General features: G+C 72.1%; 39 protein-coding genes (1 of these 39 cut by a window edge). 16 read left to right on the top strand and 23 right to left on the bottom strand.

Annotated features, from left to right (window positions below; all coding sequences use genetic code 11):
• Positions 1-557: 557 nt before the first annotated feature.
• A complete protein-coding gene (locus tag ACWEFL_RS11315) occupies positions 558-1,007 on the top strand; it encodes a PTS sugar transporter subunit IIA (RefSeq protein ID WP_451710424.1) in 450 nt (149 codons plus the stop codon).
• Positions 1,008-1,084: 77 nt separating this feature from the next.
• Positions 1,085-2,755 (top strand): phosphoenolpyruvate--protein phosphotransferase, encoded by a 1,671-nt coding sequence (ptsP, locus tag ACWEFL_RS11310; RefSeq protein WP_451710422.1) that lies wholly within the window; start codon positions 1,085-1,087, stop codon positions 2,753-2,755.
• Between the two features lie 63 nt (positions 2,756-2,818).
• On the opposite strand, the gene ACWEFL_RS11305 is transcribed toward ptsP, so the two are convergent.
• Together ACWEFL_RS11305 and ACWEFL_RS11300 are read right to left on the bottom strand one after the other, a co-directional pair.
• A complete protein-coding gene (locus ACWEFL_RS11305) occupies positions 2,819-3,790 on the bottom strand; it encodes a hypothetical protein (protein ID WP_451710420.1) in 972 nt (323 codons plus the stop codon).
• 75 nt (positions 3,791-3,865) lie between these two features.
• The gene (locus tag ACWEFL_RS11300; RefSeq protein WP_451710419.1) at positions 3,866-5,866 is read right to left on the bottom strand and encodes an acetoacetate--CoA ligase; all 2,001 of its coding nucleotides are present in this window, start codon (positions 5,864-5,866) and stop codon (positions 3,866-3,868) included.
• A 284-nt stretch (positions 5,867-6,150) separates the two neighbouring features.
• Between ACWEFL_RS11300 and ACWEFL_RS11295 the strand changes: the two genes are divergently transcribed.
• The gene (locus ACWEFL_RS11295; protein WP_451710417.1) at positions 6,151-8,511 is read left to right on the top strand and encodes a glycoside hydrolase family 31 protein; all 2,361 of its coding nucleotides are present in this window, start codon (positions 6,151-6,153) and stop codon (positions 8,509-8,511) included.
• A 36-nt stretch (positions 8,512-8,547) separates the two neighbouring features.
• Here the strand turns inward: ACWEFL_RS11295 and ACWEFL_RS11290 are convergent, their stop codons facing one another.
• The 5 genes from ACWEFL_RS11290 to ACWEFL_RS11270 form a co-directional block, all read right to left on the bottom strand.
• Entirely contained in the window at positions 8,548-9,051 is a 504-nt protein-coding gene (locus ACWEFL_RS11290) for an NUDIX domain-containing protein (RefSeq protein WP_451710415.1), read from the bottom strand.
• Positions 9,052-9,686: 635 nt separating this feature from the next.
• Complete coding sequence (locus ACWEFL_RS11285; RefSeq protein WP_451710414.1) at positions 9,687-10,289, bottom strand: GTP-binding protein; 603 nt, start codon at positions 10,287-10,289, stop codon at positions 9,687-9,689.
• Positions 10,270-10,674 carry a DUF742 domain-containing protein gene (locus ACWEFL_RS11280; protein ID WP_451710412.1) on the bottom strand — a complete coding sequence of 135 codons (405 nt, stop codon included), beginning with the start codon at positions 10,672-10,674 and terminating at the stop codon, positions 10,270-10,272. Before ACWEFL_RS11280 ends, ACWEFL_RS11285 begins: the two co-directional genes overlap by 20 nt.
• Positions 10,675-10,682: 8 nt before the next feature.
• Positions 10,683-11,135, bottom strand: a complete 453-nt coding sequence (locus ACWEFL_RS11275; protein WP_451710410.1) for a roadblock/LC7 domain-containing protein — start codon at positions 11,133-11,135, stop codon at positions 10,683-10,685.
• Entirely contained in the window at positions 11,132-13,879 is a 2,748-nt protein-coding gene (locus tag ACWEFL_RS11270) for a sensor histidine kinase (RefSeq protein ID WP_451710408.1), read from the bottom strand. The genes ACWEFL_RS11275 and ACWEFL_RS11270 overlap by 4 nt, the downstream gene beginning before the upstream one ends.
• A 496-nt stretch (positions 13,880-14,375) precedes the next feature.
• Here ACWEFL_RS11270 and ACWEFL_RS11265 point away from each other — a divergent pair, with 496 nt between their 5' ends.
• Positions 14,376-14,825, top strand: a complete 450-nt coding sequence (locus ACWEFL_RS11265) for a hypothetical protein (protein WP_451710406.1) — start codon at positions 14,376-14,378, stop codon at positions 14,823-14,825.
• Positions 14,826-15,186: 361 nt separating this feature from the next.
• On the opposite strand, the gene ACWEFL_RS11260 is transcribed toward ACWEFL_RS11265, so the two are convergent.
• From ACWEFL_RS11260 to ACWEFL_RS11250, 3 genes are all read right to left on the bottom strand, one after another.
• Positions 15,187-20,184, bottom strand: a complete 4,998-nt coding sequence (locus tag ACWEFL_RS11260; RefSeq protein WP_451710405.1) for a hypothetical protein — start codon at positions 20,182-20,184, stop codon at positions 15,187-15,189.
• Positions 20,185-20,264: 80 nt separating this feature from the next.
• Positions 20,265-21,167 (bottom strand): hypothetical protein, encoded by a 903-nt coding sequence (locus ACWEFL_RS11255; protein ID WP_451710403.1) that lies wholly within the window; start codon positions 21,165-21,167, stop codon positions 20,265-20,267.
• Between the two features lie 205 nt (positions 21,168-21,372).
• The gene (locus ACWEFL_RS11250) at positions 21,373-22,899 is read right to left on the bottom strand and encodes a hypothetical protein (protein WP_451710401.1); all 1,527 of its coding nucleotides are present in this window, start codon (positions 22,897-22,899) and stop codon (positions 21,373-21,375) included.
• Between the two features lie 659 nt (positions 22,900-23,558).
• Here ACWEFL_RS11250 and ACWEFL_RS11245 point away from each other — a divergent pair.
• The 3 genes from ACWEFL_RS11245 to ACWEFL_RS11235 are packed head-to-tail and all read left to right on the top strand — an operon-like array spanning position 23,559 to position 25,800.
• Positions 23,559-24,323: a LamB/YcsF family protein gene (locus tag ACWEFL_RS11245; protein WP_451710399.1), complete on the top strand. Its 765-nt coding sequence runs from the start codon at positions 23,559-23,561 to the stop codon at positions 24,321-24,323.
• On the top strand, positions 24,320-24,937 hold the full coding sequence (gene pxpB / locus ACWEFL_RS11240) for a 5-oxoprolinase subunit PxpB (protein WP_451710397.1): 618 nt from the start codon (positions 24,320-24,322) through the stop codon (positions 24,935-24,937). The genes ACWEFL_RS11245 and pxpB overlap by 4 nt, the downstream gene beginning before the upstream one ends.
• Positions 24,934-25,800: a 5-oxoprolinase subunit C family protein gene (locus ACWEFL_RS11235; protein WP_451710395.1), complete on the top strand. Its 867-nt coding sequence runs from the start codon at positions 24,934-24,936 to the stop codon at positions 25,798-25,800. The genes pxpB and ACWEFL_RS11235 overlap by 4 nt, the downstream gene beginning before the upstream one ends.
• A gap of 201 nt (positions 25,801-26,001) precedes the next feature.
• Here ACWEFL_RS11235 and ACWEFL_RS11230 read toward each other — a convergent pair whose 3' ends face one another.
• The 3 genes from ACWEFL_RS11230 to ACWEFL_RS11220 all read right to left on the bottom strand — a co-directional run bounded on the left by ACWEFL_RS11230 (position 26,002) and on the right by ACWEFL_RS11220 (position 32,564).
• Entirely contained in the window at positions 26,002-29,718 is a 3,717-nt protein-coding gene (locus ACWEFL_RS11230; RefSeq protein WP_451710393.1) for a hydantoinase B/oxoprolinase family protein, read from the bottom strand.
• Between the two features lie 745 nt (positions 29,719-30,463).
• The gene (locus ACWEFL_RS11225; RefSeq protein WP_451710391.1) at positions 30,464-31,882 is read right to left on the bottom strand and encodes a HEAT repeat domain-containing protein; all 1,419 of its coding nucleotides are present in this window, start codon (positions 31,880-31,882) and stop codon (positions 30,464-30,466) included.
• Between the two features lie 289 nt (positions 31,883-32,171).
• On the bottom strand, positions 32,172-32,564 hold the full coding sequence (locus tag ACWEFL_RS11220; protein WP_451710389.1) for an ankyrin repeat domain-containing protein: 393 nt from the start codon (positions 32,562-32,564) through the stop codon (positions 32,172-32,174).
• Between the two features lie 442 nt (positions 32,565-33,006).
• Here ACWEFL_RS11220 and ACWEFL_RS11215 point away from each other — a divergent pair, with 442 nt between their 5' ends.
• Complete coding sequence (locus ACWEFL_RS11215) at positions 33,007-33,201, top strand: hypothetical protein (protein WP_451710387.1); 195 nt, start codon at positions 33,007-33,009, stop codon at positions 33,199-33,201.
• Positions 33,202-33,262: 61 nt separating this feature from the next.
• Positions 33,263-34,852, top strand: a complete 1,590-nt coding sequence (locus ACWEFL_RS11210) for a hypothetical protein (protein WP_451710385.1) — start codon at positions 33,263-33,265, stop codon at positions 34,850-34,852.
• Between the two features lie 158 nt (positions 34,853-35,010).
• Here the strand turns inward: ACWEFL_RS11210 and ACWEFL_RS11205 are convergent, their stop codons facing one another.
• Complete coding sequence (locus ACWEFL_RS11205) at positions 35,011-36,510, bottom strand: SCO1417 family MocR-like transcription factor (protein WP_451710383.1); 1,500 nt, start codon at positions 36,508-36,510, stop codon at positions 35,011-35,013.
• 282 nt (positions 36,511-36,792) lie between these two features.
• Between ACWEFL_RS11205 and yczE the strand changes: the two genes are divergently transcribed.
• From yczE to ACWEFL_RS11185, 4 genes are all read left to right on the top strand, one after another.
• A complete protein-coding gene (gene yczE / locus ACWEFL_RS11200) occupies positions 36,793-37,452 on the top strand; it encodes a membrane protein YczE (protein ID WP_451710381.1) in 660 nt (219 codons plus the stop codon).
• The gene (locus ACWEFL_RS11195) at positions 37,449-38,222 is read left to right on the top strand and encodes a glycerophosphodiester phosphodiesterase family protein (RefSeq protein WP_451710379.1); all 774 of its coding nucleotides are present in this window, start codon (positions 37,449-37,451) and stop codon (positions 38,220-38,222) included. Before yczE ends, ACWEFL_RS11195 begins: the two co-directional genes overlap by 4 nt.
• A 39-nt stretch (positions 38,223-38,261) precedes the next feature.
• Positions 38,262-39,608 (top strand): MFS transporter, encoded by a 1,347-nt coding sequence (locus ACWEFL_RS11190; RefSeq protein ID WP_451710446.1) that lies wholly within the window; start codon positions 38,262-38,264, stop codon positions 39,606-39,608.
• Positions 39,609-39,873: 265 nt separating this feature from the next.
• Positions 39,874-40,248, top strand: a complete 375-nt coding sequence (locus ACWEFL_RS11185) for an RNA polymerase-binding protein RbpA (RefSeq protein ID WP_003959706.1) — start codon at positions 39,874-39,876, stop codon at positions 40,246-40,248.
• A gap of 401 nt (positions 40,249-40,649) precedes the next feature.
• On the opposite strand, the gene fxsA is transcribed toward ACWEFL_RS11185, so the two are convergent.
• From fxsA to ACWEFL_RS11165, 4 genes are all read right to left on the bottom strand, one after another.
• Complete coding sequence (gene fxsA, locus ACWEFL_RS11180) at positions 40,650-41,249, bottom strand: FxsA family membrane protein (protein ID WP_451710377.1); 600 nt, start codon at positions 41,247-41,249, stop codon at positions 40,650-40,652.
• A 132-nt stretch (positions 41,250-41,381) separates the two neighbouring features.
• Positions 41,382-42,164: a polyprenol monophosphomannose synthase gene (locus ACWEFL_RS11175; RefSeq protein ID WP_451710375.1), complete on the bottom strand. Its 783-nt coding sequence runs from the start codon at positions 42,162-42,164 to the stop codon at positions 41,382-41,384.
• 562 nt (positions 42,165-42,726) lie between these two features.
• The gene (locus ACWEFL_RS11170; RefSeq protein WP_451710373.1) at positions 42,727-44,385 is read right to left on the bottom strand and encodes an amidohydrolase; all 1,659 of its coding nucleotides are present in this window, start codon (positions 44,383-44,385) and stop codon (positions 42,727-42,729) included.
• Positions 44,386-44,572: 187 nt separating this feature from the next.
• The gene (locus ACWEFL_RS11165) at positions 44,573-45,013 is read right to left on the bottom strand and encodes an Lrp/AsnC family transcriptional regulator (protein WP_451710371.1); all 441 of its coding nucleotides are present in this window, start codon (positions 45,011-45,013) and stop codon (positions 44,573-44,575) included.
• A 204-nt stretch (positions 45,014-45,217) separates the two neighbouring features.
• Here ACWEFL_RS11165 and ACWEFL_RS11160 point away from each other — a divergent pair, with 204 nt between their 5' ends.
• Positions 45,218-45,640 carry a hypothetical protein gene (locus ACWEFL_RS11160; RefSeq protein WP_451710370.1) on the top strand — a complete coding sequence of 141 codons (423 nt, stop codon included), beginning with the start codon at positions 45,218-45,220 and terminating at the stop codon, positions 45,638-45,640.
• Between the two features lie 637 nt (positions 45,641-46,277).
• Here ACWEFL_RS11160 and ACWEFL_RS11155 read toward each other — a convergent pair.
• The 4 genes from ACWEFL_RS11155 to ACWEFL_RS11140 form a co-directional block, all read right to left on the bottom strand.
• The gene (locus ACWEFL_RS11155; protein WP_451710368.1) at positions 46,278-47,450 is read right to left on the bottom strand and encodes an acyl-CoA dehydrogenase family protein; all 1,173 of its coding nucleotides are present in this window, start codon (positions 47,448-47,450) and stop codon (positions 46,278-46,280) included.
• Between the two features lie 158 nt (positions 47,451-47,608).
• Entirely contained in the window at positions 47,609-48,397 is a 789-nt protein-coding gene (locus ACWEFL_RS11150; protein WP_451710366.1) for a TetR/AcrR family transcriptional regulator, read from the bottom strand.
• Between the two features lie 167 nt (positions 48,398-48,564).
• A complete protein-coding gene (locus ACWEFL_RS11145) occupies positions 48,565-48,738 on the bottom strand; it encodes an SCO1431 family membrane protein (protein WP_451710365.1) in 174 nt (57 codons plus the stop codon).
• 129 nt (positions 48,739-48,867) lie between these two features.
• The gene (locus ACWEFL_RS11140; protein WP_451710363.1) at positions 48,868-50,250 is read right to left on the bottom strand and encodes a peptidase C39 family protein; all 1,383 of its coding nucleotides are present in this window, start codon (positions 50,248-50,250) and stop codon (positions 48,868-48,870) included.
• A gap of 230 nt (positions 50,251-50,480) precedes the next feature.
• Between ACWEFL_RS11140 and ACWEFL_RS11135 the strand changes: the two genes are divergently transcribed.
• Both ACWEFL_RS11135 and ACWEFL_RS11130 read left to right on the top strand, forming a co-directional pair.
• The gene (locus ACWEFL_RS11135; RefSeq protein ID WP_451710362.1) at positions 50,481-51,095 is read left to right on the top strand and encodes a uridine kinase family protein; all 615 of its coding nucleotides are present in this window, start codon (positions 50,481-50,483) and stop codon (positions 51,093-51,095) included.
• 403 nt (positions 51,096-51,498) lie between these two features.
• Complete coding sequence (locus ACWEFL_RS11130; RefSeq protein ID WP_451710444.1) at positions 51,499-53,391, top strand: AAA family ATPase; 1,893 nt, start codon at positions 51,499-51,501, stop codon at positions 53,389-53,391.
• Positions 53,392-53,428: 37 nt separating this feature from the next.
• Here ACWEFL_RS11130 and ACWEFL_RS11125 read toward each other — a convergent pair whose 3' ends face one another.
• Positions 53,429-54,314, bottom strand: the 3' portion of a protein-coding gene (locus ACWEFL_RS11125) for a hemolysin family protein (protein ID WP_451710360.1). It continues 257 nt past the right edge of the window; only the last 886 of its 1,143 coding nucleotides appear in the window; the start codon falls outside the window, past its right edge; it ends in the stop codon at positions 53,429-53,431.

The raw sequence follows: 54,314 nt of genomic DNA, 5'->3' as shown, positions 1-54,314 counted from the left end.
TAATCCAAGGATTGTCCACAGCATCCTCGCTGTGTTACATCGCCCACCAGCACCCACACACCACACTGGGTATGCAAGAAGACTGGTAGGACTTTTTCAAAGGAACCACATCCCAATAAGGGACGGGGTATCAACATATCTGGCGTTGACTTTTGGCACGCTGTTGAGTTCTCAAGGAACGGACGCTTCCATCAGACCCTTCCAGGCCCTCCGGGCTTTTCCCTTCGACATTTCAAACCATATCAGGCTTTTTCGGTCCCCCTGACCACCACCCTGCGACAGACGTTGCGACAGACAGAGGTGTAGACCAGTTAGGATCGGGGCTTGATAGGTCGCTGCCGACCCCCGACTCAATGCCGCGTTGGGATCAGGCAGGGGTACGACAGTACCGGTCGCCGTAAGGCGAGGCAAATCGTTTCCGGTACGTCCCTAGATCCGTCAACCGGTAGCTTTCGGGCGGAACTAGGACTTCCTATGACATACGCTTCTGAACGGTGTGCCGTCCGGGACAGGCAGTGACGGCGCAGTGACGAATCTCCACCCCTGGGAGGCTCTCCATGACCACAGTGACGTCCCCTCTCGCCGGACGTGCCATCGGACTCTCGGCGGTGCCCGATCCGGTGTTCTCCGGTGCGATGGTCGGTCCCGGCACCGCGATCGATCCCGTACGTGAACCTTCCGACGCCGTCGCTCCCGTGGACGGAGTCGTCGTCTCCCTGCACCCGCATGCCTTCGTGGTGGTCGACGGCGAGGGCCACGGTGTGCTGGTGCACCTGGGCATCGACACGGTGCAGCTCAACGGCGAGGGGTTCGAACTGCTCGTCGACAAGGGCGACACGGTGACTCGTGGCCAGGCCGTGGTGCGCTGGAACCCTTCGGCCGTCGAGGAGGCCGGGAAGTCGCCGATCTGTCCGATCGTGGCGCTGGAGGCCACGGCCGACTCCCTCTCCGACGTCCGTGAGAACGGCGATGTGAAGCCCGGGGACGCTCTCTTCTCCTGGCAGTGATGCCAAAGCCGTGGTGAACGGCCTGTTGGACATCCACCGCGGCGGCACGGGCCGTCGCTCGATCGGAGACGGGTGAAATGGAGACAACGCTGCGAGGCGTCGGTGTGAGCCATGGTGTGGCGATCGGCGAGGTCCGGCACATGGGCACGGCGGTGCTGGAGCCGCCGGCCAAGCAGAATCCGGCGCAGGACACGGAGCGGGAACAGGGGCGTGCCCGTCAGGCGGTGGACGCCGTGGCCGCCGACCTCAACGCCAGGGGCCAGCTGGCCGGCGGCGAGGCGCAGGCCGTGCTGGAGGCGCAGGCCCTGATGGCGCAGGACCCCGAGTTGATGGCCGATGTCGATCGGCGCGTCGCCGTCGGCAGCACGGCCGAGCGTGCGGTGTACGACGCGTTCGCTTCGTATCGGGCGCTGCTGGCGGGTGCGGGTGAGTATCTGGCGGGGCGGGTCGCGGATCTGGACGATGTACGGAACCGGATCGTGGCGCGGCTTCTCGGGGTGCCGATGCCGGGTGTGCCGGACAGCGACGAGCCGTATGTGCTGATCGCGCGGGATCTGGCGCCGGCGGACACCGCGCTCCTCGATCCGACGCTGGTGCTCGGCTTCGTGACCGAGGAGGGTGGTCCGACCAGTCACAGCGCGATTCTCGCGCGAGCGCTCGGGGTGCCCGCGGTGGTGGCGCTGCCGGGGGCCGGGGAACTGGCCGAGGGCACGATGATCGCGGTCGACGGCAGCACCGGTGAGATCTTCGTCGAACCGAGTGCCGGGAAGCGGGCCGCTCTGGAGGCCGCGGCGGCGGAGCGCAAGGCCGCTCTGACCTCGTCGACTGGTCCTGGTGCGACCTCGGACGGGCACAAGGTGCCGCTGCTGGCCAATGTCGGCGGTCCCGATGATGTGCCGGCGGCGGTGAAGGCCGGTGCCGAAGGTGTCGGTCTGTTCCGTACGGAGTTCCTGTTCCTGGATGACAGCGGGCAGGCGCCGTCGGAGGAGAAGCAGGTCGAGGCGTATCGGAAGGTGCTGGAGGCGTTCCCGGAGGGCCGGGTGGTCGTGCGGGTGCTGGACGCGGGCGCGGACAAACCGCTCGACTTCCTGACGCCCGCCGATGAGCCGAATCCGGCGTTGGGGGTGCGTGGTCTGCGGAGTCTGCTGGACCATCCGGAGGTGCTGCGGACTCAGCTGACGGCTCTGGCGAAGGCGGCCGAGGGGCTGCCGGTGTATCTGGAGGTCATGGCGCCGATGGTCGCGGACCGTACGGACGCCAAGGCGTTCGCGGACGCGTGCCGTGCGGCCGGGCTGCGGGCGAAGTTCGGTGCGATGGTGGAGATTCCGTCCGCCGCGTTGCGGGCGCGTTCGATTCTGCGTGAGGTCGAGTTCCTTTCGCTCGGCACCAATGATCTGGCGCAGTACACGTTCGCCGCCGACCGACAGGTGGGTGCGGTGTCGCGGCTGCAGGATCCGTGGCAGCCGGCGCTGCTGGATCTGGTGGCGATGTCGGCCGAGGCAGCGCGCGCCGAGGGCAAGAGCTGTGGTGTCTGCGGTGAGGCCGCCGCCGATCCGCTGCTCGCATGTGTGCTGACGGGTCTCGGTGTCACCTCGCTGTCCATGGGCGCGGCATCGATCCCGTATGTCCGGGCGACGTTGGCGAAGTACACGCTGGCCCAGTGCGAGCGGGCCGCCGCCGCGGCGCGGGCCGCGGACACCGCCGAGGAGGCGCGGGTGGCCGCCCGCGCGGTGCTCTCCGGCGAGTAGGTCCGGCGCTGCGCTGTTCTGTTGTGGGAGGGCCCCGCCGGTGCGGGGCCCTCGCGCTGTTCGTCAGTGGTGGGTTTCGGGGTCGTCGGTGGTGACGGTGAAACCGGCGCGGTACTCGACGCCGGGCTCGGGCGAGATGGGTTCGCCGGTGGTGGCGTCGGTGCAGTAGGCGCTGAACACCTCCGCCTCGGTGAGCGGGACGAGGATGCTCTGTTGCAGTCGCCAGCCGTGGAGGCGGTCGGGTGCGTCGGGGGTGCTGGTGCGCAGGACGACTCCGCCGGGGTTGTCGAGCGCGATGGCGGTGGCGAGGACGGTCACGAACTCGGTGCCCTCGACGGCGTCGAGATGGGCGGTGGGTTTCATGGAGTCGCCCTCGGCGTGCAGGACGGCGAGGAGTCGGTCCTCGGGTGCGTGGACGCTGCAGACGAGGTGGTGTCTGCCCGGTCCGGCCTCTTCCAGGAGCCTGGTCAGGAGGTGGGAGGCCCGGTCGAGGGCGGCGCGGCCGATGTCCTGGCCGCAGTCCGCGCACGCGCCGGTGTCGGCGAGGAGCATGGCCGCGTACTCCCAGGTGGCCTGGCGGACGGTTCGGTCGATCAGTTGGGGCAGAAGCCGGTCGAGGGGCTGTCCTGTGTAGGTGAGGGTGTGTCCGCGGGCCGCGGTGGCCGCGGTGTAGCGGGCGCGGCTGAGGGACCGGTCCGGGTCGAGTTCCTCGTCGGAGCAGTACTGGGCGAAGTCCTCGGGGTCGAAGAGGACGAGGGTGGTGTGCAGTCGGTCCGCGGCGCGGGACGTGAGCAGGTCGTCGATCTGCCGGAGGTAGCTCGCGTGGTCGTCGAAGGCGAAGGTGCGGTATGCGCGCATCGCTTCGAAGTCGTGGGCGTCGGTCAGGACGCCCACGGTGGCGGGGACTTCCCGGCGCAGGGTGCGCCGCAGTGACCTCCTGGTCCGGGGCCGGTCCGCGGTCCGGTCGTCGCCCTTCCGCCGCCTCCCCCGCTGCGGCCGGTTGCCCTGCGTCGCGGATGTCTTGTCGTATGCCATGATTCCCCCTGCGTTCTGCGATCAGTGACTACTCACCGTAGTGGGCGGTACTGACAACGCGGGCGGGGAGGGCCGTCATCTCTTTCGGGTGCGGGCGAGTTCCTCGTAGAAGCCGAGCAGACCGATGTCGTCCACCGAGCCCGGATTGACCGCCTTGGTGAGGGGCGTGCCCTGGAGCAGGCGCTTGACGGGGACTTCGAGGCGCTTGCCGGTGAGGGTGTGCGGGACGGCCGGGATCTCGATGACGTCGTCGGGGACATGGCGTGGGGAGAGCTGTTCGCGGATGGTGCGCCGGATCCGGTCGCGGAGGCCGTCGTCGAGTCGGGCGCCGGGGGTGAGCTGGACGAACAGGGGCATCCAGTAGCCGCCGTCCGGTTCTTCCAGCCCGATGACCAGCGTCTCCCGGATCTCGGGGAGGCGTTCGACGGCTTCGTAGATGTCGGCCGAGCCCATCCGTACGCCCTGGCGGTTCAGAGTGGAGTCGGAGCGGCCGTGGATGACGACGGAGCCGTGTTCGGTGATGGTGATCCAGTCCCCGTGCCGCCAGACGCCGGGGAACATCTCGAAGTAGCTCTCGCGGTAGCGGCTGCCGTCGGGGTCGTTCCAGAACCGGACGGGCATCGACGGCATGGGGTCGGTGACGACGAGTTCGCCGACCTCGCCGATGAGGGCCTTGCCGTCCGGGCTCCAGGACTGGAGGTTGGTGCCGAGGCCGGCGGCCTGGAGTTCGCCGATGTGGACGGGGAGGGTGGGCACCGCGCCGGCGAAGCAGCTGCAGATGTCGGTGCCGCCGCTGACGGAGGCGATCCACAGGTCCCGCGCCACTTCGTCGTGGAGCCAGCGGAATCCGTCGGGCGGGAGGGGGGATCCGGTGGTGGCGACGCAGGCGAGGCGGGAGAGGTCGTGGTCGCGGGCGGGGCGGACCCCGGCCTTGCGGCAGGCCATGACGTAGGCGGCGGATGTGCCGAAGAAGGTGGCCTCGGTGCGTTCGGCGATGCGCCATTGCGCGCCCGTTTCGGGGTAGCCGGGGCTGCCGTCGTACAGGACGACCGTGGTGCCGGTGAGCAGGCCGGAGACGAGGAAGTTCCACATCATCCAGCCGGTCGAGGTGTACCAGAAGAAGCGGTCGCCGGGGCCGAGGTCGCAGTGGAGGCCGAGCTGCTTGAGATGTTCCAGCAGGATGCCGCCCTGGGACTGGACGATGGCCTTGGGCAGACCGGTGGTGCCGGAGGAGTACAGGACCCACATCGGGTGGTCGAAGGGAACCTGTTCGAAGACGGGTTCGGCGGTGCCCGAGGTGACGGCGGACCAGTCGAGCGCGCCCTCGGGGGCTTCGGTGCCGAGCAGCGGGATGTGCACGACCGCTCGGAGGGAGGGGAGTTCGCGGCGGAGTTCGGCGACGGTGTCGGTGCGGTCGTGTTCCTTGCCTCCGTAGCGGTAGCCGTCGACGGTGAAGAGGACGACGGGCTCGACCTGCTGGAAGCGGTCGAGGACGCTGCGGGCCCCGAAGTCGGGGGCGCAGGAGGTCCAGACGGCGCCGACGGCCACGGTGGCGAGCAGTGCGGTGACGGCGTGCGGGACGTTGGGGAGGTAGCCGCTGACGCGGTCGCCGGGGCGTACGCCGAGGGCGCGCAGTTCGGCGGCGAGCGCGCCGACCTGGCGGCGGAGTTCGGCCCAGCTGACGGGGGTGGGTTCGTGGGTTTCGTCCACGTGGAGGAGCGCGGGCTCGTCGGGGCGGTCGGCGGCGGCGCGGAGGGCGTGCTCCGCGTAGTTGAGCGTGGCGCCGGGGAACCATCGGGCGCCGGGCATGGCGCGGTCGGCGAGCACTCGTTCGTACGGGCTGGTGAAGCGGACGTCGAAGTACTCGGCGACCGCGCGCCAGAAGGTTTCGAGGGAGTCGACGGACCATCGGTGCAGTGCCGGGTAGCCGCCGTCGGCCGGGGCTCCGTGGTGTTCGGCGGCCCAGCGCTGGAAGTGGGTGATCCTCGCGGAGGCGACCCGGTCGGCGTCCGGCTGCCACAGGGGGGCCGGGTTCGCCGTCGAGTCGGCCGGGTTCGCGGTGTTCGCTGAGGTCACAGTGTGGCTCCCGTGGTGATTCTCCGGGCCCCGCGGCCCTGACCAGACCCTGACATCCGGTCCTGCGGGGCTCTGCTCGGTGTCTGTGGTCTTCGCGGGGCACCGCGCGGAGCGGGTGCGCGGAGGACGCGACTGACACGGACGATGCCATGTGATCGTCTTTCGCACCAGAGCACTCCGCAGCACTCCTCGTACGGTCGGACTCGGCCATATGTCGGGCACGGCGGGTGAACGGCAGTTGAACGCCTCCCTGGCGCCCCCGGCCGGGTGGGAGGCTGAGCCGTATGGAAGGTCGTGAGCTGGTGCGTTCGGTACGGAGCCTGGGAACGCGGCGGGGGCTGCGTGCGGCGCGTTCCGCGTGGCGGCGGCGCCGGACGGACGCCCGGGGACTGGCGGCGCGGGGGGAGGAACGGGCCAGGGTGCCGGGGCCTGTCGCCGGTGCGGAGCCGCTGCCCGGGGGCGGTGTCGTCCGGTTCGCCCGTTCCGAGCTGCGTATCCGTGTGGCGACCGGCGGCGCGGTGTTCCTGAGCTGGGACGGTGCGGGGCCGGAGCCGTCGTACGCCTTGTACGGCTCCGCTCCCGAGCCCGATCCGCGGACCGAGCTGGAACCGGACAAGGACGGCGGCTGGCGGGTGGTGTCGGAACGGGTGACGGTGGAGGTCTCCCGCAACGGCGCGGTCGAGATCCGCACCCCGGGCGGGGTGGTGCTCCGCCGGGAGCTGCCGCCTCGCTGGTGGGAGCCGGTGGGGGGCGGGCCCGCGCGGTGGACGCAGCGGACGGAGGTCGCCGCGGACGCGCGGTTCTTCGGTCTGGGCGGCCGGGCGTCGGGTCCGCGGCTGCGGGACGGTACGTACCGGCTGTGGAACACGGACCCCAAGAGGCCGTTCGGGCCCGGTGACGATCCGCTGTACATCACCATGCCGGTGCAGTTGGTCGTCGCCGACGCGGGGACGCATCTCGCCTTCCACGACAACTCGTGGGAGGGGCGGGTGACCCTGCGGGAGGGTGAGGAGGGCGCGGGGTCCGGGCATGACCGGCCGGGTACCAGTGAGCTGCGGATGGACGGCGGGCCGCTGCGCTCCTGGGTGATCGTGGGGACGCCCGCGCGTGTGCTGAACCGCTGGTCACGGCTGACGGGGCCGGCGGCGGTGCCGCCGTCGTGGGCGCTGGGCCCGCAGCACGCCCGGTGGGGTTTCGGCGGGGAGCGGGAGGTGCGGCGGATCGTCGCGGGCTACCGGGAGCGGGAGCTGCCGCTGTCGGCGGTCCATCTCGACATCGACCACTACGACGCGCACCGGGTCTTCACCGTCGACCGGGAGCGGTTCCCCCGGCTGCCGGCGCTGGCGGAGGAGTTGCGTGCGGAGGGGGTGCGGCTGGTCTCCATCGTCGATCCCGCGGTGCAGGCGGAGCCCGGCGACGCGGTGTACGCGAGCGGGCGGAGGGCCGGGGCTTTCGTGCGGGATACGCGGGGGCGCGAGGTGCGGGGGGAGGTGTGGCCCGGTGAGTGCGCCTATCCGGACTTCACCGATCCGGGGGTGCGGCGCTGGTGGGGGGATCTGTACGAGGAACGGCTGGCTCAGGGCTTCTCGGGCGTGTGGCACGACATGAACGAGCCGGTCTCCTTCGCCCCCTTCGGCGATATGACGCTGCCCCGGTCGGCGCGGCACGCGCTGGAGGGGCGGGGCGGCGATCATCGTGAGGCCCACAACGTGTACGCCCTCACGATGGCGCGCGCCGGGTACGAGGGGTTGCGGCGGCTGCGGCCCGACGAGCGGCCTTTCCTCTTCTCCCGGTCGGGGTGGGCGGGGATGCAGCGCTACGGAGGCACCTGGTCCGGCGATGTGTCCACCGGCTGGCCCGGGCTGCGGGCGTCGCTGTCGCTGGTCCTGGGGCTCGGGTTGTGCGGGGTGCCGTACTCGGGTCCCGATGTCGGCGGTTTCGACGGGAGTCCGTCGCCTGAGCTCTATCTGCGCTGGTTCCAGCTGGGGGCGTATCTTCCGCTGTTCCGTACGCATGCGGCGATCGACGCGGGGCGCAGGGAGCCGTGGGAGTTCGGGCCGGCGGTTCTGGAGTACGCGCGGGCGGCGCTCGCGGAGCGGGAGCGGCTGCGTCCGTACTTCGTCACCCTCGCGCATCTGGCCCGGCATACGGGGGCGCCGTACGTCCGGCCGGTGTGGTGGGGGTCGCCCGGGGACAGGGTGCTGCGGGAGTGCGAGGACGCGTTTCTGCTCGGGGACGCGCTGCTGGTCGCGCCGGTGCTGGAGCGGGGCGCGGACCGGCGTGCGGTGCGGCTGCCGCGGGGGCGGTGGTACGACACGGCCACGGAGCGGGCGTACGACGGGCCGGGGCAGGTGCTGGTGGACGCGCCGCTGTCGCGGGTGCCGGTGCTGGCTCGCGGCGGTTCGGTGATTCCGGTGCGGGGGGCGGATGGCCGGATGGAGCTGGAGGTGTGGGCTCCGGCCGCGGGTCGTAAGGGCGGCGGGCTGGTGGTCGCGGACCCGGGCGACGGCTGGGCTCGGGCCGAGGTGGAGCGGTACGCGAGCCGGCTGGTGGACGGGCGTGTGGTGGTCAGGCAGGTCAAGGGGGGCGGGGCGGGGCCGCCGAGGTGGCGGGTGCGGGTGAGGGGACAGGACGCGAGGCCGTAGCGGGGTTCGGGGCGAGGCGGCGGGCTCGGGGCCCGGTCAGGTGTAGCGGCCCTCGAACCAGTTGCGCACTGCCGTGGTGTGCAGGGGGAAGGCCAGCTCCGATGGGGTGTGCAGCAGGTGCCAGCCCGTCGTCTCGTTGGTCGGTCGCGGTGGCGGGAGCTGGGCGGCGGGGCGTTCGGGGAGGAGGCCGAAGAGGAGCAGATGGCCGCCTGGGGCGCTGAGCGCGTCGGCGAGGCGGATGTCCCCGTGGGATGCCTCGATGCCGGTCTCCTCGTGGAGTTCACGGACGACCGCGTGCTGCCAGTCCTCGCCGAAGTCGATGAAACCACCGGGTAGTGCGACCTTCCCCGCGCGGGGTTCGATGGTGCGGGTGATGACGACGAGTCCGGCGCCGTTGTCGTCGTACGCGGGCTGGAGCGCGACTGCGACGGGCAGCGGATTGCGGTAGGCGGTCTCTCCGCAGGCCGGGCAGGTGCGAGGCCAGTCGGAGACGGAGCCGTACGGTGCTCCGCAGTTTCCGCAGTGGGAGTTCTTGGGCACGCGCGGACTGTATCCGACCCGGCGTTCAGGCGTGGCGGAATCGGGTGGGCGAAGCCACGCGGGAGCGGGGGGTCGCGGAGAGGTGGGCGGTCCCGCCGCCCGCGGGCGTACGGTGTGGTCCCCGCGGGGTGACGCGCGCGGATGATCCGGATGTCGCCGCCTCCGCCGTGGTCGCCGATTCGCCGTGGTCGCGGATCCGCTGCGGCCGCGGAGGTCGTGTCCCCTGTCGTGGTGTAGCCGATCACGGTCTGTCGCCTCCGCTTCGGAGCCGTCCGGTACGTGCCGCTGTGGGCCGTCGTGCGATCACCGCTGGTCACGGCGCGGTGATCGCCAACAGGGCGTCCGGCGAAGGTGATTCGAGCTGCGACCTGGGGATTCCACCAGCTTGATCGGCTACACCACGAGAAGGGACGCCATCGCTGCGGATCCGCTGCGGCCGCGAGGCGTCTGCGCCACCTCGGACGGTGCCGCGGCTCCGGTGCTGTCCGGGCATGGGGCGTCCTGCGCCGACCCGGCCGTCCGCCCCCGGGCAGGTGGTGTGTGCCGGGCCCGGTCTCGCGCCGGGGCAGGGCCATGGCCGGGACATGTCACGGGGTTTCCCGGAAGACCGCCCAGCGCGGTGGCCGGGCGACGGTTCAGGTGGTCGCGTGCTGGCGCTGGGCGTCGACGCGGGCGAGGGCGTGTTCCACGACCGCCACCAGCACCAGCTTCACCGTCTCCCGGTCGCGCGCGTCGCACAGCATCAACGGCACTTCGGGGTCGAGGTCGAGCGCGGCCCGCACGGATTCGACGGGGAAGCGGTCGGCCCCCTCGAAGCAGTTGACGGCGACCGTGAAGGGGATGCCCCGGCGCTCGAAGTAGTCGACGGCCGCGAAGGAGTCCTCCAGGCGGCGGGTGTCCGCCAGGACCACCGCGCCGAGCGCGCCCTGCGCGAGTTCGTCCCAGAGGAACCAGAAGCGGTCCTGCCCCGGCGTGCCGAAGAGGTAGAGCACCAGGTCCTCGCGGAGCGTGATGCGTCCGAAGTCCATGGCGACGGTGGTGGTCGTCTTGCTCTCGACGCCCGCGGTGTCGTCGACGGGACGTCCGACCTCGCTCAGCGTCTCCTCGGTGCGGAGTGGTCTGATTTCGCTTACAGCGCCCACGAGTGTCGTCTTGCCGACGCCGAAACCTCCCGCGACCAGGATTTTGAGCGTCACCGGCTCGACGGGTTTCCGGCTGCTAGAGCGCCCGAAGACCATTGATCACCTCGCGGAGAATGCTCACATCCGGCAGCTCTGCCGGCGGAACAGGACGGGTTACGTGGACCAGTTCCTCTTCGACGAGATCGCCGACCAGGACGCGGACCACCCCGACGGGGAGGTCCAGTCCGGCGGCCAGCTCGGCGATCGACTGGGGGGTTTCGCCGCAGCGCTCGACGATTTCGACGTGCTCGGGAGAGAGCGACTGGTCATGGCCCGGGTGACCGGCCGTGGGCTCCGGTACGACCAGGGCGATCAGGTCGAGCCGTTGCCGGGTCGTACTGCTCGTACGACCTCGGGTCATCGCGTACGGGCGGACCACGGGGCCCGCGTCCGCGTCGAAGAAGTGGTGCCGGTGCCTGGAGTGACGTGTCGACTCACTCATACCCGGAATCACCCTCCGGCGGCATGACCGGTCCGGGGCGCGGTGGCGAGGTGGACTCCTACCCGCTTGACCATGAGCGTCATCTCGTAGGCGACCTGGCCGACGTCGGAGTCGGCGTCGGCGAGAACGGCGAGACAGCTGCCGTCACCGGCCGCGGTCACGAAGAGGAACGCCTCGTCCAGTTCCACCACGGTCTGGCGGACCTTGCCCACGTCGAAGTGGCGGCCGACGCCCTTGGCCAGGCTGTGGAACCCGGAGGCGACGGCGGCGAGATGCTCGCTGTCCTCACGGGTGAGCTCCTGCGAGGTGCCGGTCGCGAGACCGTCGCTGGAGAGCACGAGGGCCTTGCGGATGCTGCCGACGCGGCCCACCAGTTCGTCGAGCAGCCAGTTGAGTGTGCCGGAGCCCTGGGCGACCGGGCGTCCGCCGAGTGCGTTTGCTGCGGCATGCGGTGCGGTCATCGACCGTCCCCCTCCGATGTCGTTCGTGGTGCGGTCCGGCCGGTGCCGGTGTCTGTCCCGGTGGTGCGGTCGGCGTCAACGGCGCCGCCCGCGTTCTGGAGGCGGCCCCGCTGCCAGCCTCGTTGCATGGACGCCATGCGGCTGCGTACCTCGTCCGCGTCGCGTTCGAGGTCCTGATCCGTGTGTCCGCCGGGGTTGCCGGGTGTGTCCGTGTCCGCTCTGAGCTGGGGGGCGAGGCTGGCCTGGCGGACACGCCGGGGCAGCCCGTTGAGGAGGGCGGGCGGGGTGGGCACGTCACCGGCTTCGGGTGTGCGTGTGGGGTCCGGGGCCGGGGTGGGGTGGGTACGGCCCGGCTCGTCCACCCGGCGTCCGTGGTCGGTCACCAGGGTGGGTGGCTTGGTACGACGGGGCAGCGGCACGGCTCCTGCTATCCGTTCGGGCGCGGGGTCCAGCGCCTGTTGGTGCTGTTCCTCCGGAGCCGGGCGACGGCGGTCGCGGGTCCTGGCCCGGAAGATGCCGCCGCGTTCGCTCTCGGTCTCCTCGATGTCGGCGAAGGGGTTGCCGCCGCCTGGGGGCCTGCCCAGCGGACCGCCCACGGGACCGCCGAGCGGTCCGGTGCGGGAGTCCCGTCGATCGGCGGAGCCACGGCCGCCGCCGAGGGTCTCGGCACCGCTGAAGCCCAGCGGGTCGGCCGGGCCCTCCAGTTCGACCGGTCCGCCGAGCAGCGATGCCGCGCCGTTCAGCCGACCCGGCCCCTTGGCGAGCGCCGACAGCTTCCCGTCGCCCGCGCGCCGTCCCGTCGCGTTCTCGGCGTCGCGGTCGAGGCGGAAGCCCGTTCCCTCGGTCTCCGGGGCGTCGGTGAGCAGTGTCGCGGGGATGAAGACGACCGCGGTGGTCCCTCCGTACGGGGACGGCTGGAGCGACACCCGTACATTCTGGCGCTGGGCCAGCCGGCTGACGACGAACAGGCCGAGGCGGTCGGTGTCGGAGAGTTCGAACTCGGGGGTCTCGGCGAGGCGGAGGTTGGCGTCGAGGAGGAGCTCGGGGGCCATGCCGAGCCCGCGGTCGTGGATCTCGAGGGTGAAGCCGTTGGCGACGCGTTCGCCGTGCACCTGGACGCCGGTGTGCGGCGGCGAGAACACGGTGGCGTTCTCCAGGAGTTCGGCGATCAGATGGGTGAGGTCGGCGACCGCGGGCCCTCCGACGCCGATACGCGGCAGGCGGCGCACCTCGACGCGCTCGTAGTCCTCGACCTCGGCGACCGCGGCCCGTACGACATCCATCAGCTGGACGGGTTTGCGCCACTGGCGGGAGGGAGCGGCCCCCGAGAGGATCACCAGGCCCTCGGCATGCCGCCGCATACGGGTGGTGAGGTGGTCGAGCCGGAAGAGGTCGGCGAGTTCCTCGGTGTCCTCGGTGCGGCGCTCCATGGTGTCGAGCAGGGTGAGCTGGCGGTGGAGGAGCACCTGGTTGCGGCGGGCGAGATTGACGAAGACCTCGGAGACCCCGCGCCGCATCTCGGCCTGGCGTACGGCGGCTTCGATGGCCGCGCGCTGGAGGGTGTTGAGGGCCTGGCCCGCCTGGCCGATCTCGTCCTTGTCGTACTCCAGGCGCGGCGCCTCGGTCTCGACATCGATCTGTTCGCCCGCGGCGAGGCGGCGCATGACGCTGGGGAGGCGTACGCCGGAGACCTCGTGGGCCTCCTTCCGCAGCCGGGAGAGGTCGCGGACGAGGTCGCGGCCGACGCGTACGGAGACGATGATCGAGATGAGGAGGGCGAGGAAGCCCAGCACACCGGCGACGCCCGCCTTGACGTAGACGGCGAACGCGGTGGGGTCGACGCGGTCCTGGTGGCGCTCGTCGGCGGCCTGGGCCTCGCGGCGGAGTTCGTCGATCACGGGGGTGGCGGCCGACTGCCACTCCTGGACGTCGGAGGCGCTCGCCTTCTTGACCGGGCCCTTGGTGATGAGGCGTTCCTCGGTGTCGCGCAGGGGCGCGGTCTCGGGGCTGGCCCAGAACTGCTCGTAGATGCCGCGTTCTCTGGCGGGCAGCGCTTCGAGATGGATCTGGTAGTACAGCTTGCGGTTGGCGACGAGGTCGGAGAGCTGACGGATCTCCTTGGAGCCGAGCTTGCCCGCGGTCAGCGCGGAGGCGATCAGCGCGTCCTCGCGGGAGAGCATCTCCGCCGCGCGGGAGAGGCCGACCAGTCCGCGTCCCTCGCGTTCCATTCCCGCGTCGCTCATGGCGTGAAGGGTGTCGAGGAACGTGAAGCCGGGGTCGACGATCCTGTTGTAGAAGTCCAGTGCGTGGGCGCGGGTGACGGTGCCGGTCTCCACGGAGCGCCGCAGGGTGACGAGCCCTTCGAATCCTTCGATGAACGAGGTCAGCCGGCGCTGGCCGTCGGGGCGCATCTTGCCGCTGGCCTCCGCCGCCGACGCTCTCTTCCTGATGAGGGCCACGGCCTTGTCCGTGGCCGCCCGCCTCTCCCTCAGCTCGGGCAGGGCACCGGACGCCCTGCGGTCGGCGAGGTAGACGACGGACAGACGGCGCTCCCTCTGGAGCGAGTCGAGCACGTCCGCCGCGGGATAGCCGACGTCCTCGACCATCGATGCGACATCGAGGAGTTCACCCGCTTCCCGGCCGGTCAGCAGGGTGGTGAATCCCCAGAGCGCCGTGAGGGAGACGAGCGGCACGAGCAACAGCGCCACGATCTTCCGGCGGATGGACTTCCCGCGAAAGCGCATGGCCTCCCCCTGCTGGACCCGCCCGGCGGGCGGCGTTCCTCCGTCAGCAAACGGCGCGAGCCTACTACTGCCACAGTGACAACTCGAAGACACGTCCGGATGTTTTTCGGCCTACTGATGATGCGTTGATCACAAGTTGTCCCGGTATTCAAGGTGTTGAGATTCCCGGCGTGTCCACCTGAACCCGGGAACACGTCACTATCCGGGCGGTGGGAGATGGCTGGAATCGCTCGCTCCGAAGACGGCCCGGCGGGAATCTTCCGGGCTCACCATTCGTCCTTATGTACGGGGCTGTTGGGGACCTGCCGTATTGCGCGGCTCGCCCGTGTTGTCGGGATCGCCCGTCCCTTCGCAACCCGCCTGCGGGGCGGTGCTGTCGCACCCCGCTGATGGTGCGAGCCCCGAGGGGTGATGGAGTAAAGGGATGGATTCCGGGCAGCCAACCTGAAGCCGGGACAAAAATGGGGGACGTGGGGAGTGGGGAGTGACGAGGACCATGGACACGGACGAACGTCGTGGCGGGACGCCGGCAGGGGACGACCAGCGGGTTTCGCGGCAGATCTGGGTGGAGGAGGCCGCAGCGAAGCGGCGCCTGGCGGATCCTGTCCGCAGGGCGGCGGTCCGCGCCGTGCTCATAGTCTCGCTGACGCTGATTCAGGCGATGATCGCCTTTCTGAGCACTCTCACCGGGTCGTGGCTGGCCTTTCCCATGGTGCTCAGCAGCGTCGTCAGCACGGTGGTCGCGACCTGGGCGGTGCTGGACGTCTGGGTGACCCGTCAGGTGTGGAGACAGCGCTACGGCGTGGTGTCCGAGCCGAGCAGCAGCGCGCGCGGGCTCCGGCGCGAACGGCGCCGGGCCCGGCGCGCGGCGCGGACCGCCGCGCGTCAGAGCGCTCGCATACGGCGACGGGAGCGGCGCGGGGGGTTCTCGGGCGTGGAGGCGTAGGGCCTCTCGTTCGGATCTAGTTTCGGATCTAGTGCTGTGACCGGAAACGTTCACCGGCCCGCGACGCCCTGCTCCCCCTGGGCCCTGCGGCCCGGGAGCTACCCCCATACTGGGCCCTCCGGTCCGGGAGATTCCCCCACGCCGCGTTGTCGGACCGCGCGAGTACGGCGAGTACGAGCCGCGGACCTCCGCCTTGCGCCGCACCGCACCGGACGCCGCGCGCCCACGGCAAACCTCTCCGGCCACAGCACCAGCCGGGCTCGCGGTGTCTGCGGCGGGTCGGGGCGGGTAGGCGACCGCGGGTCACCGGCTCTGCGGGATCCAGGACCGCTTGTCCGGATCCCCTAGAGCCGGCACCGCACTACGGGGACGACGGTACGGAGTCCTGGGCGGTCGGTGAACGTTTGAACATGCGGGTCGCCGTGATCTCCCCGTGGACCGTCTCGCCCGAGGGGTCCTGCTGGGGCAGGCCGGGGCGCAGATGTTCTTCGACGCTGATGTACTTGAGTCCCGCCCGCAGGTCGGCGTCGTTGCGCAGTCGGATGACGAGCGGGAACTCCGCGAGTGCCGTGGTGTCGAACAGTCCGGTCGTGTAGAGCAGTTGGACGCCGAGCGCGTCCGAGACCGCCCGCTGGAGTTCCAGGAGGTAGGTGGCGTTCGCGCGGCCGATCGGGTTGTCGAGGAACAGGGTGCCCGCGTGGCGGTGCCGGTCGTGGCCTCGGTCGTTGCTGCGGAGCGCGGCCATGGTGCAGTACAGCGCGATGGCCGCGGTGAGGAGCTGACCGCCCGAGAAGACGTCGCCCATCTGTCCTACGGGGACGCGCTCGGCGCGCAGTACCGCGTCCGGCTTGAGGATCTCGACGGCGACGCCCTTCGGCTGGAGGGCGGCCTGGACCCCTCGCAGCAGCAGGGACATGCCGTCCCGGCGGCTCTCGCCGTACGCCGCCGACGAGTTCTTCCGTACGGCGGCTCGGGTGGCCTCGTCGATGACCTCGCCGAGCCGTTCGGCGAGGGTCGCCTGGTCGGGCTCCTCGAAGCGGATCCGCAGGAACTCCTGGCCGGACCACTCCCCCAGTCCCTCGGGCAGCCGGGACAGCCGCTGGGCCGAGCGCAGTGTGGTGAGCGCCGACTCCACCAGTCCGCGCAGCCGGTCGACGATGGTCTCCCGATTGCGCTCCAGCTGCTCCAGTTCGTCGGTCAGAACGCGCAGCCGGGGCGCGAACGCCTCGGCCCACTTCGCCGCGTGCTCCGGCAGCGCGGCGGCCGGCAGCTCCCGGATCTGCTGGCGCGCCGGGGTGCGCACCTGCTCGTACCGGGTGGAGTTGGCGTGCCGTACGAGAACGTCGCATGCCTCTCGTACGGCGGATTCGGCGGCGGACAGGTCCGTGGCGCAGCCGCGCAGCGAGCGACGGGCCTCGGCGGCGGAGGCGCGGGCCTCCGCGAGGCCGCCAGGGTACGGCTCGGGGGGCTCCGCCGCCGACTCGTCCTCGTCCCGCTGTTCCCGCAGCAGATCGCGGAGCAGGGCCGCGGTCTCGTCGAAGCCGCCCGCCGCCTCCTCGGCCGCCCGGTGGGCCAGGAGAAGACCGGTGTGGGCGTCGCGGGCGGTCTCCAGCGCGTCTGTGCGGGCGGCCAGTTCGGCTGTGGCCGTACGGAGCATGGTTCTGGCCTGCTCGGCGTCGGCGGGTACCAGTTCGCCGGGGAGGTCGGTGTGGGACTCGCCGTGGGGTCCCCCGTGCCGAAGGCCGGGGGAGGGAGCCAGACGCTCGGCCTCGCCACGGAGCCTGCCGAGCTTCTCGCTCGCCTCCGAGGCGCGCGACTCCAGCAGTTGCACCAGTGATTCCGCGCGGACCGCCGCCGCCTGGCGCGAGGGTCCGTCGGCTCCGTCGGTGCTTTCGAGGAGTTCCGCGGCACGGGTGCGGACCTTGTTGGTGAGCCGGTCCAGCTCGGCGAGTGCGGCGCTCTCGTCGCTCTCGGCGCGGGCCTGTTCGGCACGGAGGTCGGCGCCAACGCCCACCTTCTCGTACAGCTGGGAGGCCGCGCGGTACGCCTCGCGCAGAGCGGGCAGCGCCGTACGCGGTGACGCCGCGCCCGGCGTGGCCGCTTCGCCGTCCGCCGGGTCCTCCGGCACGCCAGCGATCTCCGCCCGCTCGGCGCGCAGGGCCCGTGCCGTACGGCGTGCGTCGTCGCCCGCGCGCTCGGCGGCTCTGCGGTCCTCATCGGCCGCCTTGGCCCGTTCCAGCCAGGTCGCGGCGCGCTCCTCGGACTCGGCGGCCTCGTCGGCCAGTTCACGCAGCTTCACCTGCCAGCCCGCGCGCTCCCGGAGCCGGAACGCGAGCCCGGCGAGGGCGTCGGCGGCGCGCCGCGCGCGCTGGGCCGCCTCCTGGCGCTCCTCACGGATCCGGGCGGCGTCGGCCGCGGCTTCGTCCGCTTCGGCTCGTGCGGTACGGACCTCGGCCAGCTCCGCCCGCGCCTCCTCCGCGGCCTCATGGGCCGCCCGCGCGTTCCGCGCGAGTTCGGCGAGCATGCCGGGCGGACAGTCGGCACGCCAGGATCCCAGACGGGCTCCGATGGAGCGGTCGGCGGCGAGCCGGGCCGCGAGCGTCCGGATCTCCTCGTCCCGCGCCGCGGTGCGGGCGCGGAGTGCCTGCCGTTCCTCGTCCGCCGCGTACTCGTCGTGCATGGCGGGGTTCGGCGGTACGAGGAAGACCTCCGCGTCGCCCGCCTCTCCAGTACCCGGTGCGGGGACCGGGGCGAGGAGCGCGGCCGCGGTGCCGACGGCGACCGCGGACCGGGGCAGCAGGGCGGCGGCGCTCAGGACTTCGCGGGCGCGGTGGTGCGACGCGGGGTCGGTGATCACGACGCCGTCGACCAGTTCCGGACGGGCGGCCAGGACGGCGGCGTGGTCGGCGGCGTCGACCGCCTGTGCGAGATAGCGCCAGCCGGGGAGTGCGGGAATGCCGTGCTCACCGAGGTACTCGACGGTGGCGAGGACGTCCGGGCCGGGCGGCAGCAGTCCGCCGTCGCCGAGCGCGCCCAGGATCCGGGCGTCGTCGGCGGCGACCGTGCGCAGGTCGAAGAGCCGGCGCTCGGCGGAGGCGACGTACTGGTCGAGAAGTTCCCTCAGTTCGTCGGCGTACCGGTCCAGTTCCTCGGCGGAGAGGGGACCTTCGGCGGTACGCAGGGGGGAGCCCGCGCGGCGCGCGGATCCGGGGGACGGCTCCTCCGCGCGGCCGGGGGCAGCGGGGCCGGGCGTTGTGTCCGCCGGTCCGTCCGTGCCTCTGTCGGGGGCCGCTTCGGGGTCTGTCCGATTGCCCCGGCCTGCGCGGTGGCCCCGGTCGGGGCCCGTGTCATGGCCCTGGTCGGGGCCCGTGCCGTGGTCGGGCTCGGGGTTTTCCTCGGGGTCCTCCGGTGAGCGGGGCCGCGCCGAGTCGTCCGCCGCGCCGTCGCCGTCCGAGGACGCGTCCGTCCCCGTACCCCGCCTCGGTGACGGAACGGGAACCGGGACGACGGCGGGCAGCGGCAGGCTCAGCAGCTCCGTGACACGGTCGTCCTCGGCGATCGAGTCCGCGGCACGGCGTTCGGCCTCGTAGGCGCTCTCCGCGGCGAGCGCCGCGTCCGACGCGCGGGCCGCGGCGAGTTCGGCGCGGGCCTCCGCCGCCGCGGCCTCCTTCGCGCGCTCCGCGGTCGTCCGCCCGGCTTCGCGTGCCGCGTCCCAGGCCGCGACCGCGGTCTTCTCCGATTCGCTGGCGGCGAGCGCGGCCCGTGCCGGGTCGGCGTCGGGGGCGGTGTCGTCGAGCCAGCCGGCCCGTACCGCTTCGGCGGTCTCCTGTTCGACCTCGGTCAGCCGCTGGCGCAGATGGCCGATCTCGCTGCGGGCCCGCTGGGCCTCGGTCGCGGCGGCGGTCGCGTCGCGGTGCGCCGCCTCGCCCGTCTCCAGGAGGGCGGCGGAACGCTCCTCCTGTTCATTCGCGAGCCGTTCGCCGTCCTCGGCGGCCGTGTGGAGGGCGCGTACGAGGTCGGTCGCGGCCCGCCCTCGGGCGGCGAGCGCCGGGGCGGCGTCCCGTTCGGCCTCGCGGATGGCGGCGGCGACGCGCGCGGAGCGGTCACCGGCGGCCCGGTGGCGCAGCACGGCCTCGGCCGCCTGCCAGGCGGAGTGCAGCGTACGTGCTTCGGTCAGCTCGCGGCGCTGGGCCGCGGCGCTCTTCTCCGCGACGGCGAGCGCCAGCGAGGCGTGCCGGTAGGCCAGTTCGGCCGCGATGAGCGCACCTCGGTCCCGGGTGCGCTCGGCCTCGGTGACGGTGTGCGCGGCGGCGGTGACCTGCTCGGCGAGATCGGCGGCGCGGCTTCGCTCGTCGGCCGCGCGGGCGGAGAGTCTGCGGGCCAGGGTGCGGGTGCGCCGCTCGGCGGCCGAGTGGATCTCACGGGCGCGGGTGCGGATCTCGGCGGCTTCGACGATACGGCCGAGCAGTTCGGCCGAGCCCGCGGTGAAGTCGCGTTCCGCGGTCAGTTCGGCGCGGCGGCCGAGTTTGTTGCCGAAGCCGCTGACGAGGTCCGCGAGACCGTCGGTGTCGCGCGTGTCGGTGACGGCTCGCAGCAGCAGATCGGTGAAGTCGGAGTCCTTCTTGACGGCGAAGAGTCCGGCGGCCTCGCCTTCGTCGGCGTTCATCTCACGCTGGTAGCGGAAGAGTTCGGGGTCCAGACCCAGCTCTCCGAGGTGCTCGTTCCAGCGGTCGTGGATCTCCTCCCAGCCCACGTCGAGGTGCGGATACGCCTTGCCGGCCTCGGTGATCGCGTCGCGGAAGCCCTTCATGGTACGTCGGCGGCCCTGCGCGCCGGACGCGCCTTCTGCCGTGCGGCGTACGGCGGTGGATTCGGCGACCGGGAGCGAGTCGAGGCTGAGCCCCGGACCCGGCCGGAAGGAGTACCACGCCTCCGCGAACTTCCGCGGGTCGTTGGAGACCTGGCGACCGCGCCACTCGCTGACCTTGCCGACGACGATCAGTTCGCCGGTGAGGGTGTGCTGCCACTCCAGTGCGACGTGTCCGCAGTCGTCGGCGAGCAGGAACTTGCGCAGCACTCCGGAGCTGGCGCCGCCGAGGGTGTTGCGGTGGCCGGGCAGCATCACGGAGAAGATGAGCTTGAGCAGGACGGACTTTCCGCCGCCGTTCTCCAGGAAGAGCACGCCGGCGGGTGCGGGGCGGCGCGGTGGGCCGGTCGGTTCCTCCTCGAAGAACTCCGCCTGGGTGGGCGCGGGGTGGGGCACCGGCTCGCCGACTCCGCGCAGGTCCAGCACGGTGTCGGCGTAGCGCGCACCGGCGGGCCCGATGGAGTAGAGGCGAACGCGGGACAGCTCGTACATGGCGGCGGACTCTCGTGGTCGGCAGGGCGGATGGGGGTTTGTGCGGCTCGGGACGGCGGGGACGGGGACGGGAGCGTGTGTCAGGTGTGGAAGGGCAGTCCCGCGTCGGCCGCGAGGTCGAGGTCGTCCGGGTCGGGCGGGGGCAGGAGGGTGGCGCTGCCGTCGGTGACGGGGACGACGCCGAGTTCGAGCAGTTCGGCCATGGCGGCGCTGCCCGCCATGTCGCGTACCTGTAGTTGGTAGCGGGCGGTGGTGCGGTACGCGCCGCCCGCGTCGTCGCCGGTCCGCTGGAGGAACCCGGAGTCGGTGAGGAAGGCGACGGCCTTGCCGACGATTCCGGTGGTGGAACCGGCGAGTCGGCGCGCGTCCTTGGTGGCCCCGGTGGCGCTGCGCCTGGCGTAGATCCGCCAGGCGGCCTCCAGGCCGGGGGCGTCGGTAGCGGGGTCGGTGTTCTCGCCCTGTTCGTCGGCGCGCTCTTCGAGGCGGGCGCATGCCTGGCGTACGAAGGCGTCGACACCGTTGACGGTGAAACGGCCGATGTACGCGTCGTCGGCGAGGTCCTCCGGGCGCGGGAACGCCATCGCGGCGACGGCGAGATGGGCGAGGCCATGGAGGAAACGGTCCGCGGAGTCGGCCGAGGCGCGGCGGGCGTAGTCGCCCATACGGACGGCGAACACCGAGTCCTCGCCCGCGGTGAGGGCCATGCCGGCGCGGGTGGACACCTCCAGGACGACGAGTCCGAGGCCGGTGGCGACGGCGTCGGCCAGCCGGGCGAAGGCGGTGTCCTCGCGGTAGCGGCGCAGCAGGTCGGCGTACTCCGCGTCGCGCGCCGGGACCAGCTTGGGCTGGAGACCGAAGGAGACGAGCCGCGCGGCGTCCGCGGCGTCGGCGGGGGTGACGGCGGCGGGCGGGGCGGGTGGCTGTTCCCCGGCGTCGGTGTCACGCCACGCGTCGGTGGGGGTGGTGTGGGGGTGGTCGCTCATCGGAAGGTCTCCTCGGGGCGGGTGCGCGGGCGGGCCGCCGCGGGGTGGTCGGGGATGTCGCACGGGTGACGGGCTCTTCCCGGGGGCGGTTCGACGCGGATCCCCGAGGAGGGTTCGGGGCGGGCCGGCTGGCGGGGTGCGACCGCGCTAGACGTCAGATCGCGCCTCCGGTTCCGGCTTTCGGAGCGGGGTGGGTGGGCGGGGGTCATGCCGCCTCCGTACGGTCGGCGGCCATGCCCGCGGCGTCCAGAAGTGCTGTGCCCACGATCAGGTCCGCGCCGCCGAATTCGGGGTCGTCCAATTCCGTGCCGTCGTCGACGGCGAAGAGGAGGCGCTCCTCGCCCTGGCGGTAGGCCGTGCCGACCGGAGGGCTCGCCGCGTGGACGGCGAGGAGGGCCACCAGATAGGGCAGTTCCGGGTCGCGGTCGCGGGCCTCGGCGAGGAGGCCGGAGAGGCGGCGGGGCGCGTCGTGCTCCAGATCGAGGAGTTCCATGGCGCTCGCCAGCTGCCTCTCGGTGAAACGGCTGTCGTCGGGCGTGGCGATGAGATCGGGCTCGGGCATCTCCGCGCCCAGGTGTTCGCGCTCCATGGGCGGGGTCAGGAGCAGGTCGATCAGATCGCCGACGCGGACGGACGAGGGCGTGCGCAGGCCGGTGCCGTCGGCGAAGAACGCGTCGGTGACGCGGATCGCGGACTCCAGCGGGAGCGGGAGCAGCGGCGCGACGAGCTGCCCGTAGAGGTCGAGGCCGGTGCGGGCGGCGGGTCGGGCGAACGCCTGGCGGTCCTGTTCCGCGCGGAAGAGCGGCCCGGCTTCCAGGAGGCGGGACTGGAGTTGGGTGTGGCGGCGGATGCAGTCCTTGACGATGTCGACCAGTTCGGCGGCGCGGCGCTTGTGCTCGGGGTCCTCGGCCTCGTCGCGGGCCTTGCGGATGTTGGTGAGGATCGCGTTCTCGTGGCGGTAGCGGTCGGCGACATGGTCGAGCGCCTCGGCGATCAGATCGGGCACCGCGTTCAGCCAGTCCACCGCGCGGACGTTGCGCCGGGTCGCGTCCAGGGTCCGGCGGAGTGTCTCCGCGTACTGCACCGTGCGGTAGCGGGCCTGTTCGGCGGCGAGCTGGGCGTCGGCGAGCCGGCCGCGGCTGATCAGGACCTCCAGCTTGACCTCGGCCGCGATCTGCGCGCTGGTGACGTCGGTGTCGAGCGCGCCCACCAGGACGTTGACCGCTTCGTCGGTCGTACGGAGGTAGACGCTGCCGCCGTAACCGGGGACTTCCTCGATGAGTTTGAAGTCGTAGTCGCGGCGGGTGTAGACGCCGTCCGGGCCGAAGGTTCCGTACACCGCGCGGAAACCGCGGTCCACGCTGCCCACGTTGATCAGGTTCTCCAGCACCCAGCGGGCGACGCGCTCGTGCTCGGCGGCGGGGCGCCGGGGGGCCTGGGCGGCGATTCTGGGCAGGAGCCTGGCCACTATCTGGTCGTGGTCGGCACCGGTGTCGAAGTCCATGTTCAGGGTGACGAGGTCGATGGCGGCGAGGGCGACTTCGGCCATCGCGTACACCGTGTACTCGCCCGCGAGGTTCGCCTTCCGGGCGTCCAGGTCGTGCAGCGGCGCGGTGCAGGCGAGCGCGCGGAGCCGCCGCGCGAGCCCTTCGTCGGCGGCCGGGCCCTGCGCGGGCCGCGGCCCCGCGCTGAGCTGGGGCGGAACACGTTCCGTCGAGGCAGGCGAAGTCACATGGCACAGATTAGGTCCTCGCACTGACAACGGCCGAAACGGCGCAGAAGCGACCCCGGCCGGTTCCGCGGCGAGGCCCCGGGTCGCCGTGCCGGTCGCTCTGATGCGGGGCGGCTCCACCGGGGGTTGAGGGCCCGCGCGCTCATTCGCGCCCGTCCTCGGATCGGCGCGAATGAGATCGGGTCCGGATCGGATCAGGCCCGGATCAGATCAAATCGGGCCCGGATCAAGCTCAGATCAAGCTCGGATCGGATCGGGCTCGGCGGGCCGGCCGTTCCGGGCCCGTCGGGGGCCTGTCCGGCGACCGGGCGCTCGCGCGGCACCGCCGCCCTCACCACCCGCTCCGCCCTCGCCGAGCGACACGCCCCCCGCCTTCGCTCCGGCGGGCGGTAGCCGTCGGCCATACGCGGCACCGCCGGGGAGCGGCGGCCGTAGGAGGCGTCACCGGTCGGGGCCCCGGGATGGCTGCCGGGCGGTGGGCGTGTTCCGGCCGGCGGTGCGCGGCGGGCGTCAGGGCGAAATCGGGGATTCCGGTCCCGCGGCTGTGGCGTGGGCGGCGCAGCCGTGCTCGGAGTCGTCGGCTACCGTCTCGCTGTCCTCGCGCTGCTCGGTCTGCCCGAGAACCCGGGGCCTAGAGCTGCTGTGAACAGGAGGGTTTCATGACCTGGGCGTCCATCGATCTCAACGCCGACCTCGGAGAGGGCTTCGGTCGCTGGCGGCTGACCGACGACGAACAGTTGCTGTCCGTCGTCACCAGCGCCAATGTGGCCTGCGGCTTCCACGCGGGGGACCCGCCCACCATGCGCCGGGTCTGCCGGCTCGCGGCCGAACGGTCGGTCCGGATAGGCGCGCAGGTCTCCTACCGCGATCTCGCGGGCTTCGGGCGGCGGCCCATGGACGTGCCGCCCGATGAGCTGGCGGCCGAGATCGCCTACCAGATCGGGGCGTTGGAGATCTTCGCCAGGGCGGCCGGTTCCCGCGTCTCGTACGTCAAGCCGCACGGCGCGCTCTACAACCGGGTGGTGCGGGACGAGGAGCAGGCGGCGGCCGTCGTCGACGGTGTGCTGATGTCGGGCGAGCGGCTCCCGCTGCTGGGGCTGCCCGGCTCGAAGCTGCACGCCATCGCGGAGAAGGCGGGACTGCCGGTGATCACCGAGGCGTTCGCGGACCGCGCGTACACCCCGGACGGGGTCCTGGTGCCGCGCGGTCAGGAGGGGGCCGTGCTCACGGATCCGGCCACGGTCGTCGAACGGTCCGTCAGCATGGCCCGGTTCGGGGTGGTCACCTCGCGCTGCGGCAGACCGGTGCCGGTGCGCCCCCGGTCCCTGTGTGTGCACGGCGACACCGAGGGGGCCGTGGCCCTGGCGCGCCAGGTGCGCCGGGGGCTGGAGAGCGCGGGCGTGCGGGTGGAGGCGTTCGTATGAGAGCACTACCGGCCGGCGACCGGGCTCTGCTCGTCGAGCTGGCGGACGGGGAGGAGGCCGGAGCGCTGCACGCCGAGTTGCTGCGCCGTCGCGCCGAAGGCGGCCTCCCGGCGGTCCGGGAGATCGTGCCGGCCGCCCGGACCGTACTGCTCGACGGGCTGGACGAGCCGGAACGGCTGGCCCGGCAACTGCTGGAGTGGGAGATTCCGCCCCTCCACGCGCGCGTGGAGGACACGATCGATCTGCCCGTGCGGTACGACGGGCCCGATCTGGCGGATGTCGCCGCGCTCTGGGAGGTCTCCGAGGACGAGGTCGTGGCCCTTCATTCGGCGGCGGAATTCCGCGTGGCCTTCTGCGGGTTCGCTCCCGGCTTCGGCTATCTGACCGGACTGCCGGAGCGGTACGCGGTGCCGCGCCGGTCCACCCCGCGCACCTCGGTCCCCGCGGGTTCGCTCGGGCTCGCCGGACCGTACAGCGGAGTGTATCCGCGCTCCTCCCCCGGCGGATGGCAGCTGATCGGCAGCACCACCGCGACACTGTGGGATCCGGCGCGTGAGCCCGCCGCGCTGCTCACTCCGGGGACGCGGGTGCGCTTCGTGCCGGTGTGCTCATGACGGACCGGGCCATCGCGGTCGTACGGGCCGGCTCGCTGACCACCGTGCAGGATCTGGGGCGGCCCGGTCACGCCCATCTCGGGGTGCCCCGCTCGGGGGCCCTCGACCGGCCGGCCGCTCGCCTCGTCAACCGCCTGGTGGGCAATCCGGAGAGCGCGGCCGTCCTGGAGACGACGCTGAGCGGCTGTGCCGTCCGGCCCCGGCACGCGGTGACCGTCGCCGTCGGCGGAGCTCCGTGCCCTGTCACCGTCGACGGACGGCCGGTGGCGTGGGGCGCGCCCGTGCGGGTCGCCGCCGGCGCGCTCATCGATGCCGGGCGGGCTGCCTACGGCGTACGCGCCTATCTGGCGTTCGCGGGCGGAATCACGGTCGATCCGGTGCTCGGCAGCCGCTCCACCGATCTGCTGTCGGGGCTCGGCCCGCCGCCGCTCGCGGACGGCGCCGTGCTGCCGCTCGGGGAAGCGGAAGGACCGCACCCCCAGGTGGGCGACGGGGTGCCGTGGCCGGGGCCGCCTTCGGGTCTGGTGCTGCGGATACGGTTCGGGCCGCGCGCGGACTGGTTCACCGAGGCCGCTCCGCGCGCTCTCCTCTCGGGCGGATACCGGGTCTCGGCGGCGAGCAACCGTATCGGGCTGCGCACCGAGGGACCCGCGCTGGAGCGGGCTCTGACGGGCGAGCTGCCCAGCGAGGGCATGGTGCTGGGAGCGGTTCAGGTGCCGCCGGACGGCCGCCCTGTCGTCTTCCTCGCCGACCATCCCACCACCGGCGGCTACCCGGTGATCGCGGTGGTCGACCAGGCGGATCTCGCGGCGGCGGCACAGGCGGCGCCGGGCACCCCGGTGCGCTTCGTGGCCGTGCGTTGAGCGCCGCGGCGGGCGTCGGGGCGGTGCGCTCGCGCCGGGTGAGGCCGGGGACACCAGGATCACCGGGCGCACCGGGCGCACCGGGGCCGTCGCGCGGGCCGCGCGACCGTGCGCCGTACGACGGCGGGGGCGTCGGGGCGTCGGGGCGTCGGGGCGTCGGGGCGTCGGGGCGTCGGGGCCAAGGGTTGCGCGCGGCGCGGGCTATCGTGTCGGCGCTCCGTACCCTCCGCCGCCCGGTGTGCTCACCACCAGCACATCGCCCACACCCATCTCCACCGAGTCGGTCCCGTCCAGGCGCGTCACACCGCCGTCGGCCCGCTCGACCCGGTTCTCGCCGAGTGCGCCGGTCCCGCCGCCCGCCATCCCGTACGGCGCGATCCGCCGATGGCCGGTGAGCAGCGCCACGGTCATCGGCTCCAGGAAGCGGATCCTGCGGACGACTCCGGCGCCGCCGTGCCACCGTCCCGTGCCACCGCTGCCGTCGCGTACGGAGAAGGAGTCCACGCGCACCGGAAAGCGCCACTCCAGCACTTCGGGATCGGTGAGGCGGGAGTTGGTCATATGGGTCTGCACGGCGTCCGCTCCGTCGAAGCCGTCGCCCGCGCCGGAGCCGCTGGCGATCGTCTCGTAGTACTGGAACCGGTCGTTGCCGAAGGTCAGATTGTTCATGGTGCCGGAGCCCTCGGCCTGGACGCCGAGGGCCGCGTACAGCGCTCCGGTGACGGCCTGTGAGGTCTCCACATTGCCCGCGACGGTCGCCGCCGGGTGGACGGGCGCGAGCATGGAGCCCTCCGGCACCCGGACCGTCAGGGGTTCCAGACAGCCGCTGTTGAGGGGGATGTCCTCGTCGACCAGGGTCCGGAAGACGTAGAGCACGGCGGCCATCACCACGGAGGTGGGCGCGTTGGCGTTGCCGGGCTGCTGGGGCGAGGTGCCGGTGAAGTCGAGTACGGCGCCGCGCTCGGTACGGTCCACGGTCACGGTTACCTGGACGACCGCGCCGCTGTCGGTCTCGTACCGGTACTCGCCGTCGCTCAGCCGAGCGACGATACGGCGGACGGATTCCTCGGCGTTGTCACGCACGTGCCGCATATAGGCCCGCACGACGTCGAGGCCGAACCGGTCGACCATGCCGCGCAGTTCGGCGATGCCCTTCTCGTTGGCGGCGATCTGGGCGCGCAGATCGGCGATGTTGACCTCGGGAGCGCGTGAGGGATACGGAGCGCCGGTCAGCAGTTCCCGCGTCTCCTCCTCGCGCAGCCGCCCGTCCCGTACGAGCAGCCAGTTGTCGAACAGCACGCCCTCCTCGTCGATCGTGGTGCTGAAGGCGGGCATCGAGCCGGGGGTGATGCCGCCGATCTCGGCGTGGTGGCCGCGCGAGGCCACCAGGAAGCGCAGCTCGTCGCCGTCGAAGACGGGGGTCACCACCGTGACGTCGGGCAGATGGGTGCCGCCGTGGTACGGGTCGTTGATCGCGTACACATCACCCGGCCGGAGCGTGCCGTCGTTGCGGCGCAGGACCTCCTTGATCGATTCGCCCATCGAGCCGAGGTGCACGGGGATATGGGGCGCGTTGGCGATCAGATTGCCCTCGGCGTCGAAGAGGGCGCAGGAGAAGTCGAGGCGTTCCTTGATGTTGACGGAGTGCGCGGTGTTCTCCAGGCGCACGCCCATCTGCTCGGCGACGGCCATGAAGAGATTGTTGAAGACCTCCAGAAGGACCGGGTCCACTTCGGTGCCGACGGCGACCCTGCTCGCGCGGGCCGTGGTCCGCGTCAGCAGCAGATGCCCGCCGTCGCCCGCGTCGGCGCGCCAGCCGGAGTCGACGACAGTGGTGGCGTCGGCCTCGGCGATGATCGCCGGGCCGGCCACGCCGTTGCCTCGCGCCAGATCGCCGCGCCGGTACAGGGGGACCTCCTGGCGTGCGCCGGCCACGAACATCGGCACGCGGGCGCGTGGCGTGAACTCGCCACCGCCGCCTGCAACGCTGCCGGCTACACGGCCACCTGGACCGCTGCCGCCGCGCCCGCCGCCGCTGGTACCGCCCTCGGTGTCACCGCCGCCGTGCTCGTCCGCGGTCCCGTCATCCGCGAGTCCCCGTGCCTCTTCGCCGACCTGCGCGCCGTGTTCCGAGGCCGTGCCGACCGCCTCCACGGTCACGGCCTCGACCACGAGCGGCTTGTCCATGGTGAAGGCGTACCGGGCGCGGTGGGCCGACTCGAAGCCGTCCTTCATGGCGGCGGCCGTGGCCAGCGGTACGGGGAGGCTCGCGTCCGTGCCCGCGTACCGCAGGAGCACGCGCGCGTGGGTGGTGATCGACGCGTCCGGGATGTTGTCGGAGCGGAGTTCGGCGCGGGTGCGGTCGGCCACTTCGCCGCAGAGCGCGCGTACCCTGTCGGCGGTCTCCCGGCTCAGTTCCGCCTCGACGGACCGCTCCCGCATGGCGGTCGCGTCGGCGAGGCCGATGCCGTACGCGGAGAGCACCCCGGCCAGCGGCGGGACGATGACGGTGTTGACGCCGAGTTCGTCGGCGACCGCGCACGCGTGCTGGCCGCCCGCGCCGCCGAAGGAGTTGAGGGCGTAGCGGGTGATGTCGTGGCCGCGCTGCACGGAGATCTTCTTGACCGCGTTCGCCATGTTGAGCACGGCGATCTCCAGGAAGCCCGCGGCGACCTCCTCCGGGGTGCGCCGGTCTCCGGTCTCCTCCCGTACGCGGTCGGCGAGTTCGGTGAACCGCGCGCGGACGATCCCGTCGTCGAGCGGCTGATCGCCGTCGGGGCCGAAGACCGCGGGGAAGTACGCGGGCTGGACGCGGCCGAGCATCACATTGGCGTCGGTGACGGTGAGCGGGCCGCCACGGCGGTAGCAGGCGGGGCCGGGGTCGGCCCCGGCCGAGTCGGGGCCCACGCGGTAGCGGCGGCCGTCGAAGTGGAGCACGGAGCCGCCGCCCGCGGCGACGGTGTGGATGTTCATCATGGGCGCGCGCATCCGCACTCCGGCGACCTGTGTGCCCAGTTCGCGTTCGAACTCGCCCGCGTAGTGCGAGACATCGGTCGAGGTGCCGCCCATGTCGAAGCCGATGACCCGCCCGAATCCGGCCCGTCCGGCGGTCCGGGCCATACCGACGACGCCGCCGGCCGGGCCGGAGAGCACGGCGTCCTTGCCACGGAAGTGAGCGGCCTCGCGGAGCCCGCCGTTGGACTGCATGAACATCAGGCGGATGCCCCGGAGTTCGGCCGCGACCTCGTCGACGTACCGCCGCAGAATGGGCGAGAGATAGGCGTCCACGACGGTGGTGTCCCCGCGCGGAACCAGTTTGATCAGCGGGCTGACCTCGTGGGAGCAGCTGACCTGGGTGAAGCCGAGACGGCGGGCGGCCTCGGCGATCCGGGTCTCGTGACCCGGATGGCGGTAGCCGTGCATGAGGACGACGGCTGCGCTGCGGTAGCCGTCGGCGCGGGCCTGTGCGAGCCGTTCGGTGACGGCGGGCAGATCGAGCGGCCGGACGACGGTGCCGTGGGCGTCGACGCGTTCGGGGACCTCGACCACCCGCTCGTACACCGCTTCGGGGAGCACGATCCGTCGGTCGAAGATGCGGGGGCGGTTCTGGTACGCGATCCGGAGGGCGTCCCGGAAGCCCTCGGTGATGACGAGTACGGTCGGTTCGCCGCGCCGCTCCAGCAGGGCGTTCGTGGCGACGGTCGTGCCCATCTTCACGCTGTCGACCCGGTGGGCCGGTACGGGCTCGTCCGGGCCGAGGCCGAGGAGAAGGCGGATTCCGGCGACGGCGGCGTCACGGTAGCGCTCGGGATGGTGGGAGAGCAGCTTGCGGGTGACGAGCCGCCCGTCGGGGCGTCTGCCCACGATGTCGGTGAAGGTTCCGCCACGGTCGATCCAGAACTCCCAGCGCCCGCTCATGACGCCATTCTGGCAAGCGGAACGTCCGGTGGCCCGGTGACGAACGCGTCCGCGCCCGTGTCCGGCGCGGTGGGCCGGGGGGGTGCGCGGGGCGAGGTCCGCGCGGCGGTCCGGATGTCGGTCGCCGGATTCCGCGCGTACCGCGGCGGCGCGGTGATCCCCGGCCCGAGCGAGGGCGTGCCGCCCTCATCTGCGGCAGCGGAGCCCCTCAAGGTCCCGGCAGCCGACCGTCCGCCCCTACGCCCCTACGCCCCTACGCCCCAGATCAACGCACCCCGCGCGCGGCGTGGTGACGGGCCCCGGACGCCCGTGGCACCGCGACCGTGGCGCGTGTGCCTTCGGTCGCGGCCTCCCGCGACGAGGCAGAGGACGGGCGGCGACCGGCGTGGTCCAGGTGGATTCCGGCCGCTCCGGGCACGGCCCGGAGCGGGTCATGTGGGGCCGGGGCGGCCCGGCTCCGCCTTCCGCCCCCGGCACGTCCCGGCGGCCCGCCGACGCCTTCGGTGAGCGAGCACCGAGACCGGCCACCCGGAGGTCTGTCCGGGGCAGGTCCGGCGCCAACGGCAGAGGGCCGCGCCGCCGATCCGCACGGGCCCATCACCGGCGCGCCCGGCACGCGTCCGCCTCCCGGCGCGTCCGGCACCCGAGGTAATCCGGCACCCCGGGCAGGGGGCACCGGACACATCCGGGCTCGCGGGCCGTTGCTGCCGCGCCGTCCGGCGCGGGGATGAGGGGGTTCCCCGCGTCAGACGGCCGGCATGTCCGGGCCCATCCTGCTGCGTACCGCCGTCTGCACCTCGGCCTCCTCGGCCGGGTCCGCGGCCAGTCGGCGCAGGCGTTCGGCGACCCGCACATCACCGGTCTCGGCGTGCAGCGCGGCCACCTCTCTGGTGGTCTCCTCGCAGTCCCACAGGCACTCGACGGCGAATCCGGTGGCGAAGGAGGCGTCGGCGGCGGCCAGCGCGCGGGCCGCCCGGCCTCTCAGCTGGGACGAGGCGGTCTCCCGGTACACATGGCGCAGTACGGGCGCGGCACAGGCGATCCCGAGGCGGCCGGTCCCGTCCACGAGTGTCCACAGGAGCGGTGCGTCCGGCCCGTCGGACCGGACGGTCTCGCGGAGGGCCCCGAGCACGAGATGGGCGTCATTCGCCGTGCCCCGGCAGGCGAGCACCCCGGCCGCGGACGCGCCGAGCGCGTCGGGCCGGTGCACCCAGCCGCGGGCGCGGTCGACGGCCTCATCGCCGCACATCCGTTCGAAAGCGGAGATCGCCGCGTCGGCGACGGTCCGGGTGCCCATGGAGACGGCTTCCTCGATCAGATCGAGGACGACGGGGTCACGCGACTCGGCGAGATAGTGCAGGGCGGCGCAGCGCGCGCCGTCGTTCCCCGCGCGTGCGGCGGCCACGATGGCCGGCCGGTCGTGCTCGCCGGCGACCGCGGACAGGCAGCGGGCGGCGGGCACATGGAGTGCCGTGCCCCGCTCGACGCCCTGGTCGGCCCAGTCGAAGACGGCCTGGACGCTCCAGCCGGGGCGTGGCCCGGTCGGCCGCATCTGCCGCTGCCAGCGGTCGAAGGAGCCGGCTTCCCGTGCGGCGCGCACCCGGGCGCCGACCGTCTCGCGCGGGTCGTCGGCCCACAGCCGCCACGGCCGTGGCTCGAAGGCGTCCCGTACGGTCGCGGCCAGGTCCGCCTCGCCTTCCGGGGTGGCCGGGAATCTGGCGAGTACGGATGCGGCGAGCGAGCGCAGACCGGCGTCGTCGTCGCGGAGCGCCAGCTCGTCCAGTGCCCACGCCCAGTTGGAGCCGCCGGCGGCGTAGCGGCGCAGGATCACCAGGGCGTCCTGTCTGCCGTACGCGGCCAGGTGGCCGAGCACCGCCAGCGCGAGGCCGGTCCGGGCCTCGTCGGTGTCGAGGTGGTCGTCGGTGTCGAACAGGTGCCGTTCGATCTCCTCCAGACCGCCGCGGAGATCCAGGTAGAGGCGGGCGTAGTAGAGGGAGCGGTTCTCGACCTGCCAGTCGTGACGGGGGTCGTTCAGGACGCAGTGGTTCAGTACGGCGAGTGCTTCCGCGCGTGGCGCTGCCAGCGCGTGCAGGGTGCCGTCGCCGCGGCCCCGCTGCAGCAGGCCGAGCAGCGTACCGCTCGGCGCTATGACTGGATCGAACATGGGGACAGCCTCACATCAAGCTCTCGACGCGACCGGGGACTGGGAATGTCTAGGCCGCGCAGCAGCATGACGTGCCGCCCGTCGTGATCCGCGTCGCCCGCTTGGTGTAGACCATGTTGTTCGCCTCTCGTCGGTGGACCCCAGGGGAACTCCCGGTGATGTCCAGGACAGGGCCCGACGTCATGATGACCCACCCATATCGCCACCGCGACCACATTTACGACGTCCCCTCCCCCTGACCTGCGGGAGGTGTCGCGGGGTGCCTGCCTGCGTGTGCCGACGGTCTCGGTCAGGGACCGCCGAACAGCTTCAGTAGCTCTGTCTTCCCAAACATCCGCGCGGTATCCACGGCGGACGGAGTTCCGGCGGAGGGATCGGCTCCGTGGTCGAGGAGAACGCGGATGACGTCGTCCTCGCCCTTGAAGACGGCGCCGGCGAGCGGCGTCTGGCCCCGGTCGTTGGGACGGTCCGGGTCGGCACCCCGGTCGAGGAGGGCCGCCACCGAGGAGGAGTGGCCGTGATAGGCGGCGAGCATGACGAGGGTGTCGCCGCGGTCATTGGTGAGGTCGGCCGGGACTCCGGCGTCGACGTACGCGGCAAGGGCCTCGGCCTCTCCCCGGCGCGCCAGGTCGAAGACCTTCGTCGCGAGTTCGATCACCTCGGGATCGGGGTCCTCGTTCATGGTCGGACCGCCTTTCGCTGCGCGTTTCACGGCAATGGCCTGGGCGTGCGGCGGGAACAGCCGTACGAGTACCGGACAGGGTACTGCCGGTGAACGTACGGGGTCGCGGCGCCCGCAGCCAAGATCACCCGCAGGTGGACATGTGCCGCACCGGGACGCCCCACCCCCCTTCCGCGTGATACGCGGAAGGCCCTCCGTCGTGGCACGTCGACCGGACCCGGCGTGCGTCGACACGTCGGGGACGTACACCGGAAACCGGAAAGTCGACGGTGAGGCACTGTGCCCCGCGTCCGCGATGTGTGCCCCTCGGGGCACCGCCGGCCTTCCCCCAGTGCAGTGAAAATACAGAATTTTCACCCATTTGCACCTTTAATCACATATGTACCTCCGGTGAGGTTGGAAGTACTCATGGTGACTGTCCCCTCAACCAGGAGAACCACTCATGATCCTGTCCGTCTCAGGCGTGGTCCTGCTCGCGATCGTCGTCTTCCTGTTCTTCAAGAAGGACGGCCTCAAGGCGTCCCACGCCCTCGCATGCGCTCTCTTCGGATTCTTCCTGGCGGGCACCGCCATCGCCCCCAGCATCACGGCCGGCAGCCAGAGCCTCGCCAGCCTCCTGGGCGGGATCAAGTTCTGACCCCGGCCCCCTTTTCCCGCTATTCCCGCACACCCAGCCTCAGCACCTCCAGGAGAACGATGTGGGCCGGCGACCTCTCCCCCGCATTCTGAGCAACGGAACCGCGCAGATCGCCCGAGGCCGGGAGATCGCGCGCACGGCCGCCGACAGCGCCACCGATGTCCTCCATCCGCTCATCACGATCGCCCGTGGTCTGCGGCAGCTGGCGGGCATCGCCCGGCAGAAGTGGGCCGACACCCCGAAGGAGAAGCGTGGTCCCACGCTCTTCACGGTGGCGGCCTGCGTCCTGGTGGTCGCGTTCATCCCGTACGGGCCCCTCACGGCCCTGATCGCGTTGATGGGCGCGGCCGCCTGGAAGGGGCGCGTGCGCACACCGGTCCAGACCGGTCCCGACGAAGCGGAGGCCGGACGCCTCCAGTCGATCTACGAAGCCCTGGTGCCCTACTTCTCCGTTCCCGAGGACCCGGCTCCGGTCTTCACCCACGGCGGCGAGTGGACCAGCGCCTTCACCGACCCCACGTTCGACGACAGCGGCCGGCTCACCGGGCTGCGCATCACGTACCCCGCGTACTTCACGGACGGTGAGGCGGAGTCCAGAGCCCGCATCGAGCAGTTGCTGCACGCGAAGTCGGGCCGGGGCCGCGAGTACCGCTTCACCTGGGACGAGGAGGGGAACCAGCTCGTGATGAGCGTTCTGGCCGCGCTGCCCACCTCCGTCGCCGCCCAGCGCTTCGTCACCGTCCCCGGCGAGACCGTGCTGGGCTTCACCGACGCCGGAGCGGTGCAGCGCACCGTGCCCGTGACCGAGGGCGCGGTCACCCGTGACGCGCCTCCGGTGATCTGGCGCACCGGTCACCGCTCCACCGAGCCGCATCTGCTGGCGGTCGGTGAACCCGGCAGCGGCACCACGACCCTGCTGCGCTCGATCGCCCTGCAGGCGCTCCCGTATGGGGACGTGCTGATCGTGGAGGGCAGCGGAACCGGCGAGTACGCGTGTCTGACCGGGCGCTCGGGCGTCCTGGCCGTCGAATGCGCGCTGGCCGGCGCGCTGTCGAGTCTGGAGTGGGCGGCGAACGAGACCGAACGGCGGCTGATCGCCGCGAACCGTGCCCGGCAGGCCGGGCTCCCCTCGCCGGAAGACACCAAGCGGCCCCTGTGGATCCTGGTGGACAGGCCGAGCATCCTCGGGCATCTGGCGGCGGCCGACGGGCACACCGATCCCCAGCAACTGCTCCAGGTGCCGTTGCGCCATGGCCGGGCCGCGCATGTCACGGTGGTGGTGGCCGAGCAGTTCGACAGCCTGGACATGCTCACCGAGGTCGTACGGACCCATACCCGCGCCCGGGTGGTCCTCGGGTCCGTCGGCTTCGACGAGGTCGCGGCCGTGCTCGGGGCGGCCCCGCACACCACCCCGACGCCCGACGTCCCGCCGGGCCGCGGCTACGCCCGGCTGGGCAACGGGCCGGTGCTCAGGCTTCAGGTGCCGGCGACCCCGGACCCGTACGACGACGCCACCAGCGAGGGGCACCGGCGGGCCGTGCTGGAACTGCTGCCCCCACGGCTGCAGCGGATCACCGGGGAACCCGAACCGGTCGGGACGCCCGACGAGGCGGACACGGCCACCACCGCCCCGGTACCGGCTGACGGCTGACGGCTGACGGCACCCGGCATCACCAGCACAAGAAACCCGACAAACAGGACAGATCAGATAGTCGCGAGAAGCGGTCGCCCATGCGAGAACGGGCGGCCGCTTCCCGTCACGCGACGCCCCGCCGCACCGGCGTCATGTCACCAGGGTGCGGGACGCCGTCACGCGACGAAGGTGCGCGGCGCTTCCGTCCCGGTCGTCGCTCCCGTCTCCACGAGCCGGGCCGCCGCCGCCAGCCGGACGGCCGCCTCCTCCGCGACCGGCCCCCCGACCGTGAACGGCAGCCGCACGAAGCCCTCGAAGGCCCCGTCGACCCCGAACCGCGGACCGGACGGCACCCGTACGCCCACCCGCTCCCCGACCTCGGCGAGCCGGGAGCCCGAAAGCCCCCCGGTCCGCACCCAGAGCGTGAGGCCGCCCCCGGGCACGGCGAACCGCCACTCCGGCAGCTCCCGCCGCACCGCCGCCACCAGCGCGTCACGGTTCTCGCGCGCCTGGACGCGCCGGACGGAGACGGCCTCCTCCCAGCTCCCGGTCCGCATCAGCCAGTGGATCGCGAGCTGTTCCAGCACCGGGGTGCCGAGGTCGGCGTAGGCGCGGGCGGCGACGAGGGAGCGGATCACATCGGGGGCCGCCCGCACCCAGCCGATGCGCATCCCGGCCCAGAACGCCTTGCTCGCCGACCCGACCGTGACAACGGTGCTGCCGGCCGGGTCGAAGGCGCAGACGGGCCGGGGCATCTCGATCCCGTCGTCCAGATGCAGTTCGGCCATGGTCTCGTCGACGACCAGGACCGTACCGGCCGAGCGTGCCGCGTCCACGAGGCGGCGGCGGCGGTCCTCGTCGGCCAGCGCGCCGGTGGGGTTGTGGAAGTCCGCCACCACATAGGCGAGCCGGGGCGCCGCGTCCCTGAGCACCTGCCGCCAGCGGGGCAGATCCCAGCCGCCGAGCCCTTCCTCCATGGCGACCGGCACCAGACGGGCCCCGGCCTCGCGCATCAGCTGGAGGATGTTGGCGTACGAAGGCGACTCGACGGCGATGCGCTCGCCGCGCCCGGCGAAGAGATGGCAGATGGCGTCCATGGCGCCCATGGCCCCCGTCGTGACCATGATCTGCTCGGGCATGGTGGGGATGCCGCGCTCCGTGTAGCGGTCGGCGAGCATCTGGCGCAGCGCCGGAATGCCCGCCGGGTAGTCGCCGTGGGTGTGGGCGTACGGCGACAGTTCCTCCAGCGCTCCCCGTACGGCGCGGGTGAGCCAGGGCTCGGGCGCGGGCAGGGCCGCGCAGCCCAGGTCGATCATGGAACCGAGTGATTCGGGGGGCAGGGGTTCCAGTCCGCGCGCGGGCAGCGGGTTCCCGGCCGGCACGGCGGTCCAGCTGCCCGCTCCCCGGCGCGATTCGAGGAAGCCCTCGGTCCGCAGCGCTTCGTACGCGGCGGCGACCGTCGTACGGCTGACGGAGAGCGACAGCGCGAGTTCCCGTTCCGCGGGGAGGCGAGCGGCGACCGGGACCCGGCCTTCGAGGACGAGCAGCCGGATGCCGTCGGCGAGGGCGCGGTAGGCGGGCGGTCTGCGCGTGCCGGGTCCGGCCGGGCGGGGCTGCTGGGCGGTGAGCTGCCGGGCGAGCTGCGCCGCACCCACCGCCGAGGTCCAACGACTCATAGAAATCAGTCCACCTTCCTTGAATTGGCCATGGTTGCCCCTGGTTCCGTAGCCACAGAGTGTCATGGGCCAGTCCACTATCGCCAGAGAGGGAGCGTCACGGTGGCAGACACGGAGTCCGCGGAGGACCAGGGATCCCCGAAACCGCCGAGCCCTCCGGACTCCGGAGGATCACCGCGAGATGCGCGGACTCCGCAGACCGCGCGGGCTGTGCGGCCTGTGCCGTCTGTTCTGCCTGTGCCGTCTGTGCCGTCTGTGCCGTCTGTGCCGTCTGTGCCGTCTGTGAACTCTTCCGGGTCCGCGCATCTGACGCGCAGGCTGTTCCAGCTGTACACCGGGCTGGCGCTGTACGGGGCGAGTTCGGCGCTCATGGTCCGCGGCGGTCTCGGACTGGAGCCCTGGGGCGTGCTGCACCAGGGGCTGTCCGAGCGTTCCGGGCTGACGATCGGCGTGGTGTCGATCATCGTCGGCGCGGTGGTGCTGCTGCTGTGGATCCCGATCCGGCAGCGGCCCGGACTCGGCACGGTCTCCAATGTCTTCGTGATCGGCGTGGCGATGGACGGGACGCTGGCCCTGGTCCCGGACGCACGCGGACTGGCCGCGCAGATCCCGGTGATGGTCGCGGGCATCGTGCTGAACGGGGTGGCGACGGGCCTCTACATCGCGGCGCGTTTCGGTCCGGGGCCGCGCGACGGTCTGATGACGGGGCTCCACCGCCTCACGGGCCGCTCGATCCGGCTGGTCCGTACGGGCATCGAGGTGGCCGTGGTGGGGACCGGGTTCCTGCTGGGCGGGTCGGTGGGCGTCGGCACGGTCGCGTACGCGCTGGCGATCGGGCCGCTGGCCCAGCTGTTCCTGCGGGTGTTCGCCGTCTCCGGTGAGGGCGGCGGCAACCCGGTGGTCGCCGCCGGGACACCCCGGCGGGCGATACTGCGTCGGTGACTCGCACGCGACGCCCTCCGCATCCCTATCTGGACCATCCCTCGGTCCTGCCGTTCGCCCACCGCGGCGGCACGGCGGACGGGCTGGAGAACACCGCGGCCGCCTTCCGCCGGGCGGCGGCTCTCGGCTACCGCTACTTCGAGACGGATGTGCACACCACGGCGGACGGCAGGCTCGTCGCCTTCCACGACGCGACGCTGGACCGGGTGACCGACGCTCGGGGCCGGATCCGTGAACTGTCCTGGAGCGAGGTGCGGCGGGCCAGGGTCGCGGGCAGGGAGCCGCTGCCGCTCTTCGAGGAGCTGCTGGAGGAGTTTCCCGCTGCCCGCTGGAACGTCGATCTCAAGGCGGAGTCCGCGCTGACGCCCCTCGTGGATCTGGTGCGCCGGGCCGGACTGTGGGACCGGGTGTGCGTCGGCTCGTTCTCGGAGGGCCGGGTGGCGCGGGCCGCACGTCTCGCGGGCCCCCGGCTGGCGACCTCGTACGGGGTGCGGGGCGTGCTGGGGCTGCGATTGCGCTCCGCCGGGATTCCGGGGCCGGTACGGGCGGGCGCGGTCTGCGCCCAGGTGCCGGAGGCGCGGGGCGGGATCCGGGTGGTGGACCACGAGTTCGTCCGGGCGGCGCACCGCAGGGGGCTTCAGGTGCATGTCTGGACGGTGAACGACCCGGTTCGGATGGGAGCCCTCCTGGACCTCGGCGTCGATGGCATCATGACCGATCATCTGGAGACACTGCGCACGGTGCTCACCGACCGGGGGGTCTGGGTCTGACCCGTGCCCGCGCACCGCAGGACGAGCGAGGGGGCGCTGATGGCCGCCGGGGTGGCCGTACCGACAGAAAGCACGGAGCAGCGCGGACGCGAACAGCGCGGCTGGTACTTCTACGACTTCGCCTGCTCCGTCTACTCGACGAGCGTCCTCACCGTGTTCCTGGGGCCCTATCTGACGTCGGTGGCGAAGGCGGCGGCGGACGCCGACGGATTCGTCCATCCCCTGGGCATTCCGGTGCGCGCGGGCTCGGTCTTCCCGTACGCGGTGTCGGTCTCGGTGGTCCTGGCGGTGGTGCTGATGCCGCTGGCCGGGGCGCGGGCCGACCGCACCGGCAGGAAGAAGCCGCTGCTGGCGGCGACCGCGTACACGGGCTCCGCCGCCACCCTGGGGTTCTTCTTCCTCGACGGGGACAGATATCTGCTGGGCGCGTTCCTGCTGATCGTCGCGAACGCGTCCCTGTCGGTGTCGATGGTCGTCTACAACGCGTATCTCCCCGAGATCGCGGAGCCCGCCGAGCGTGACGCGGTCTCCTCGCGCGGCTGGGCGTTCGGCTACACGTCGGGCGCGCTGGTCCTGGTGCTCGATCTCGTCCTCTACACGAACCATGAGTCGTTCGGGCTGTCGGAGTCGGCGGCGGTACGGATCTGTCTGGCCTCGGCCGGTCTGTGGTGGGGCGCCTTCACCCTGGTGCCGCTGCGCCGTCTGCGGGACCGGCGGATCGCCCCCGGCGGCGAGGGCGCGGTCGGCTCGGACTGGCGCCGGCTGGCGGCGACGCTCAAGGACATGCGGCGGCACCCGCTGACGCTCTCGTTCCTGCTGGCGTACCTCTTCTACAACGACGGCATCCAGACCGTGATCTCCCAGGCGTCGGTGTACGGCTCCGAGGAATTGGGGCTCGACCAGACGACGTTGATCGTCGCGGTGCTGCTGGTGCAGATCCTCGCGGTGGCCGGGGCGCTGCTACTGGGGCGGCTGGCCCGCACGCATGGCGCGAAACGGGTCATTCTGGCGTCGCTGGCCGTGTGGACGCTGATCCTGGTGGCGGGCTTCTTCCTGCCGGCGGGCTCTCCGGTGTGGTTCTTCGGGCTCGCGGCGGCGATCGGGCTGGTCCTGGGCGGCAGCCAGGCGCTTTCGAGGTCGCTCTTCTCGCATCTGGTGCCGCGCGGCAAGGAGGCGGAGTACTTCTCGGCGTACGAGATGAGCGACCGGGGCCTCAGCTGGCTCGGACCGCTTGTTTTCGGCCTCGCCTATCAGCTGACGGGCAGCTATCGTGACGCGATCATCTCCCTGGTGATCTTCTTCACTCTGGGCTTCGTGCTGCTCGCGAGAGTTCCGGTACGGCGCGCGGCAGCCGCCGCGGGGAACCCGGTACCGGACCGGATTTAGACGTTGAAGTGAAAGGGCGGTAGTGTACGCGTTCGGCCTGCCAGGCGGACCGTTACTGCGCACCGAGAAAGCGATGTCCCTGGGTGACACTTTCTGTCAGATGTGACAAACCGGGCACTGGTGGGTATCCCACATATGGGAAAGCAGCGGCACGACGGGCGACGCATGACCCGTAACGGGAATCTTTACGGCCGACCGGACGTTGACCGGATGACGACGACAGCGACACCTGTCCTGTGGGCGACAAGCCCGGGAGGCACGATTCATGAGTGAGCGAGCTCTCCGCGGCACGCGCCTCGTGGTTACCAGCTACGAGACGGACCGCGGCATCGATCTGGCCCCGCGCCAGGCGGTGGAGTACGCATGCCAGAACGGACATCGGTTTGAGATGCCGTTCTCGGTCGAGGCAGAGATTCCGCCGGAGTGGGAGTGCAAGGCGTGCGGCGCCCAGGCACTCCTGGTGGACGGGGACGGCCCCGAAGAGAAGAAGGGCAAGCCGGCGCGGACGCACTGGGACATGCTCATGGAGCGGCGCACCCGTGAGGAGCTGGAGGAGGTGCTGGCCGAGAGGCTGGCGGTTCTGCGCTCCGGTGCCATGAACATCGCCGTGCATCCGAGGGACAGCCGCAAGTCGGCCTGACCCTCGCCCGTCCGAGCATGTGATCACCACGTGCGAGGGGGGCGCGGGCACGATGACGACCACTGTTCCGCACTGAACACTGTTCCGCACCACCGACACCAGCAGCAGGCGAGACGAGCCCCGCGGGCTGTGACACACCGAGCGTGTGTCACAGCCCGCGGCTGTTGTGCCGCGTGCGCGTTGGCGCCGTGCCCGACTCGCCGCACGAGCAGGAGCGGGGAGCCTCTCGTCCGCCGCGGTCGCGAGGCGGTCGCGGTGGAGGCGATCCCTCACCGGCCCCGGCCGCCACCGGCCCCGGAAGCCCCCTTCGAGCGCCGCTGAGCCCCGCTCCAGCCCGGTAGAGGCCGGAACCGGGGCGTCCGGGCGGGGCGACGACCCCGGTCCTTCGTGGAGGCGGAGGTTCAGTTGGGCGTCAGCGGCGGCCTGGGGCCGTCGGTGCCCTGACCGCCCTGCCGCCCCTGACCGCCCCCGGGCTCGTCGTGATGGATGACCTCGCCCTGAACGATCTTGCCGTCGGGGCGGTGGATACGGGCCTGTTGAAAGGCGTCGCCCAGGGTGCCGGCCGTCGCCGTGCGCATCCGGCGCTCCAGCGACCGTTCGGCGAACCGGCTCAGGCGGGTGCGGACGGGGGGCACCAGGAGAACCAGTCCGAGCACGTCGGAGATCAGTCCGGGCAGCATCAGCAGCAGCCCGCCGAGCATCAGAAAGCCGTTGCCGTTCCCGCCGCCTCCGGATTCGGGCGACGGCATCCGGCCGCTCCGCTGCTGCTCCAGGGTCTCCGTCAGCGTGCGGAAGGCATTGCGCCCGGCGCGCTTGACGGTCGCGCCGCCGAGAACGGCGCCGCCGACGAGGAGGGCCACGACGGTCAGCCCCCCGGCGGCCTCGCCGACCAGGATCAGCAGCCAGATCTCCAGGACCACCCAGGCGGCGACACCGAGGGGAACGAAGCGGCGGGCGCGGGAGCTCTTGGGGGCCATCGGGGGTACGGAGCCGGTCGTCATGCTCCCAGTGTGCCCGTACGGCCGTCGGAGCGGCATCAGCGGGTGATCATCAAGGACGGCCGCCCGAGGGGTCGACGGCCCGGGTCCCCCGATCAAGAGCCGTCCGAGGGGTGGACGGCCCGGGTCCCCCGGTCAGGAGGCCGAACGGCCGCGCAGCCGGCCCGTCCGGTCCGAGACGCCCCAGGCCGCGATCCGCCACAGCGCCTCGACGGCGATGTCCCGGTTCATCTTGGAGTCGCCGACTTCCCGTTCCACGAACGTGATGGGGACCTCGACCACATGGAACCCGAGCGCCACCGCGCGGCGCGTGAGGTCGACCTGGAAGCAGTAGCCCTCGGAGGCCACCTTCGCGAGCCCGAGCCCCCGGAGCGTCTCGGCGCGGAAGGCGCGGAAGCCCGCGGTGACATCCCGGACGGCGAGACCGAGGAGCAGCCGGGAGTACGTACTGGCGCCCCGGGAGAGGTACTCGCGGTGCTTGGGCCAGTTCACCACCCGTCCGCCGGGAACCCAGCGTGAGCCGATGACGAGGTCGGCGCCCTTGAGGGCGGTCAGCAGCCGGGGCAGTTCCTCGGGCTGGTGGGAACCGTCGGCGTCCATCTCGATCAGTACGCCGTAGTCGCGCTCCATGCCCCACGCGAAGCCCGCGAGATAGGCCGCGCCGAGCCCTTCTTTGCCTGCCCGGTGCAGCACGCGCACCCGGCCGTCCTCGGCCGCCAGTTCGTCGGCGAGCTTTCCCGTGCCATCGGGACTGTTGTCGTCGGCGACGAGCACGTCGGCGTCGGGCACGGCCACGCGCACCCGGGCGACGATCTTCTTGATGTTCCCGGCCTCGTTGTAGGTCGGGATGATCACCAAGGTCCGACCGAGCGGGCCGTACCGCCTCTGGGCTTCGCCGCCCTTAGCGCCCTCGTTCAACTGCCGCCCCTTCAGCATCGTGCACAGAGCCCCACCTTAGCGATCGCCGGGAGGGGGCAGCGCCGGCACGGGGACGCGGGCGCCGCCGCGGGGGCACCCGGGTTTCACCGGCACGGAAGTTGTCAAGGATACAGAAGGCGGAGAAGGCGGATATGCGTGCGGATCGGGGCCCAGCGTCCTTCGGGCCGACCTGGGACCCGCTGGCTGCGGGTCGACCGAGAGCCGTTGTCTACTGAACGCCGGGCCCCATCCGGGTCACACCTGCCGTCCGGCTGAAACCTTCCCTCGCCCCCGAGGCGCGCGCGCTGGACCTGGCTCCCAGTGGCAGTGCCCCGGTGCGGCGCACTGTCCCATGGCCCAGCGGCGTTCGACGACTTGCTCGGTGGTTTCGCCGGTCGGACGTCCTGTGGTGGACTCGGCCGAACCTACCCGCCCGTGGGCGCTCCATGTCAACAGTCGTGCGATCTGCGCGCTTTGCCCAATTCGCCCGACCAACACCGAAGATCCGCAGGTCGCGGCGGAAGCGCTCCATCATGGACCGACGGTGCGAAATGTCCGGACGTCACCCGTTTGGACGATCAAAGATAGTTTGTCCGGAGACCACCGTGCGCAGGCAGAACGGGAGTTCGGCTCCCGGCGTGAGGTCGGGCAGACCGGGGGTGCCCGAACGGGGATCGGTCGACCAGCGCGCGACCCGGTCGTCGGGGGCCTGGACGACGAGCTCCCCGGCGTACCACACGGCGTAGTCGGCGGGAGCGCCGGGCACCAGGATCCCCGCGTCGTCGCGGCCGATCGCCCGCCAGCCGCCACGGGTGTGGGCGGCGAAGGCCGCGCGCACGGACACCCGGTGCTCGGGGGTGCGGTGGAAGGCGGCGGCCCTGACGGTGCCCCACGGGTCGAGCGGGGTGACCGGGCTGTCGGAGCCGAAGGCGAGCGGCACCCCGGCCCTCAGCAGCGCCGCGTACGGGTTCAGGGTGCGGGCCCGCTCGACGCCGAGGCGCTCGGCGTACATGCCGTCGTCACCGCCCCAGGCCGCGTCGAACGCCGGCTGCACCGAGGCGGTGAGCCCGAGTTCGGCGAAGGCGGCGATCGTCTCGGGGGTGAGCATCTCGGCGTGCTCCACGCGGTGCCGGGCCGCCCGCACACGGGCGAGGCCGAGGCTCTCGGCGGCGGCCCTGACCCCGTCCACGACAGCGGTGAGGGCGGCGTCCCCGATGGCGTGGAAGCCGGCCTGGAGCCCGGCTTCGGTGCAGGCGGCGACGTGGGCGGCGACGGCCGCCGCGTCGAGACGCGACGTACCCGTGTGGTCCGCGTCGGCGTACGAGGCGTGGAGGCAGGCGGTGTGGGAGCCGAGGGAGCCGTCGGCGAACAGATCCCCGGCCGCGCCCAGCGCTCCGAGTTCGCGGATCCGCCGGGCATCCTTCGCATCTGCGATCTGTTCGGCCCAGTAGCCGACGACGCGTGGCCCCGGCCGGGCCGCGGCGAGTGCCAGCAGACCCGTGAAGTCGTCCTCGTCGGAGATGTCGGGTCCGCCGCACTCATGGACGGTGCCGATACCGAGGGACGCGGCGTGGTCGAGCGCGGCGCGCTGGGCCGCCGCCCGCTGGGCGGGGGTGACGGCCGCGTGGGCCGCGGCCCGGACGGCGTGGTGAGCGGCGTCGGTGAGCGGGCCCCCGAGGCCGTCGCCGTCGGGATGATGGCCGTTCAGGCTCTCGGCACCGGGCACCAGATCGAGCAGGGCGGTGGTGACGACGGCGGAGTGGACGTCGACACGGGGCAGATAGAGCGGACGGCCGCCGGTCGCCTCGTCGAGTTCGGCGCGGGACGGAGGCCGTCGCTCGGGCCAGCGCGCCGCGTCCCAGCCGCCGCCGATGAGCACCCTGTCCGCGGGATGCGCGGCGCTGTGCTCCCGTACGAGAACGAGGGCCTCGGCCAGGCTCCGCGCGCCCGACAGATCGAGGCCGGTGAGGGCGAGACCGGTGGACGTCGTGTGCACATGTGCGTCGGTGAACGCGGGGGTGACGAGAGCGCCGTCGAGTTCGACGACCTCGTCGACTCCGTCGGCGAAGGCGTCGGCCGCCCCCTCCGATCCCACCCAGGCGATCTGCCCTCGTTCGACGACCATCGCGGTGGCGAAGGGGTCGGCGGGGCTGTGGACTTCTCCACCGCGCAGCAGGACGGTGCGGTGTCCGCCGGTGGCGGGGGCGGTGCTGTGGCTCATGGCACCAGCCTATTGCCGTGACCGGAGAGGTTTCCCGGCGGGCCCGCTGAGTCCGGATGTGTGCAGTCGCAAGGCAGAGGCCGTCCTCGTACCGGACGCACTCGGACCGGCCCGACGGCGCGGCGCGGGCGCGTACCGGGCTGGGCGAGCCGGACGGGATGCGTGGGGGCACGGCCCGGTGAGTGCCTCAGACGCTCGGCGGGCGGGCCTCGTAAGGGGTGGAGAGGACGACCGTGGTGCGGGTGGAGACCCCGGCGAGCGTACGGATGCGGGAGAGCAGGTTCTCCAGTTCGAGCGGGCTCGAGACGCGCACCTTGAGGATGTAGTTCTCGTCGCCCGCCACGCTGTGGCACGCCTCGATCTCCGGTACGTCCGCGAGGCGTTCGGAGATGTCGTCGGGGGCGCTGGGGTCGAAGGGTTTGACCGAGATGAACGCGGTGAGCGGCAGCCCGACCGCCTCGGGGTCGACGACGGCCGCATAGCCTCGGATGACTCCGCGCTGCTCCAGACGGCGGACACGCTGATGCACCGCCGACGTGGACAGCCCGGTGGCCTTGCCCAGGTCGGTGTAGCTCATCCGCCCGTCCTTGACGAGCAACTCCACGATCTGACGATCCAGCTCCTCCATGCGGATCAACTTAATTGCCCGGATCGCTTCCGGCACACTCGCCCGCCGTACGCGGGGGCGCCAACGGCAGTCATGTGACGAACACCACAGACGGAAAGCGGCCTCCGTCGTGACCGGACGGTTACCCGCAGGGCCCAGGGGGAAGTGCTTGCTGTGGTCGAGGCCACGTGAGCCCGGTTGGCCCACCAGAGGGGGAGATTCTCCATGCAGAGCGTCAAGAACACCGGCCGTACCGAACCGGAGCCTGTTGATCCGGCGGAGTCTGCGAGGTCTGCCGAGTTGGACGAGTTGAACGAGTACGACACCTTCGAGATGTACCGGGTCATCTGCCCGGACTGCACACAGCCGATCGCGCTCCTCGCCGACGAGGACGTACTGCCGGAGCACGCACTCTGCCCCACACCCTGGAATCCGTTCGGGCTGACCGTGTGCCGGGGCACCGGTCTCCCCGCCTCGCAGGCGCGACCCGCCGACGAGACGCTGGACGACCGGATCCGGGAGCAGGAGATGGGACTGCTGCTGACGCTGCCTCAGGGTCTGGACTGGCGGATGCAGCCCTTCTCCCACGTGGGCGGTCCGAGTTCGCGCCCGCTGCGCATGCCCACGATGCGCGAGCGGGCGGCCTGAGTCCCGGCCTCCTCCGGGGTCGGCCCGCCATGGCGGGTCGTCAGCTCGTCGGCCGCCCGTCGGCATTGACCGTCGCTCCCGCCGCTGTACCTGCCGTACCTCCGCCGCGCTTTCCGCACGCGCGGGCACGGGTGTGCGGCATCGGCTCCCAGTCGGCTTCGACACCGCGCCGCCCGCAAGCGCGGGCACGGGCCTCCGCGCCGGGAGACCTGCTCCGCCCCGGCGCCTCGGGTCTTCCACCCGCCCGAGCCTCTCTCCTGCCCGAGCCGGCCACCGCCACACGGGCTGCCGTGGCCGAACCGCGTGGCCGGACGGATGCGTGGCCGTCCGTAGGCGCGTCGGCCCATGACACGACGTCACACCCCCGCCCGCTCTCGGACCGCGAGGTCACCGCAGCCGGAGTCTCAGGTGCACGGCAACGTACGCGCGGCGACGCGCGAGCGGAGTCGGCGCGGTGGTGAGACCGGCCGCCCGAGCGTCCCGCTGACGGCCCGACTCCCCCGCCGGGGACAGCGGATGGGCGGAACCGGCGCGTCCGTGCACCACTCGATCCGTACCGATGGACCCCCCGAACGGGCACGCGTGCCGCCCCCGCCACCAGGGACGCGGCACCCGTGCCGCTCGGGGGCGTGTGCCCTCAGCGGGTCTCGGGGCCCATCAGGTGGCGGGCGATGACCATGCGCTGGATCTGGTTGGTGCCTTCGACGATCTGGAGCGCCTTGGCCTCGCGCATGAACCGCTCCACCGGGAAGTCGGCGGTGTAGCCGTATCCGCCGAGCACCTGGACCGCGTCGGTGGTGACGCTCATCGCCGCGTCCGTGCAGAACAGCTTGGCCATGGCGGCCTGCCGGGAGAAGGGCAGACCCGCGTCGCGCAGCCGGGCGGCCGAAAGGCAGAGCGCGCGGGCCGCCTCGACGCGGGTGGCCATGTCGGCGAGCAGGAAGCGCAGCCCCTGGAAGTCGGCGATGGGACGGCCGAACTGCCTGCGCCCGGTGGCGTACGAGAGCGCCTCGTCCAGCGCGGCCTGGGCGACTCCGACGGCACAGGCCGCGATGCCGAGCCGGCCCGAGTCCAGCGCGGAGAGCGCGATCGCGAAGCCCTGGCCCTCGTCGCCGATCCGCCGGACGTCCGGGACCCGTACGCCGTCGAAGTTGAGCTGGGCGGTGGGCGAGCCCTTCATGCCCATCTTCTTCTCTGGTGCGGCGGGGTTCAGGTTCTCCGCGTCACCGGGCACCAGGAAGGCGGTGATACCGCGTGCGCCCTCTTCGCCGGTGCGGGCGAGGACCGTGTAGAAGTCGGCGATCCCGCCATGGGTGATCCACGCCTTGGTGCCGGTGATCACCCAGTCGTCGCCGTCACGCACCGCCCTGGTGCGCAGGGATGCCGCGTCCGAGCCGGAAGCCGGTTCCGAGAGGCAGTACGCGCCGAGGAGCCCGCCGCCGAGCATGGCGGGCAGGTACTCGGCCCGCTGCTCCTTGGTGCCGTAGCCGGCAACGGCGTGGCAGGAGAGGGAGTGGACGCTGACGCCGAGGCCCACGGTCAGACGGGCGGCGGCCAGTTCCTCCAGGACCTGGAGGTAGACCTCGTACGGCTGGTCCCCGCCGCCGTGCTCGCCCGCGTAGGGAAGGCCGAGCAGCCCGGACTCGGACAGCAGCGAGAAGACCTCGCGGGGGAAGCGGCCCGCTTCCTCCTCCTCGGCCGCGTGGGGAGCGATCTCCCGCTGAGCGATATCGCGTACCAGGGTGATGAGATCCCTGGCCTCCTCGGTGGGCAGCTGACGTTCCACCGGCTGCGAGGCGTGGTAGGGCATGGCGGCACTCTCCTCCCTGTCGGGCGCTGCGGCGGGTGCGCGAAGGATGTGTGCGCGTTCCACCGGTTCTTCTGCCAGGCCGATGCTGCCCTTCCGGATCACGAAATGGCTTGAGGCGGCCATTGGCGCGTCGAGTATGCCCGATCAGCGGACGTCCGTCACGATCCGCTTTCCGCGGCCTCTTCCCACCGAGGGGCCTGTACCGGAAGACCGCCAGGGCCCCGAGCCCACCCGCCCGCCGACTCCTGCGTGTCCGGCGCGCTCCGGGCTCCCTGCGGATACGGCGGCGGCACCGGCTCACGAGGAGGCTGCGGGCAGTCCGGCTCGAACTCCTCGATGGTGCCGAGGGTCGCCCGCAGCAGACGCATCAGCAGGGCGCAGACCAGTTCACGGTCCATCTCCTGGTGTCCCAGCCAGTCGAGGGTGATCTGCTCGACACCGCTGAGCCAGCCCAGCAGCGCGAACCGCGCGAGCCGCGGGATGTCACGTTTGCCGTACGCGCCCTCGGCGATCGTGTCGATCAGTTCCTCGCGCACCCCGTCCCTGATGGACTGCACCTCGGGGTCGAAGCCGACGCCGCCCGTGACGATCGTGCGGAACGCCGATTCGTTGTTCTGGGCGTACCGCAGATATCCGTCCACCGTGCGCCGCACCCGCTGGGCGCGCGGCAGCCCGGTATCGCCCGCGGTGCGCGAGATGAGGTCCGCCACGGAATCCTCGATGATGGCGAGGTAATAGCCGCGTTTGCTCTTGAAGTAGTAGTAGATCAACCCTTTCGCGACCCCGGCATGACGGGCGATGTCATCCATCGACAGCGCGTCGTATGAGGTGTCGGCGAACAACTTCCGCCCGGTTGCGATGAGTTCAACACGGCGAGCCTGAGACTTCTCGGTCGCTCCGCGTCGTTCACCATTATTCAATTTACGCCCTTGTCTCAAAAGTGACACAGGATCTTCGCAGTATGGCAGAACTGCGAAGTCGTTCAGGCGTGTGCGAGTGCGTTGGCCAAGAATGCGCTCACCCGGTGTCCCCCACTACACCGAAATATCAACCGGACGGACGGTTTCCGGTGGGAGCCGGTGGGAGTCGGCGGAAGCCAGTGGAATTCAAAGAGCTAGATCAGGCCGAGCTGAGTGACGAGCATGGCGAGGACGACGACGAGCGTCCAGCCGAGGATGTGCTCCAGGACACCTCCGCCCTCCTCGGGACCTCCGGTACGGGTACGGGTCCCGGCAGCGGACGTGGAAGCGGATGCAGAAGCTGCAACAGAGGCAGAGCCAGAGGTCATGGTGGTTCCCGATCGGTCGATGTGCGGATGCGCCTTACGGGACGTACGGCGCACGCTGACCGTCCACAGTGCCAGCGAGACGGCTCCGGGGCAGTGACCTGCGTCTCCATCGCGATGCCCTGGCACCCGTCAGTCGACGCCCACCATGGCGAGTGCCCGCCTCTGACCTGCGGTCGGATGCTCGGGCCAGAGCAGATAGCACACTCCCCCGGTGCCGGAGACCACCTGTCCGCTCGCGTTGTGGCGCTTAGTCCTGAGCCAGACGTTCTCCCACTCGCGCCTGCGGTAGACCCGGCGTACGGCTTCGTTCTCCGGTGCGGCGGGGTCGTTGGCGATCACATCGCCGTCGGGGGTGAAGCCGATCACGGTCATCAGATGGCCCGCGGTGCCGTAGCCCGCGCCGGTCAGCTCCTCCTCGCGGAAGGACTGGGACGTGATGACCGGGATACCGGCCCTGACCAGCCGTTCCAGATCGGTCAGCGCGGACAGCCGGGTCACGACCGCGTTCATGCCGGGGTAGGTCGCCGCGTAGGCCGTGTTGAAGGGCCAGTTCCCGCAGCCCTCGTACCGGTGGTCGTAGGTGTGGCGGGCGGCGTGGCAGACCTGCGGATCCGTGTAGGCCGGATCGACCCACGCCAGGTCGTCGGCGCCGGGGCCCCGGCCCCAGTACTCGATGATCATCTGGACGGAGGTGGGGCTGCACCATGCCTCACCGCCGTTGTCGTACTCCGGATACCGGCCGACATGCGTGTTCTGCGAATAGCGCGGCACGGCCAGTTCACGCGCCGGCCCCGGCTCGGACGCGGGGACGGTGAACCGGTCCGGGATGTCCGACGCCATCGCGCCCAGCCGCCATACGGTCGGAGTGAGCCGGGTGCCGGGCCTGCGGTAGAGGGTGAGCCTGAGCTGGTACGAGGAGAGCCGCAGACCGCTCGCCGGATCGTCGACCGAGAACGTGTCGGTCCGGACGGCCGCCCTGCCGTCGCCCTGGTCGTCGACCGAGGCGCGCTTGATGTCCTCGTCGCCCGCCGCCCAGCGGCCCATGACGAACCACGGTGTCTCCTCGCCGTCGGAGTAGGTGCCGCGCAGTTCGATCCGGAGCCAGGTGCCGGCCGGGGTGCGCGCGTTCCAGGAGACGATGGCCTCGGTCGCCGGGACGGGGGAGCGGTGGACGGGCGAGGTCCATGTGCCGTACTCCCACGCTGTCGTACGCCCGGTGTGCGGATCGGTGTAGTCGACGGTGCCCGCGGGCCGGGCGACGACCACTCCGGGACGGCGACCCGCGGCGGTCCTGGTACCGGCCGCCGTACCGCCACGCCAGTCCGTGTACGAGGTCCAGAAGCGGTTGTCCACGAGCCGGGCTGTCCTCACGGGGGCGGCGGAAGGGGCGGGAGCGGCTCGGCCGGCGGGAACCGCGACGGCGGAGGAAGACGAGGAGGACAGCGTGCCCGCCCCGGCGGCCACCGCGATCGCGGCGCTCAGCACGGTTCTGCGCGACGTGGCTCTGGCCATGGAACCCCCAGTCGGAAGCGCTCGGTTCGGCGGCGGCCCGTATCGGGCGCGACGCACGCCGGGCGCGGCGCGGGACCCACGGGCCCGGCGCACGGAACGCCCGCTGGCCACTATCGCGGGTCGTGACCGCCTTCGGCCAGCGTCCCGCCCCCGCGTCCCCCGACCGATACCCGGTCTGGCCCACCCGCGTGACCTGCGGCTCGGCGTCCCACCGCCGGTAGGGTGGCCGGGTGGACGATCTCGACCGGACCGCCCGGGAACTGCGCGCGCTGCCGCCTTCGTGCGGGCCGGTGCGGCTGATCGCGGTCGACGGGCACGCCGGGTCCGGCAAGAGCACCTTCACCGCGCGCCTCGCGGCGGCGCTGACCGCCGCCGGTGACCGGACGCCCGTCCTCCACCTCGACGATCTGGCCAGCCACGAGGAGTACTTCGCCTGGACGGACCGGATGCTCGCCCAGGTCGTCGGCCCGCTCTCGCACGGCGAACGGGCGTGGTACGCCCCGTACGACTGGATCGCACGCCGCTTCACCGCACCGCGCTCCCTCGACCCGGCTCCGGTCGTCCTCATCGAGGGCGTGGGCGCGGGCAGAGCCGCGCTCCGCCCCCATCTGGCACGGCTGCTCTGGATGGAGAAGGGCGCCGAGGACTCCTGGGCGCGGGGCCGTCGGCGCGACGGAGCCGCCCTCTCCGCCTTCTGGGACACCTGGACAGAGGCGGAGACGCGCCATTTCCTGGCCGACCCCTCACGTCCCTCCGCGGACGCATTGGTACGGGAGTGTTCAGAGGGATACAAGTTACTGCCGGGACCGTCTGCGACCGCGCGAACGAGTCGAATCATCACATAGAGTAATCATTTCCCCCGGGCATACCGAGGGGTCCGCGATCCTCCCGATGAGTGCCCGAACTCCGCTTGACCGACGGGGCGTACAGGTCTTACGTTCTCAATGTGCGGCTTTCCGAAGACGCCACAGACGCGAAGCCCCCGGTTGTTCCCCCGTGATCGGGGGCTTCGTTCTGTGCGTCCCCCGCGCCCTCCCCCTCCGCCTTCACCCTCGGTCACCGCCGCCGGATCACTTCACGGTGCCCTTAAGCTGGGCGTCCCTGCGCAGGTACGATGCACTCCGGTGGGGTCAAATCCCGTCCACGTCAAGGCGGTTCAGTGCGTCACCCACGTCGCCCATCCAGCGCCGGGGGTTCCGGGGGTCGCCCCGGGAAAACACGGCACAGGTGCACTTTGTGGGGGACCTGATGGACATCGGCACGCAGGGCGCACAGGCCCCGGCCGACCTCGCCTGGGTGCGCGGCGTGGACGCCTACACCATGGGGGCCTATCCCCAGGCGGAAGAGGAGTTCCGTACCGCGGTACGGCTCGATCCCGGTATGGCCGACGGCTGGCTCGGCCTGCACGCGCTCCGCGTCGACACGACGACCGCGCTGCTGCGCATGCACCGGGCCCGCGACCGCTTCGGCGAGCAGCGCACCCGCCACCGCCGCACCCTCAACTCCTGGTACTGGCTCGGCTGGTGGGTCCAGCCCGTGCTGGAGAGCCCGCGCGATCTGCTGCTGGCGCACGCCTCCCACTGGCTCGACGGCCGTCATGTGCCGGAGCTGGACCGGGCGCTCGCGGGACTGCCGCCCGTCGACGCCGACCCCCAGGTCCGCTTCCTGCACGCCTGCCGCGCGTATCTGGTCAAGGACTGGGAGCAGCTCGTACGTCACACCGAACCGCTGGTCAACGATCCCCTGCTGGGCATCGAGGCGGGGCTCTTCGGCGGCATGGCCCGGGTGCGGATGGAGATGTACGGACAGGCCGAGCCGCTGCTGTCCGCCGCGCTGATGCGCTGCCGGAGCGAGCAGCCGCAGCGCAAGGAGCTGCGCTACTGGCTGGCGCGGGCGCACGAGGGCACCGGCCGGAGCGCGGCGGCCCTGCCGCTCTACCGCGCCGTGCACCGTATCGATCCGGCGTTCATGGACACATCGGCGCGGCTGGCGGCGATCGCGGAGTACGACGGAATCGACGGCTACGACGACGCCGGCCCTCTCGCCGTCTCGTTCGCCGGATACGGCCTGGACACCGCCGAGGAACGGGCCGAGGGGGACTCGTCGCCGTCGGCGGAGGCGCGGGCCGGGGCCGATCCGCAGACCCAGCTGCCCGGTTCGGCGCCGACCGCGCAGGCCGAGTTCATACGCAGCCGGGCGGCCGCGCCGTCCGAGCCCGCTCCCCCGCTGTTCCCCTCGGGTCCCACCGATCCGGAGCTGCTCGCCGACGCGCTCGCCGAGCTGGAGCGGATGGTGGGCATGGAACCGGTGAAGCGGCAGGTGAAGGCGCTCTCCGCGCAGCTGGAGATGGCCAGGCTGCGGGCGGCTCAGGGGCTGCCCGTCCAGCCGCCGAAACGCCACTTCGTCTTCTCCGGCCCCTCCGGCACCGGCAAGACCACCGTCGCCCGGATACTCGGCCGGGTCTTCTACGCGCTCGGTCTGCTGGGCGGGGACCATCTGGTGGAGGCCCAGCGCTCCGATCTGGTGGGCGAGTTCCTGGGGCAGACGGCGGTGAAGGCCAATGAGCTGATCGACTCGGCGCTGGGCGGGGTGCTCTTCGTGGACGAGGCGTACAGCCTCTCCAACACCGGCTACTCGAAGGGCGACGCCTACGGCGACGAGGCCCTCCAGGTCCTGCTGAAGCGGGCCGAGGACAACCGCGACCATCTCGTCGTCATCCTGGCGGGCTATCCGGAGGGCATGGACCGCCTCCTCGCCGCCAACCCCGGACTGACCTCCCGCTTCACCACCCGCGTGGACTTCCCCTCGTACCGCCCGCTGGAGCTGACCGCGATCGGCGAGGTGCTGGCCGCGGAGAACGGCGATGTGTGGGACGAGGAGTCCGTCGAGGAGCTGCGCTCCATCTGCGGCCATGTGGTCGACCAGAGCTGGATCGACGAGCTGGGCAACGGCCGGTTCCTGCGCACGCTGTACGAGAAGAGCTGCGCGTACCGGGATCTGCGGCTCTCCACCTATCCCGGCACGCCGACCCGCGAGGATCTGGCGACCCTCAGGCTGCCCGATCTGATGCAGGCGTACGGGGAGGTCCTGTCGGGCCGCGGTCCACTCGACCGCGGCCCCCAGGAGCCGCCGCTGGGCTGAAGGCCCGGCGAGGAGCCGGGCCGTCCCGAAGCCCCCGTCAGCCGGCCAGCGCGATGTCCCCGCCGGGCCGGGCCGCGCGCGGGACCGTGGTCCGGCGGCCCGGATCGTGGTGGTCCGGATCGCGGCGGTCCGGATCGCGGCGGTCCGGGTCAGGGTGGGATGGATCGGGGACCTCGCCGACCAGCGTTCTGAGGACGTCCTCCATCGCCACCAGGCCGAGCACCCGCCCGGACGCGTCGGCGACCTGCGCCAGATGGGCGGCCGCCCGCCGCATCACGGTGAGGGCGTCGTCCAGGGGCAGTTCGGAACTCAGGGTCGCCATGGGCCGCCAGACCGGCTGGGGCACGGCCCGGTCGGTCTCCTCCAGATCGAGTACGTCCTTGACATGGAGATAGCCCATGTACGGGCCGGCGCCGTCGCCGCTGACCGGGAAGCGGGAGTAGCCGGTGCGTACCGTCAGCTCCTCGACCTGGCGCGGGGTGACCGACGGCGGGACCGTCACCAGGGCGGAGCGGACGATCAGCACATCGGTCACCGGACGGCTGCCCAGTTCCAGCGCCTCCTCCAGCCGCTCCTGCTCGGCCGGCTCCAGCAGCCCGGCCTGCCCCGAGTCCTCGACGAGCCGTCCCAGCTGGGCGCTGGTGAAGACCGCCTCCACCTCGTCCCTGGGTTCGACGCCGAAGAGCCGCAGCACCAGGCGGGAGCAGGCTCCGAGGGCCGCCGTCACCGGCCGGCAGAGCCGGGCGAAGGCGACGAGCCCCGGACTGAACCAGAGGGCCGTCCTCTCGGGGGCCGCCATCGCCAGATTCTTCGGGACCATCTCTCCGACGACGAGATGCAGCGAGACGACCACCGCCAGCGCGATCACGAAACCCAGCGGATGGATCAGCCCCTCGGGCACCCGGGCGATGTGGAACAACGGC

The organism is Streptomyces sp. NPDC004838 (genome assembly GCF_053600955.1).
This window is presented reverse-complemented; position numbering and strand designations above follow the sequence as displayed.

Coding starts and splice junctions, on each gene's coding strand:
- ACWEFL_RS11145 (WP_451710365.1), bottom strand. CDS start 48,738: ATGACCTCTGGCTCTGCCTCTGTTGCAGCTTCTGCATCCGCTTCCACG.
- ACWEFL_RS11185 (WP_003959706.1), top strand. CDS start 39,874: ATGAGTGAGCGAGCTCTCCGCGGCACGCGCCTCGTGGTTACCAGCTAC.
- ACWEFL_RS11205 (WP_451710383.1), bottom strand. CDS start 36,510: ATGAGTCGTTGGACCTCGGCGGTGGGTGCGGCGCAGCTCGCCCGGCAG.
- ACWEFL_RS11140 (WP_451710363.1), bottom strand. CDS start 50,250: ATGGCCAGAGCCACGTCGCGCAGAACCGTGCTGAGCGCCGCGATCGCG.
- ptsP (WP_451710422.1), top strand. CDS start 1,085: ATGGAGACAACGCTGCGAGGCGTCGGTGTGAGCCATGGTGTGGCGATC.
- ACWEFL_RS11275 (WP_451710410.1), bottom strand. CDS start 11,135: ATGACCGCACCGCATGCCGCAGCAAACGCACTCGGCGGACGCCCGGTC.
- ACWEFL_RS11245 (WP_451710399.1), top strand. CDS start 23,559: ATGACCTGGGCGTCCATCGATCTCAACGCCGACCTCGGAGAGGGCTTC.
- ACWEFL_RS11280 (WP_451710412.1), bottom strand. CDS start 10,674: ATGAGTGAGTCGACACGTCACTCCAGGCACCGGCACCACTTCTTCGAC.
- ACWEFL_RS11285 (WP_451710414.1), bottom strand. CDS start 10,289: ATGGTCTTCGGGCGCTCTAGCAGCCGGAAACCCGTCGAGCCGGTGACG.
- ACWEFL_RS11305 (WP_451710420.1), bottom strand. CDS start 3,790: ATGGCATACGACAAGACATCCGCGACGCAGGGCAACCGGCCGCAGCGG.
- ACWEFL_RS11155 (WP_451710368.1), bottom strand. CDS start 47,450: ATGCCCTACCACGCCTCGCAGCCGGTGGAACGTCAGCTGCCCACCGAG.
- ACWEFL_RS11160 (WP_451710370.1), top strand. CDS start 45,218: ATGCAGAGCGTCAAGAACACCGGCCGTACCGAACCGGAGCCTGTTGAT.
- ACWEFL_RS11315 (WP_451710424.1), top strand. CDS start 558: ATGACCACAGTGACGTCCCCTCTCGCCGGACGTGCCATCGGACTCTCG.
- ACWEFL_RS11215 (WP_451710387.1), top strand. CDS start 33,007: ATGATCCTGTCCGTCTCAGGCGTGGTCCTGCTCGCGATCGTCGTCTTC.
- fxsA (WP_451710377.1), bottom strand. CDS start 41,249: ATGACGACCGGCTCCGTACCCCCGATGGCCCCCAAGAGCTCCCGCGCC.
- ACWEFL_RS11255 (WP_451710403.1), bottom strand. CDS start 21,167: ATGAGCGACCACCCCCACACCACCCCCACCGACGCGTGGCGTGACACC.
- ACWEFL_RS11190 (WP_451710446.1), top strand. CDS start 38,262: ATGGCCGCCGGGGTGGCCGTACCGACAGAAAGCACGGAGCAGCGCGGA.
- ACWEFL_RS11270 (WP_451710408.1), bottom strand. CDS start 13,879: ATGCGCTTTCGCGGGAAGTCCATCCGCCGGAAGATCGTGGCGCTGTTG.
- ACWEFL_RS11230 (WP_451710393.1), bottom strand. CDS start 29,718: ATGAGCGGGCGCTGGGAGTTCTGGATCGACCGTGGCGGAACCTTCACC.
- ACWEFL_RS11225 (WP_451710391.1), bottom strand. CDS start 31,882: ATGTTCGATCCAGTCATAGCGCCGAGCGGTACGCTGCTCGGCCTGCTG.
- pxpB (WP_451710397.1), top strand. CDS start 24,320: ATGAGAGCACTACCGGCCGGCGACCGGGCTCTGCTCGTCGAGCTGGCG.
- ACWEFL_RS11295 (WP_451710417.1), top strand. CDS start 6,151: ATGGAAGGTCGTGAGCTGGTGCGTTCGGTACGGAGCCTGGGAACGCGG.
- ACWEFL_RS11165 (WP_451710371.1), bottom strand. CDS start 45,013: ATGGAGGAGCTGGATCGTCAGATCGTGGAGTTGCTCGTCAAGGACGGG.
- ACWEFL_RS11220 (WP_451710389.1), bottom strand. CDS start 32,564: ATGAACGAGGACCCCGATCCCGAGGTGATCGAACTCGCGACGAAGGTC.
- ACWEFL_RS11265 (WP_451710406.1), top strand. CDS start 14,376: ATGGACACGGACGAACGTCGTGGCGGGACGCCGGCAGGGGACGACCAG.
- ACWEFL_RS11260 (WP_451710405.1), bottom strand. CDS start 20,184: ATGTACGAGCTGTCCCGCGTTCGCCTCTACTCCATCGGGCCCGCCGGT.
- ACWEFL_RS11130 (WP_451710444.1), top strand. CDS start 51,499: ATGGACATCGGCACGCAGGGCGCACAGGCCCCGGCCGACCTCGCCTGG.
- ACWEFL_RS11170 (WP_451710373.1), bottom strand. CDS start 44,385: ATGAGCCACAGCACCGCCCCCGCCACCGGCGGACACCGCACCGTCCTG.
- ACWEFL_RS11235 (WP_451710395.1), top strand. CDS start 24,934: ATGACGGACCGGGCCATCGCGGTCGTACGGGCCGGCTCGCTGACCACC.